Origin of the sequence: Putridiphycobacter roseus (assembly GCF_003234935.1) — a bacterium.
Lineage (GTDB): Bacteria > Bacteroidota > Bacteroidia > Flavobacteriales_D > Crocinitomicaceae > Putridiphycobacter > Putridiphycobacter roseus.
Genome location: NZ_QKSB01000005.1, coordinates 173,015 through 230,685, shown reverse-complemented (window position 1 = coordinate 230,685; position 57,671 = coordinate 173,015). Strand labels below are relative to the sequence as shown.

38 protein-coding genes and 1 tRNA gene (2 of these 39 running past the window's edge) are annotated in these 57,671 nt (G+C 34.8%); 21 read left to right on the top strand and 18 right to left on the bottom strand.

The genetic code is table 11. From position 1 onward, the window contains the following. The 3 genes in view from DNU06_RS10265 to DNU06_RS10255 are tightly spaced (at most 15 nt apart) and all read left to right on the top strand, a layout consistent with a single transcriptional unit that may run on beyond the window. Window positions 1-2,787: the 3' portion of a CusA/CzcA family heavy metal efflux RND transporter gene (locus DNU06_RS10265; protein ID WP_111063242.1), read on the top strand. Its footprint begins 1,539 nt before the window's first position; 2,787 of the gene's 4,326 nt are visible here — the last part of the coding sequence; the start codon falls outside the window, past its left edge; its stop codon occupies window positions 2,785-2,787. A gap of 12 nt (window positions 2,788-2,799) precedes the next feature. Beyond that, a complete protein-coding gene (locus tag DNU06_RS10260; RefSeq protein ID WP_111063241.1) occupies window positions 2,800-3,939 on the top strand; it encodes an efflux RND transporter periplasmic adaptor subunit in 1,140 nt (379 codons plus the stop codon). A gap of 15 nt (window positions 3,940-3,954) precedes the next feature. Continuing rightward, window positions 3,955-4,653 (top strand): VIT1/CCC1 transporter family protein, encoded by a 699-nt coding sequence (locus DNU06_RS10255; protein WP_111063240.1) that lies wholly within the window; start codon window positions 3,955-3,957, stop codon window positions 4,651-4,653. Between the two features lie 59 nt (window positions 4,654-4,712). On the opposite strand, the gene DNU06_RS10250 is transcribed toward DNU06_RS10255, so the two are convergent. The 5 genes from DNU06_RS10250 to DNU06_RS10230 form a co-directional block, all read right to left on the bottom strand. After that, window positions 4,713-5,051, bottom strand: coding sequence for a cupin domain-containing protein (locus DNU06_RS10250; protein WP_111063239.1), 339 nt, complete (start codon window positions 5,049-5,051; stop codon window positions 4,713-4,715). 203 nt (window positions 5,052-5,254) lie between these two features. Then, a complete protein-coding gene (locus tag DNU06_RS10245) occupies window positions 5,255-7,039 on the bottom strand; it encodes a NupC/NupG family nucleoside CNT transporter (protein WP_111063238.1) in 1,785 nt (594 codons plus the stop codon). Continuing rightward, window positions 7,005-7,595: a bifunctional nuclease family protein gene (locus DNU06_RS10240; protein WP_111063237.1), complete on the bottom strand. Its 591-nt coding sequence runs from the start codon at window positions 7,593-7,595 to the stop codon at window positions 7,005-7,007. Before DNU06_RS10240 ends, DNU06_RS10245 begins: the two co-directional genes overlap by 35 nt. 50 nt (window positions 7,596-7,645) lie before the next feature. Continuing rightward, a complete protein-coding gene (locus DNU06_RS10235; protein ID WP_111063236.1) occupies window positions 7,646-8,584 on the bottom strand; it encodes an electron transfer flavoprotein subunit alpha/FixB family protein in 939 nt (312 codons plus the stop codon). 3 nt (window positions 8,585-8,587) lie between these two features. Further along, the gene (locus DNU06_RS10230) at window positions 8,588-9,328 is read right to left on the bottom strand and encodes an electron transfer flavoprotein subunit beta/FixA family protein (protein WP_111063235.1); all 741 of its coding nucleotides are present in this window, start codon (window positions 9,326-9,328) and stop codon (window positions 8,588-8,590) included. A 154-nt stretch (window positions 9,329-9,482) separates the two neighbouring features. Between DNU06_RS10230 and DNU06_RS10225 the strand changes: the two genes are divergently transcribed. The 11 genes from DNU06_RS10225 (at window position 9,483) to moaCB (ending at window position 28,731) form a co-directional block, all read left to right on the top strand. Beyond that, on the top strand, window positions 9,483-10,793 hold the full coding sequence (locus tag DNU06_RS10225; protein ID WP_158526873.1) for a gliding motility-associated C-terminal domain-containing protein: 1,311 nt from the start codon (window positions 9,483-9,485) through the stop codon (window positions 10,791-10,793). Next, window positions 10,793-11,737: a PorP/SprF family type IX secretion system membrane protein gene (locus DNU06_RS10220; RefSeq protein ID WP_111063233.1), complete on the top strand. Its 945-nt coding sequence runs from the start codon at window positions 10,793-10,795 to the stop codon at window positions 11,735-11,737. Before DNU06_RS10225 ends, DNU06_RS10220 begins: the two co-directional genes overlap by 1 nt. A gap of 110 nt (window positions 11,738-11,847) precedes the next feature. Further along, entirely contained in the window at window positions 11,848-22,728 is a 10,881-nt protein-coding gene (locus tag DNU06_RS10215) for a T9SS type B sorting domain-containing protein (protein ID WP_111063232.1), read from the top strand. Next, complete coding sequence (locus DNU06_RS10210) at window positions 22,728-23,642, top strand: PorP/SprF family type IX secretion system membrane protein (protein ID WP_111063231.1); 915 nt, start codon at window positions 22,728-22,730, stop codon at window positions 23,640-23,642. The genes DNU06_RS10215 and DNU06_RS10210 overlap by 1 nt, the downstream gene beginning before the upstream one ends. A gap of 25 nt (window positions 23,643-23,667) precedes the next feature. After that, window positions 23,668-24,651: a GTP 3',8-cyclase MoaA gene (moaA, locus tag DNU06_RS10205; RefSeq protein WP_111063230.1), complete on the top strand. Its 984-nt coding sequence runs from the start codon at window positions 23,668-23,670 to the stop codon at window positions 24,649-24,651. A 1-nt stretch (window position 24,652) separates the two neighbouring features. Beyond that, a complete protein-coding gene (locus DNU06_RS10200) occupies window positions 24,653-25,831 on the top strand; it encodes a molybdopterin molybdotransferase MoeA (RefSeq protein ID WP_111063229.1) in 1,179 nt (392 codons plus the stop codon). Continuing rightward, window positions 25,831-26,577, top strand: a complete 747-nt coding sequence (locus DNU06_RS10195; protein WP_111063228.1) for a sulfite exporter TauE/SafE family protein — start codon at window positions 25,831-25,833, stop codon at window positions 26,575-26,577. The genes DNU06_RS10200 and DNU06_RS10195 overlap by 1 nt, the downstream gene beginning before the upstream one ends. After that, entirely contained in the window at window positions 26,574-27,140 is a 567-nt protein-coding gene (gene mobA, locus DNU06_RS10190) for a molybdenum cofactor guanylyltransferase (RefSeq protein ID WP_111063227.1), read from the top strand. The genes DNU06_RS10195 and mobA overlap by 4 nt, the downstream gene beginning before the upstream one ends. Beyond that, window positions 27,140-27,370 (top strand): MoaD/ThiS family protein, encoded by a 231-nt coding sequence (locus DNU06_RS10185; protein ID WP_111063226.1) that lies wholly within the window; start codon window positions 27,140-27,142, stop codon window positions 27,368-27,370. The genes mobA and DNU06_RS10185 overlap by 1 nt, the downstream gene beginning before the upstream one ends. A gap of 11 nt (window positions 27,371-27,381) precedes the next feature. Next, window positions 27,382-27,810: a molybdenum cofactor biosynthesis protein MoaE gene (locus tag DNU06_RS10180; RefSeq protein WP_111063225.1), complete on the top strand. Its 429-nt coding sequence runs from the start codon at window positions 27,382-27,384 to the stop codon at window positions 27,808-27,810. A gap of 3 nt (window positions 27,811-27,813) precedes the next feature. Next, window positions 27,814-28,731 (top strand): bifunctional molybdenum cofactor biosynthesis protein MoaC/MoaB, encoded by a 918-nt coding sequence (gene moaCB, locus DNU06_RS10175; protein WP_111063224.1) that lies wholly within the window; start codon window positions 27,814-27,816, stop codon window positions 28,729-28,731. Window positions 28,732-28,799: 68 nt separating this feature from the next. Here the strand turns inward: moaCB and sov are convergent, their stop codons facing one another. Genes sov through DNU06_RS10160 form a run of 3 tightly spaced genes read right to left on the bottom strand, consistent with a single transcriptional unit; the run spans window position 28,800 to window position 38,978 of the window. Next, window positions 28,800-36,080, bottom strand: a complete 7,281-nt coding sequence (gene sov, locus DNU06_RS10170; RefSeq protein WP_158526872.1) for a T9SS outer membrane translocon Sov/SprA — start codon at window positions 36,078-36,080, stop codon at window positions 28,800-28,802. Window positions 36,081-36,129: 49 nt separating this feature from the next. Next, on the bottom strand, window positions 36,130-36,705 hold the full coding sequence (gene ruvA, locus DNU06_RS10165; RefSeq protein ID WP_111063222.1) for a Holliday junction branch migration protein RuvA: 576 nt from the start codon (window positions 36,703-36,705) through the stop codon (window positions 36,130-36,132). Window positions 36,706-36,707: 2 nt separating this feature from the next. Then, window positions 36,708-38,978 carry an NADP-dependent malic enzyme gene (locus tag DNU06_RS10160; protein ID WP_111063221.1) on the bottom strand — a complete coding sequence of 757 codons (2,271 nt, stop codon included), beginning with the start codon at window positions 38,976-38,978 and terminating at the stop codon, window positions 36,708-36,710. Between the two features lie 167 nt (window positions 38,979-39,145). On the opposite strand from DNU06_RS10160, the gene DNU06_RS10155 reads away from it, so the two are divergent. The 4 genes from DNU06_RS10155 to dusB all read left to right on the top strand — a co-directional run bounded on the left by DNU06_RS10155 (window position 39,146) and on the right by dusB (window position 43,451). Then, the gene (locus DNU06_RS10155; RefSeq protein WP_111063220.1) at window positions 39,146-40,111 is read left to right on the top strand and encodes an OmpA family protein; all 966 of its coding nucleotides are present in this window, start codon (window positions 39,146-39,148) and stop codon (window positions 40,109-40,111) included. 112 nt (window positions 40,112-40,223) lie between these two features. Continuing rightward, entirely contained in the window at window positions 40,224-41,330 is a 1,107-nt protein-coding gene (locus DNU06_RS10150) for a T9SS type B sorting domain-containing protein (RefSeq protein WP_158526871.1), read from the top strand. Window position 41,331: 1 nt separating this feature from the next. Further along, window positions 41,332-42,375: a PorP/SprF family type IX secretion system membrane protein gene (locus DNU06_RS10145; RefSeq protein ID WP_111063218.1), complete on the top strand. Its 1,044-nt coding sequence runs from the start codon at window positions 41,332-41,334 to the stop codon at window positions 42,373-42,375. A 77-nt stretch (window positions 42,376-42,452) separates the two neighbouring features. Further along, window positions 42,453-43,451 carry a tRNA dihydrouridine synthase DusB gene (dusB, locus tag DNU06_RS10140; RefSeq protein ID WP_111063217.1) on the top strand — a complete coding sequence of 333 codons (999 nt, stop codon included), beginning with the start codon at window positions 42,453-42,455 and terminating at the stop codon, window positions 43,449-43,451. Here the strand turns inward: dusB and DNU06_RS10135 are convergent. Then, a complete protein-coding gene (locus tag DNU06_RS10135) occupies window positions 43,448-44,524 on the bottom strand; it encodes a hypothetical protein (RefSeq protein ID WP_146239211.1) in 1,077 nt (358 codons plus the stop codon). The two genes, dusB and DNU06_RS10135, sit on opposite strands and share 4 nt — an antisense overlap. Before the next feature lie 13 nt (window positions 44,525-44,537). Beyond that, window positions 44,538-45,515 carry a pyruvate dehydrogenase complex E1 component subunit beta gene (locus DNU06_RS10130; RefSeq protein WP_111063215.1) on the bottom strand — a complete coding sequence of 326 codons (978 nt, stop codon included), beginning with the start codon at window positions 45,513-45,515 and terminating at the stop codon, window positions 44,538-44,540. A gap of 170 nt (window positions 45,516-45,685) precedes the next feature. Here DNU06_RS10130 and DNU06_RS10125 point away from each other — a divergent pair, with 170 nt between their 5' ends. From DNU06_RS10125 to DNU06_RS10115, 3 genes are all read left to right on the top strand, one after another. Further along, window positions 45,686-46,585, top strand: coding sequence for an N-acetylmuramoyl-L-alanine amidase (locus DNU06_RS10125; protein WP_111063214.1), 900 nt, complete (start codon window positions 45,686-45,688; stop codon window positions 46,583-46,585). A gap of 88 nt (window positions 46,586-46,673) precedes the next feature. After that, entirely contained in the window at window positions 46,674-47,096 is a 423-nt protein-coding gene (locus tag DNU06_RS10120; protein ID WP_111063213.1) for a single-stranded DNA-binding protein, read from the top strand. A 120-nt stretch (window positions 47,097-47,216) separates the two neighbouring features. Then, a tRNA-Asn gene (locus tag DNU06_RS10115) sits at window positions 47,217-47,290 on the top strand. Window positions 47,291-47,498: 208 nt separating this feature from the next. Here DNU06_RS10115 and DNU06_RS10110 read toward each other — a convergent pair. The 8 genes from DNU06_RS10110 to DNU06_RS10075 all read right to left on the bottom strand — a co-directional run. After that, window positions 47,499-48,185: a GNAT family N-acetyltransferase gene (locus DNU06_RS10110; protein WP_111063212.1), complete on the bottom strand. Its 687-nt coding sequence runs from the start codon at window positions 48,183-48,185 to the stop codon at window positions 47,499-47,501. An 8-nt stretch (window positions 48,186-48,193) separates the two neighbouring features. Further along, complete coding sequence (locus DNU06_RS10105) at window positions 48,194-51,946, bottom strand: HsdR family type I site-specific deoxyribonuclease (RefSeq protein ID WP_111063211.1); 3,753 nt, start codon at window positions 51,944-51,946, stop codon at window positions 48,194-48,196. After that, window positions 51,943-53,487 carry an RNA-binding domain-containing protein gene (locus tag DNU06_RS10100; protein ID WP_111063210.1) on the bottom strand — a complete coding sequence of 515 codons (1,545 nt, stop codon included), beginning with the start codon at window positions 53,485-53,487 and terminating at the stop codon, window positions 51,943-51,945. The genes DNU06_RS10105 and DNU06_RS10100 overlap by 4 nt, the downstream gene beginning before the upstream one ends. Window positions 53,488-53,695: 208 nt before the next feature. Then, window positions 53,696-54,943: a hypothetical protein gene (locus DNU06_RS10095; protein ID WP_146239210.1), complete on the bottom strand. Its 1,248-nt coding sequence runs from the start codon at window positions 54,941-54,943 to the stop codon at window positions 53,696-53,698. A gap of 109 nt (window positions 54,944-55,052) precedes the next feature. Then, a complete protein-coding gene (locus DNU06_RS10090) occupies window positions 55,053-55,235 on the bottom strand; it encodes a hypothetical protein (RefSeq protein ID WP_111063208.1) in 183 nt (60 codons plus the stop codon). Then, a complete protein-coding gene (locus DNU06_RS10085; protein ID WP_111063207.1) occupies window positions 55,232-55,687 on the bottom strand; it encodes a DUF6998 domain-containing protein in 456 nt (151 codons plus the stop codon). Before DNU06_RS10085 ends, DNU06_RS10090 begins: the two co-directional genes overlap by 4 nt. A 17-nt stretch (window positions 55,688-55,704) precedes the next feature. Then, window positions 55,705-56,958: a PDDEXK-like family protein gene (locus DNU06_RS10080; protein WP_111063206.1), complete on the bottom strand. Its 1,254-nt coding sequence runs from the start codon at window positions 56,956-56,958 to the stop codon at window positions 55,705-55,707. A gap of 15 nt (window positions 56,959-56,973) precedes the next feature. Next, a protein-coding gene (locus tag DNU06_RS10075; protein ID WP_111063205.1) for an ATP-dependent nuclease crosses the window boundary here: on the bottom strand, window positions 56,974-57,671 show its end. It continues 1,087 nt past the right edge of the window; 698 of the gene's 1,785 nt are visible here — the last part of the coding sequence; the start codon falls outside the window, past its right edge — the gene reads right to left on this strand; its stop codon occupies window positions 56,974-56,976.

The window sequence follows — 57,671 nt, the reverse complement described above, 5'->3', positions numbered from 1 at the left end:
GAAAAAAGGAATGTCTCAACCCGATTAGTTAGTTTCTTAGGAAAAACCTATAAACCTATTATGGTTTGGGCATTGCGAAAAAAAGCCACTGTTTTAAGTGCTGCACTTCTATTATTGATAATGGTTTTTATTCTTTTTAGTAAAATGGGAGGGGAGTTTGTTCCAACTTTGGATGAAGGAGATCTCGTTATTCAACCTGTATTAAAAACCGGGACTTCACTTACAAAAACTGTTGAAACAACGACACAAATTGAAAAGATTTTGATGAAATTTCCGGAGGTAGATCAAGTTGTTTCTAGAATAGGGGCAGCAGAAGTACCGACGGATCCAATGTCTATGGAAGAGAGTGACGTAATTGTAAAGTTAAAACCCAAAAAGGAATGGGTATCTGCAAAATCTAAAGATGAGTTAACGGATAAGTTTAAAGTCGCCTTGACTGATATTGCAGGAATAGATTATGAATTTACGCAACCCATTGAAATGCGATTTAATGAATTAATTACAGGGGTTCGAGCTGATTTAGCCATAAAGATATTTGGTGAAGATTTGGATGTGCTTTATCAGACTGCTTTAAAAATAGAAAAGGCTATTAGTAATGTGCCAGGTGCAGCGGATATTTCAGTTGAAAAAGTGGCAGGTCTCCCACAAATGAGTGTGGAATACGACCGAAATAAAATTGCAAAATATGGCTTAAATATTGCGGATTTAAATGATGTACTTACTATGGGGTTTGCCGGAAAAACAGCAGGAAGTGTTTTTGAAGGTGAGAAACAATTTGATTTGGTGGTACGCTTTGATGAAAAAGACAGAAAAGATATTTCAAATATTGCTACCACGTCTATTCGACTCCATGATGGAAATACTTTGCCTTTTTCAGAATTTGCAAAAATAAGCTACACTAAAGGACCAGCAAAAATATCTCGTGATAATACCAAAAGGAGAATTGTTATTGGTGTAAATGTTCGGAACAGAGATTTACAGTCGGTAGTAGAGGATGTACAAAAAATTATAAATAATAACATTGAAATACCCAAGGGATACACTATTGCCTATGGTGGACAATTTGAAAATTTACGTTCTGCAATTAGTAGATTATGGGTGGCGGTTCCCATAGCGCTAGTCTTGATTTTCTTTTTGCTTTATTTTGCATTTAAATCTGTTAAAGAAGCATTAATGATTTATAGTGCAATACCGCTTTCAGCTGTTGGTGGTGTATTATTTCTTTATTTAAGAGGTTTGCCATTTAGTATTTCTGCCGGGGTCGGTTTTATTGCCTTGTTTGGAATCGCAGTATTGAATGGTATTGTATTGATAGAACAATTTAAAGAATTAAAACAGGAAGGTATAACCAATGTCAATAGGAGGATAATTTTAGGTACACAACTTAGATTAAGACCAGTATTACTTACTGCTTCGGCTGCTGCTTTAGGCTTTCTACCAATGGCTATTTCAACCAATGCCGGTGCAGAAGTGCAAAGACCTTTGGCTACAGTAGTAATTGGTGGACTTATTTCTGCAACTTTACTGACCTTGATTGTGTTACCAGTGCTTTATGCCATCTTTGATAAAACCAAAAAAACACATCAAATAGGTAGTAGTAAAACGACAATTTTAGTTTTATTGCTCAGTGTTGGTTTATACTCTAATGCGCAAAATGTTGAAATTTCTTTGGATAGTGCAATTGCATATGGAATTGAAAATAATAAAAGATTACAATCCTCAAAATACGAGGTGGAAAGAAATAAAATACTTGAAGGTACCGCATTTACCATTGAGAAAACCGATATTTATTATAGTTTTGATCAAAATAATATTGCACCGAATAATGTTGCGTTAAATGTTTTTGGTATCAGTCAATCTGTCAAGTTTCCATCATTTTATGTTTCTCAAAAAGGTTTGTTAAAGCAAAACACGGCTTTGGCCAAGACCAAATATTTATTAGACGAACAATACATCAAAAAAGAAATTTCTAAAGCATATTATACGGTCTCGCATTGGTCAAAAATGGTTGGAAATTATAAATATTTAGATAGTGTATACCAGAAATTTGCTGAAGCAGCAATGCTAAAAAAACAAGTAGGTGAATCCAGTACATTGGCAGTATTGTTAGCCACCTCAAAATCTAAAGAAATGCATGTTTCTTTATACCAAAGTGAAATGAACTTTAACAAATCGTTGGTACAACTAAATAAATGGATACAAGGGGATACTACTTATACTATAGCAATCGATTCTTTGGAAGATGTTGGCTTATTACCATTTGATTCCTCGAAAAATCCATTTTTACAATATCTAAATCAATCTATTGCGTTAAGTGAAAAACAGCTCACTATAAATAAGCAAAATTTATTGCCAGATGTTAAATTTGAGGCATTTAAAGGGAGTAATAACGGAGTGTCTCCCAATGCTTATTATGGCGTTCAAGCTGGAATTGCTGTACCTCTTTTTTATGGGGGTGATAAATCAAAGATTAAAGCTTCCAAAACGGAAGTAAAGATAAAGCAAAATGATTTTGAAGATTATACAACGCACATGAAATCAAATTATGCTGCACTCATTAATGAATTATTAGCCTATAAAAGTGGGGTAGATTATTATACAGATTATGGGGAGGTTTTGTATCAAGAAACACTAAGAAATGCCAATGAAATGTTTAATTCTGGAGAAATTGATTATTTACAATTTATATCTCTATTGGAGCATGCAATAAATATTAAAATCAATTACTTGCAAAATAATTTTTTCTATAATTTAACTGTCATTGAAGCAAATAATATTACTAATTAATAACCTATTGAAATGAAAACTATTAAATATATAATGCCTGCTTTAATCTTGTCCGTTTTCTTAGCCTGCACTTCGGAAAATACACCCGATATGGAAAATGTAGAAAGATCAAATATGTCAGATTTATTGGAAATTAGCAACGCACAGTTTGAACTTGGTAAAATGGCATTAGGTACATTTTCCAATCAAACCTTTTACCAAGTTGTAAAGGCAAATGGTATGCTGGATGTGCCTCCAGAATATAAGTCAACTGTAAGTGCATATTTTGGTGGGTATGTTAAAAATATTGCGTTGATACAAGGACAAAAAGTTAGAAAAGGACAAACCCTTTTTACACTAGAGAGTCCTGATTATATAGAAGTTCAAGAAAGTTTTTTAGCGGCAAAAAGTCAATTAAGTTATTTAAAGTCGGATTATGAAAGACAAAAAGATTTGGCGGCTAGTAATGTTACCTCTCAAAAAATTTATTTAAAAGCGGAGTCTGATTATCTTTCAACGTTGGCAAAATACGAGTCATTAAAAAAACGACTGCAATTAATGAATATTAATCCAAATACCGTTACCGCACTGAATTTAAGTTCTACCATAGCTGTTAAAGCACCTATGGCTGGTTTTGTAACTTCTGTTTTGGCTACGAAAGGAATGTTTCTTAATCCCTCAGATATTGCTGTAACTATTATGAATACTGATCATATGCATATTGAATTGAATATTTTCGAACAAGACTTATCTACTATTTCGATTGGTCAGGATGTCTTGTTTAGTTTGCAAAATGGTCATACAAATTACAAAGCAACGGTTCATTTGATTAATAAAGCAATAGATTCCGATACACGGACAATAAAAGTACATTGCCATTTTAAAAATGAAAAGGATGCAGTAGCATTAACACCCGGTATGTATGTTTCGGCTGAAATATATTCAGGCGTAGATACGGCACTTTCATTGCCGTTAAATGCAGTTGTTTCGATTGAAAATAAATCTTTTGTTTTGGTTCAAAAAGAATTCAACGGAGACTTGTATAGTTTTAAAAAAGTGGCGGTGCAATTGGGGAAAACTGAAAGAGATTTTGTGGAAATATTAAATGTAAATGATTTTGAAGATGGGGCGCAATTTTTAATAAATGGGGCGTTTAATTTAATAAAGGATTGATGCATTAATTTAGTTATGGAACAAGAGGATTATCTAGCAAATCATTTTATCAACCGCAGTAATTGGTTACGCGCAGCTGTTTTGGGGGCAAATGATGGAATTTTATCTATTGCAAGTTTAGCTATTGGTGTTGCCTCAGCTAGTGACTTGCGAGCGCCGGTAGTTTTAGCAAGTATTGCAGGGTTAGTGGGTGGTGCTTTATCTATGGCTGCAGGAGAGTATGTTTCTGTTAGTTCTCAAACAGATATTGAAAATGCAGATATTGAGCGCGAAAGGATAGAGTTACAAGAAAAACCTGCAGTAGAACTTCAGCGGTTGGCTGAGATTTATGAAGGTAGAGGCTTAAAGAAAAAGACAGCACTTCAGGTCGCAAAAGAACTGACTAAACAGGATGCATTGGAAGCACATGTAAGAGATGAATTGGGAATAAACAATGTCAGTAAAGCGAATCCATTACAAGCGGCATTGGCATCTGGCTTCTCTTTTGTTATTGGCGGAATTTTACCAACCTTAACCGCGCTATTTCTCCCGGTGAATAAGCTTGAATATTATTTATACGGCTTTTCTATCATTTTTTTAATGATGTTAGGAGTAATTGCTGCAAAAACAGGTGGTTCTAGTGTTGGTAAAGCAATTACAAGAATTACCTTATGGGGCACTATAGCCATGGGTTTAAGTGCATTTGTAGGTTACTTATTTGGTGTCGATATTTGAGCACTATGCAATGTTTTTGCTTAAACATTAATAGATAAAATCTATTTATTATGGTATATCTATTCAACCACTTTTTTAACTCGGTTTATAGTGTCTGATTTTGATAAAGATAATCTTACAATAGATTCCTCTGTCGCTGTTAAATCATGGGCAACGCCACTTTTTAAACTAATAATATCTCCCTTTTTTAAAGAAAGGATTTCATCCGCTACGCCAAATTCAATACTACCTTCAAATATTTCAATAATAATTGGAAAGGGTGCTTGGTGTTTTTTCATTAATTGTCCCTTTCGCATCAAAATTTTTAATTCTTTGGAAGTTTCCGTTTCTAGTAAAACAGAAATAGCAGGTTTATCTTCTTTGAAGATATTCGAAGTGATTAATGAGGCAGTTTTCATCTTTTTTTTTTACATTAAAAATACGCATCTATTTTTGATTAGCCTTATGAAAAGGTACTGATAATAATCATTTATGGTTGTGTTTATTATTACCCAATGAAAGTTAGCATGTAATTAAGGTAGTTTATATAAAATGCTTAAGTATAGTAGAACGGCTATATTTGGTTTATTCCTGTATTGACCAAAAAAATACCGGTAATGCTTTAATACAGCATACCAACGATAGCAGCGGTCATCAAACAAGCAATTGTTCCGCCAATAAGTGCTCTCATACCAAGTTTAGACAAAAGTCCTTTTCTATTTGGGACTAATGCGCCTATGCCTCCAATTTGAATACCAATGGAAGAAAAGTTAGCGAATCCGCACAATATATACGTGCTCATAACAATTCCTTTTTCCGACAGTAAACCTGCTGTTTTCATATTGCCTAGTCGCATGTAACCAACAAATTCATTGAGTACTGTTTTGGTGCCTAACAATTCTCCTACGTAAATGGATTCTGCCCAATCTACACCTATCAACCAGACGATCGGTCGACCGACATATCCTAAAATAAATTCAAAGGAAAGTTGTGTATAAGGGGTGTTTTGACTAATCCAGTCATTAATGCCAATTCTACCTATAAAGGAAAGGGCATAATTGCCTAAGGTCATAAAAGCAATGAAGACAAGTAACATGGCACCGACATTTATGGCTAGTTTTAAACCGTCTGTTGTACCGTTTGAAATAGCTTCTAACGCATTACTTCCTAGTTTGTTTTTATCTACCTTTAAATCGGTGTTAATCGCTTCGGTTTCTGGGACTAGTATTTTTGCGGCAATAATGGCAGCTGGTGCAGAAATTATAGAAGCGGTTAATAGGTGTTTGGCAAAAAATGCTTGTTGCACAGGGTCATCACCACCCAAAAAACCGACATATGCAGCCAAAACTCCACCGGCTATTGTCGCCATCCCTCCTGTCATCAAACACATTATTTCTGAAGTGGTCATCTTACCGAGATAAGGCTTTACCAGTAAGGGGGCTTCTGTTTGTCCTAAAAATACATTTCCTGCTGCAGCTAAGCTTTCAGCACCAGATAAATGCATGAATTTCTTCATGACCCAGGCAAATGCATATATAATTTTTTGTAGAATGCCATAGTAGTAAAATACACTAACCAATGCCGAAAAGAATATGATGGTCGGTAGAATGGTAAAGGCAAAATTAGTCAAGGGTCCATCAATGACTGTGCTGCCGAATTGTGCAAATAAAAAATTAACGCCTTCGTTCGTAAAACTGATAATTTTTACAAATACTCGACTGATAAAATCAAAAATACTTTGGATAAAAGGTACCTTCAAAACAGCTATGGCAATGATAATTTGTAGCAATAATCCTTTGCGGACTAATTGCCAGTTGATATCCTTTCTGCTTTTGCTAAATAACCATGCTAAAAACAAGAGGAAAAGGATGCCTATCGCTCCTCTTAATACCGAGGAAAAAGATAGGTTTTGAGGGGGTAAGCCTTGCTTTTCCAATGGGTAAGTTTTTGCTTTAGTTTCAATCTTTAGGGATTGATTATGAATAAAGTATTGGTAAGTGACACTGGATTTATTCTTTAGGATCACGCCATCCACTTCCGTGAATTTTTTTTCTTTATTTAGAAAGTAATCTACCTTAGTTTGACCTGTAGGATCTTGAATGATGTAAATGGAGTCGATAGCGGCATTACTTTCTGGAATATATTGAAAGGTGATGTAGTGATCGTCGTAGCTGAAAATGCCACTGTTAAGTAGGGGGTCTATTCCTTTAGCATGGTAAATTAATTGGCCGTCCTTTTCAATTAATTTTAAACTATGTTCTTGTTGCGTGAGGGAGTCGCTGAATTGCCAATCTCCAAAAATGGTAGTGGTAGGTTTGTTATTACATCCTATGAATAGTGTGCTTAAAAAAAGTATACAAGTGAAAAATACCTTAGGATTCCGAATCTTTCCTTTTATTAATTTCATCTCTTATGGTTGAAGCACGTTCGTAATCTTCGTCCTCAATCGCTTTATTTAGCATAGCTTCTAACTCCTCTACAGTATTTTCAGGTTCTTTACTGCTTTCAATATTAATAGATTCTTCTAATTTAGGCTCATCAATAAAATCTTCACTGTCTAATTGAATACCAGCGGAACTCAAAATATGTTCGTAGGTATAAACTGGTGCATTTGCTCTCAATCCTATAGCGATAGAATCAGATGTTCTGGCATCAATTTCAATTTGATTTTTGTCGTCGCCACAAATTATTTTAGAATAGAATACGCCTTCTACCAAGTTGTATATGATAATTTCTTTTATTTGAATATTAAAAGAATCGGTAAACGTTTTAAATAAGTCGTGTGTTAAAGGACGAGAAGGCTTCATTTTTTCTAACTCAATCGCTATGGATTGGGCTTCAAAGCCACCTATGATAATAGGAAGTCTTCTAGTTCCTTCTTTTTCAGATAGCACCAATGCGTACGCACCAGATTGCGTTTGACTATAGGAAAGTCCTATTATTTTTAATTCTATTTTATCCATAAATTAAAAAGGAGAATAAGTATTTATCCTCCTTTAATTTAAATAAATGATTAATTATTTGCTTTAAAATTTTTGATGGCTTCATTAAGTGCAGGTAACACTTCAAAAGCATCTCCAATAACACCGTAATCTGCAGCTTTGAAAAATGGTGCTTCAGGATCTGTGTTAATCACAACTATTGTTTTACTTTGATTAACCCCTGCTAAATGTTGTATTGCACCAGAAATACCGGCAGCAATGTATAAATTAGGTCTAATTGCAATACCAGTTTGCCCTACATGTTCATGATGAGGTCTCCATCCAATATCTGCAACTGGTCGAGAACAAGCCGTAGCTGCGCCTAAAGTTTTGGCTAAATCTTCAACCATTCCCCAATTTTCAGGACCTTTTAAACCTCTTCCAGCAGAAACAACTAAGTCAGCTTCTGTTAGTAAAATATCGCCTTCTTGTTTCTTAATTTCTTTGATAGTAATGCTTGAATTCCCAATTTCTTCTGAAAAGTCTGTAACTGTAGCAACATCATTTCCTTCCACTAAGGGAATAGAATTTGGTGTTAAACCAATAATTCTTTTAGGTGTATTTACTTTTACTAGTCCTTTTGCTTTTCCTGAAAAAACGTTGGTTTTGATTAATCCATTTGCGTCTGGTAAAGTAGTTGCACCAGGTACGTATCCTGCTTTCATTCCAGCAGAAACACGAGGCGCTATTGCTTTACCAATTAAATCGTAAGATAAAATAATAGTATCTGCACTTGCTGAAGTAGCAGCTTTTTGAATCATTTTACTTAATTGACTAGGATCTTCCGTCTCACTAGCATGTAATAAAACATTTTTAGCACCATATTTACCTAAATTTGCTAAATCATCTTTGCTAACATTACCATTGGCTAAAGCGGTTACTTCACCAATTTGACTTCCATAATATACGGCCTCTATTGCACTTTTTGAAATGTGGCCATTTGGTGTACTTATATAAACTAATACTGACATATTTTAAATAACTTTTGCTTCGTTGTGAAGTAATTCAACTAATTCTTTCATGTTTGATGGATCAACGTACTTACAAGCCGATTTGGCAGCTGGTAATTCAAATGATTCATAAGTTACTAAGTCTTCACAAGCAACTGGTTCAACTACTTGTAAAGGTTTTGTTCTGGCAGCCATAATTCCTCTCATGTTTGGAATTCTTTGTTCCGCCATACCTTTTGAAGCACTGATTACAATTGGTAAATTAACTTCTAAAATTTCTTCACCGCCAACAATTTCTCTAGTTGCTGTAGCTGTAGTGCCTTCCACTTCTAATGAAGTTGCTAAAGCTACAAATGGTAAGTCTAATAATTCAGATACCATTCCACCTATTTGAGCGCCATTGAAATTAATGGTCTCTTTACCTGTGAAAATGATGTCAAAATTGTTTGCTTTTGCATATTCAGCTATTTGAAATGCTACGGAATATGCATCTTTTGCTTCTTGGTTTACCCTAACTGCATTGTCAGCACCTATCGCTAAAGCTTTTCTAATAATGGAATCATCTGCAGCAGTTCCAACTGTAATTGTAGTTACTTCTCCACCATGTTTTTCTTTTAGTTCTATGGCTCTCACCAAAGCATACCATTCGTCGTATGGATTTACTATGTATTGAACACCGGATTCATCAAAACGAGTATTATTGTCCGTAAATGCAATTTTACTCGTTGTATCTGGTGATTTGCTGATACAAACTAATATCTTCATGTATATTTGATTTAGAATTTTTTAATAAGAAGTCAAATTTACCAAAAAAAATTAGCCTTTTTTATTGAATTGTACAATATTTTTTTGATTCTTACATTTATTTATTCCTGAAGAAGGAGAATTACTTACCTTTACATCTTTAAAATTAATGATTTTGAAAATAGTTAATACAATTTTATTTACTTTTCTCTTTTTATTTGCCGGTTTTGCGCAGCCTGGAAATGATGATTGCGTAAATGCTGTTGAAATTTGCGTTAATCAAGTTTACGCAGGAACTACTGTTGGGGCGACATTAGAGAATTGTTTTAGTACAAATCCAAATGGTTGTGCAGATGATAATACGCCCTGTTTCACACCAAGAGCAACAGTTTGGTATAAGTTTACGACAAATGCTAATGGTGGTGCTGTAACGGTTAATTTTACGAATGTCGTGGTAAATCAAGTGGTAAATCAAGGCAAGGCATTACAGGCTGTAATTGTCGAAAGTGATGTGGTGTGTGAAGGAGGGAATTATAATTATTTTGGTGCCTGTCAAAACAATGGATTGACTGACTTTTCGATAGCGCCAACTGGTCCACTAGCGCCAAATAAAACATATTATATTCAAGTAAATGGTTCTGCTGTTCCACCTGGAGAAATTAACCCAGCCGAAGTTACATTTGATATAAGTATAGCAGGTGCAGGTGTGGAATTATTACCAATAGCCGTAAGTATAGCGACTAAAAAAACAGTGATTTGTCAAAGAGAAGATGTTTCCGTTGATGTTACGACCACTAATTGTTTTTCTAACCCAATGTTTGAATGGTATTATAATGGTATACTCGTTAGTGAGGAATTGAATTTTTCAACGGCTATTTTAAGTGAGTCTGGATTTTTATATTTGAAAGCTAATTGTGGTGCTACAGCTTGTCCGAGTGTTGCTTTTTCAGACAGTATATATTTTGATGTTACGCCTATAAATGCAGATGCTGGACCCGATTTGTTATTGCAATTAGGCGAGGCAGCAACCATAAACGGTTCCGGAACAGGCGTGCCCACCTGGACACCAGTAACAGGACTTAACTTTGACAATACTTTTACCCCTAGTGCTTCGCCTGATGTGTCTACTACTTATTTTTTATTGGTGGTAAATGGTCTTTGTTCTATGACAGATGAAATGAATATTACCATTAAAAGTGGCATAGATATCCCCGAAGCATTTACCCCAAATGGTGATTTTAATAATGATGTTTGGGAAATAGGTTTTATTGACCAATATTTAAATAATCAAGTCACTATTTTTGATCGTTCGGGGCAAGTTGTTTTTAGCGTAGTTGGGTATAATAATGGTAACAATGTGTGGGATGGTACTTATAAAGGAAATCCCGTTCCCGCTTCTACTTATTTTTATGTGATTGACTTGCGGGATAAAGCAACTTCGAATGAAGAAAATGTATATAGGGGATCAGTAACAGTTTTAAGATAATGTTAAAAACGATATTTACCTTCGCTTTCACCGCTGCTTTATTGGTCTCTTCTTGGGCGCAACAGCAAGCACATTATACCCAGTATCAATATAATCAGTTTAGTTTGAATCCCGCTTTAGCCGGGGATAAAAAATGTATCGATATAAAAGCTGGATATCGTATGCAGTGGATTGGGATTGAGGGTGCACCTAGTTCAGGTTTCTTTAGTTTTAGTGCACCGATAAAAATTAATAAAAGATCTCGCTCCATTAATGCACCTAAACATGGAATAGGTTTGCAGCTTAGAAAAGATGATATTGGCCCCTGGTCTCGTTCTGAAGCGCATGTTACTTATGCTATAAAAGTAACTTTATTGCGGAATAACACTTTGTCTTATGGCTTGTCTTTGGGTATGAAACAAGTTGGTTTTGATGGGTTCGACTTGAAAACGGTTAATCCAGATCCAACGGTTACTAATACCCAAAGCTCTCTGGTGTTTCCCGACGCAAGATTTGGTATTTGGTGGAATAGAAAAAGAGGGTACCTTGGTTTAAGTATCCATAATTTATTTGACAATGATTTAAAGAATATTGGAGAGGATAATAGTTTTCAAAGACATTTATATATCACCACAGGAAGAAGATATAAGGTGTCCAAAGAATGGAATTTTATACCATCTCTATTATTTGTAAAAACAAAGGCCATGCCTTTTGATATGCAATTATCCGCTATTTTTGATTATAAAAATATGTTTTCTTTTGGTTTAGGTTATAGAAGGTCGGATGCAGTAACGGCACAGTTTAGGGTGAAAGTAGGCGACTTTATAGCCATTGGTTATTCCTTCGAGTTTTTGACCTCAAAATTGCAAAATAATGGCGCGCAAACTCATGAGTTGCTTTTTGGTTATAATGCCTGTGCCGAACCTAGATCATTTGGCATAAATACATGTGCAATTTATGAGTAAGGAGACTTGAAAATTGTGTTTAGTAATCAATCTGTTAAACTTATTTAACAAAACGCTCTTTAATTAATCCTTTTTTCGATATATTTAGACTCTTGAATCGAAAATTGCTTATGTCCATAAAAAGTTTACTTCCACTTCTTTTTATATTTTTATGTAGTACACTAAATGCCAAAGATATATACTGGGTTGGTCAGTCAGGTGACTGGGATAATCCAAAAAATTGGTCTTTGAGTTCTGGCGGTGTGTCTGCTAACTTAATTCCTACCTCAGATGATGACGTAATTTTTGATGAAAACTCCTTTGGTGGTAAACAACAAACTGTGGTTTTTAAAAAAGTGGCGGTCAATTCATTTTCATTAACCAATGCGAATACACCTGTATTTAAAGGTGCCGAAATGTTAATTTATAAAGGTTTTACCTTGAAGTCAAATGTTTTGTTTCAAACAAAATTAATTTTTAGCAGCAACAATAATAAAATAAATACGATCCATACAAATGGTTACACCATAAATTCTGATGTTCAATTTAATTCAGGAAAGTGGCAATTAAAGAGTCATTTATCATTAAGTGATAAGTCGACTTTATTCATTAAATCAGAAGAGTTTCATACAAATGGTTTCGGCTTAAAAGCAGGAATTATCCTTGCTGAAAATTCAAAATTATTCTTGGAAGGTTCGCCTGTAGTGCCTCTGGAAAAAATTTCATTTACTAATATTGTTAAAAAAGGTGGTGACTTTAAATTATATGAATTAAATGCTGATGTTCAAGTTTCTTTGCCGATTTACAGTGTTGTACCGGTTTATAAATCTTCAAATACATGTGGTGCCTTAACCGTAAATTGGGATGTTACAACGGATTATAATGGTAAGGATATAAGTTGTAATGGTGCTTGTGATGGTGAATTAACGGTGAGTACCTCTGGTTCTACAGGACCATTTTCTTATAAGTTTGCTGGAGGTCCGGCTACTACGACTACAGTTTATCCAGGCTTATGTCCGGGTAATTATAGTATTCAAGTAACAGATACTTCTAATGTTATTATCCCTGGGTTTTTATGGGGTACTTGTACTATAGATGAAGATGTTTTTGAGCCTTCGGCTTTAAGTTTAACGGTTCAATTAGTAATTAATCCTAGCTGTCATAATGTTTGTGATGCACAAGCTTTTGTTGAAGGTGTAGGTGGGGTTGGGACAACTATTTTGAATTGGTCGAATGGTGAGATTGGACAATATCCGGACAGTCTATGTTTTGGTAATAATGTAGTAACTTTAACTGATTCTAACGGTTGTACATTGGTGGATACTGTAGAGATTTTAGCACCTACAAGAATATTGTTTGATGTTACTGTGGTCCCGCCTACTTGTAATGGTGATGCAGATGCTGAAATCATTATTTCTAACGAATCTGGAGGTAATGGTGGGCCATTTACTTATAGTTACGCACCAGTACCTGTTTCAGGTCAAAATACCAATCATGCTATTGGTTATGCTGCTGGTAATGTTACCGTAACAATTTCAGATATGGATGGTTGTCCCCAAGATACCATTGTGACGATTATTGATCCACCAATATTTACCAGTAATTTTAGTAATGTAATAAATACAAGTTGTTTTGGTGTATGTGATGGGTCAATTGCTGCACTCCCTGCGGGGGGCGTTCCGGGATATACTTATGTGTGGTATGATGATGCTACTGGTTTACCTATTGGCAATACAGATTCCATTGCTACTGGTTTGTGTGCTGGTGATTATTATGTAGTGATTACAGATGCAAACGGTTGTGAAAAAACAAGTGGTGTAGCAAATATTACGTCTCCTTCAGAAATAACTTATGTACTTGCAAAACTAGATTTGGCTTGTCAAGATTCTTGTACTGGTAGGGTAAGTGTTATTGCAAGTGGCGGGACGGCAACATATAATTATAATTGGAATAACATTACAGAGAATAATTTAGCTGGTACTGCGCCAAGTTTAACTGATTTGTGCGCAGGTAAGTACGAAATTACTGTAACAGATGCTAATGGTTGTGTGGGTGCACCTGATACTTTGGAAGTAATAAATGGGTTACCAATTGATATTGTATTTACTAGCATCAATCCAATATGTTATGATATTTGTAATGGGGAAATAACCGCCACGCCAACTAATGGGACAGGTTTTACCTATTTATGGTCGAATAGTGAAATTACCCAAACTATTTCTAGTTTGTGCGTAAGTGGAAATTATATTGTGGAAGTCACCACGGATTCTGGTTGTGTTGAAATTGACACTTTTAATTTTGCAGCGCCAGATATTTATGATATTACAGTAAACCAAGGAGATATTAATTGTTATACAGATGTAGATGGTTTTATCGCTGTAAATGTAAATGTAGGTGGTAATGGTCCGGTTTATAGTTATGATTGGACATATCTTGCTAATCCATTGGCAGTAATTGATGGAGATTTTACGGATAGTATTTATAATTTATTGGTGGGGACTTACGAAGTAGTTATTAATGATGGCGCAGGTGGTTGTGATACTACCTTAAGTTTTACCATTGCTAGTCCGCCTGAATTATTTGCCAATACTGCAGATCCAATTAATTTAACTTGTAATGGCGTTTGTACTGGACAGATTTCAGCTTTACCAAGCGGAGGGATGCCACCTTACACTTTTCAATGGTTTGATAATATTACAGGATTGCCAATTGGGAATACAGATTCAATTGCAACTGGTTTGTGTGCCGGTACGTATCACTTGGTGGTAACGGATGCTAATAATTGTTTTGTTCAAAGTGCTCCTGTTGTAATTACCGAGCCAGACCCTATTGTATTAAGTTTGTCCAAAGTAGATTTGGTTTGTTTTGATGTGTGCGAAGGTGAGGTTGCGGTTTCTATTATTGGAGGTACATCCAACTATACGGTAACATGGGAAAATATAACAACAAGTACGCCAGCTGGTAGTGGATTAAATTTATTAAATCTGTGTGCAGGTAAGTATGAAGTTACAGTAGTGGATGCCAATGGTTGTAATGCCGAAATTGATACTATTGAAGTATTAAATGCACTTCCAATTGATGTGAATTTAACTGGTACTGATCCTACATGTTTTGATGTTTGTGATGGTAGCATTAGCTTAACTACTGTAAATAGTAGTGGGTTTACTTATGTTTGGTCACCTGCACCAATTACTGGACAAGGGACTACTACAGTAACGGATTTATGTGCAGCGATTAATTATGTGGTTACGGTAACAGATGTAAATGGTTGTATAGAAAAAGATTCTTTGACTTTTAATGAAATTCCACTATATGATATTACCGTAAGCCAAATGAATTTAAATTGTTTTTCCAATACAGATGGTAGCATTTCATTAACTGTTAATGCTGGTGGAAATGGCGGAACATATAATTATGTTTGGAGTTCAATTCCTGTTGGTCCAATTACTGGACAAGGTACAGCTAACATTACTAATTTAAGTGTGGGAGATTATTCGGTGGTTATATCAGATGGATTGAGCTGTGATACTACCTTGAATTTCACCATTACTAGTCCGCCTGAATTAATCGCCAATACAACGGACGTCATTCAAGTTTCTTGTAATGGTTTGTGTGATGGTCAAATTTCAGTTTTGCCAAGTGGTGGTACACCAGGTTATAGTTATGAATGGATAGATTTTAATACAAATGCCGTAATAAGTAATGATTCTATACTTTCCAATTTGTGCGCTGGTACTTATTATGTGCGGGTGACTGACAATAATGGTTGTATCGATTCTAGTAGTAATGTTATTATTATTGAGCCTACACCAATTGTTTTTAATGCACAAGCTTATCCGATTTCTTGTTTTGGAATATGTGATGGTGCTGCAAGTATTTCAGTTTCTGGAGGAAGTTCTCCTTATATTTATACTTGGACAAACATTTCAAATAATTCTGTTCTAGGGGCAAATGATTCAATTAGTGGATTATGTCCTGGGTTATATGAAATTGTTATTACAGATGCAACTGGTTGTTCTACGGAAGCAGATACGGTAGAGGTATTAGATGTATTGCCTTTGGGTATTAACCTTACAGGAACAGATCCTACTTGTGTAGGTATTTGTGATGGTACCATTATCGGTACTGCAATAAATGGAATTGCACCTTTTATTTGGTCGACTATACCAAGTAGTGGACAAGGAACAGCTACTGCAACGTATGATAATTTATGTGGTGACTTTTATACCATCACATTAGCAGATGATAACGGTTGTATCATACAGGATACAATTACTTTAGATGACCCAACCCCTTACGATATTACCATTCTTCAAAATGATTTAAATTGCTATGGAGATAATTCAGGTAGTATTGCAGTAACGGTTAATAGTGGTGGATCTGGCGTATATACTTATAATTGGTTGCCAGCTGGATTGACAGGGGCTGGAACTGGAAACGTTACAAATTTAGCCGCTGGTCCTTACCAGTTATCAATTAGTGATGGAAGTTGTGATACTACTTTAATGTTTAATGTTGCCCAACCAGATTCTTTATCTGTATCGGCATCCTTAGTGAGTAATTCTTTTTGTGATAGCGATTGTAATGGTGCAGCAGAAGTAACCATTAGTGGTGGGACTGCCATGTATAATATTCTTTGGAATGATCCTGCAAATCAAAGTACAATTCTAGCAACCGATTTATGTCCTGGAACCTATCAAGTTCAAGTAACAGACGCGAAAGGTTGTGTTAAAACGGATGATATTTTAATTTTGGAACCGACAGGATTTACTTTTACCACCAGTACCAGTGAAGTATCTTGTTTTGGGGAGTGTAATGGGTCAGCAAGTATTGATTTATTGGCTGGTGGAACACCTGCTTATACTATTCAATGGGATGATCCGAATAACCAAACTGGTCCAGTTGCAATAGGCCTATGTGCTGGAATCTATCATGCAATTATTAAAGATGCGAATAATTGTGACAGTACCATTACGGTAACCATTACTGAGCCAGCAGAAATTTTATTTACCACGACGATTAATGATACTGCTTGCTTTGGTTCTTGTGATGGAGAATTGTCTGTAACCTTAAGTGGTGGCGTTGGACCATTTGATGTGAATTGGTTTAATGTAAATAACAACATCAGTATTGGAAGTGGGATGGTGATGAGTAGTTTATGTCCGGGTGAATATTACGCTGAAATAATTGATTTTACTGGCTGTAGTATTTTTTCTGATACTTTAGAAATTGTAGAGTTCCCTCAAATTAATATCAATACCACTGCGGTAACTAATGCTTCTTGTGGTTTAAATGATGGCGCTATTAGTATTAATGCAAATGGCGGCGGCGGAACATTTGTGTACGATTGGAATCCAACCCCAATTACAGGTCAAGGTACAAATAATGTCACCCAATTGGCTGGTGGAATATACCAAGTAATTGTAAGTGATGTTAATGCTTGTACTGATTCTTTAACAGTACCTGTTGAGAGTGGTGCTTTGGAAATATTGAATTTAGATTCTACTGATGTGTCTTGTTTTGGATTAATAGATGGTAGTGTAAATGTGAGTTATGTTTGTATTGAACCAACTTGTATGATAGAATGGTTTAACGAAGGAGGAGTTTCTTTGGGTAGTAATAATGCTGTGACTGGTTTAGGAGCAGGTATCTATTATATTCAATTGACCAATGGATTAGGTTGTACTAAAATTGACTCTATTGTGGTCAATGAACCAGTCGAAATTATAGGAACTATTTCTAGTACAGATATTTTGTGTAATGGGGCAAACACTGGTACTGCTGACGTAGTTGCTAGTGGAGGTCAAAGTAATTTGTTTTATACTTGGAGCCCGGTACCAGGTGGTGGACAAAATACCCCAAATGCACAAGGTTTAAGTGCAGGTATTTGGACAGTGACTATTGCAGATATTAATGGCTGTTCTATTGATTTGTCGACAGAAATTGAAGAGCCAAGTGATTTAGTAATAACCAATACAGTGGCAACCCCTATTACTTGTGCTGGAGAAATCGACGGTACTGTAAATGTAACCGTAACCGGAGGGACACCTATTGTTGGTTATGAATGGTTTTCTTGTGCTTCTGGGTTAAGTGTAGGAACTACCCAATCTTTAAATAATTTAGCACCTGGAGATTATTTTGTGGTGGTGACTGATGGTAATGGTTGTATTGAAAGCTCAAGTTGTATTACGGTTGAAAACCGTCAATTAATTACCGGCATTACTGGAAATGAAAATGTGAGTTGTTATGGCGACTGCAATGGATTGGCTTACGTAACTGCAAGTGGTGGTACAGGGACTTATTTTTATCAGTGGCAAGATGATTTAGGGAATGATATTGTTGGACAAACTAATGATACTATAAGAAATTTATGTAGAGGATTATATTTTGTAGAAGTGATGGATGGAAATGGTTGTACAGCTACTTTTGGACCAATTGACTTAACACAACCGGATAATCCTTGGGATGTAGTTTTAACGACAACGGATGCTTCTTGTTTTAGTATTTGTGACGCATCTGCCCAAGTGAACGTATTGCAAGGTAATACGGCACCATATAATTATCAATGGAATGATCCCCTAAATCAATCTAGTGCCAGCGCGATTAATTTGTGTGCAGGAACCTATGACGTTGTGATTACAGACCAAGCTAATTGTGATACTACTTTAACAGTACTCATTCAAGAACCAGATCCTATCGCTTTAAATCAAACACAAACAAATATTAATTGTTTTGATGATTGCAATGGGATGATTACTATAAATCCTTCTGGTGGGACTGGACCATATAGCGCCAATTGGACTGGTGGTTTTACCGGGTTAAGTGTAAATAATTTATGTGCTGGACCGATTACCGTTAATGTGTTGGATAATTTGGGTTGTGCAATCAGTCAGAATTTCAATATTATTGAGCCAGTTGCTCCTTTGAGTATACAATCGTCTTTCACTAATGTAACGGTTTGTAATCAATGTAACGGTAGTGCCACTGTTAATGTATCTGGAGGAAGTCCAAATTATACCTATACTTGGAGTCAAGCAGGTGTGACTGGACAAGGAACAAACCATGTAAGTGGCCTTTGTTCTGGTTTTATTAGTGTTACTGTTACCGATAACAAAGGTTGTACGATTACACAGTCTTTTGTAGTGGAAGATATAGATGCTGATGATTTTACTTTAAGTCATACAGACGCTTCTTGTTTCGGTGTATGTGATGGTACCGCTGTTATTGTGCCGACTTGTACGGTACCAACTTGTACACAAATTTGGATTGAGTCTGCAACGGGTACAATTTTACCCGGTACAGGTACAAGTATTGCTAACTTGTGTCAAGGTGCATATATTGTTCAATTAACAAATGGTGCCGGTTGTATTTCAGCAGATACCTTTACTGTTTTGTCACCGTCTGAATTAATAGTAGATGCCGTGATTACGGAAATTTCTTGTATCGGTGCAAATGATGCATCTATCGTGGTAACACCATCTGGTTCTTCTGGCACTGGATTTATGTATAATTGGAATCCAGTACCTTCTAATGGAGCGAATACAAATTCGGCATTAAATATTGGAACTGGTGCGCACACGGTAACTGTAACGGATGATATTAATTGTTCGGTGACGGAAACTTATATCATTAATGATACATTACCTATTGTTATAACTACTACTTCTAATAACGTAACTTGTAATAGCTCTTGTGATGGGAATATATCTTCTAACGTAACTGGTGGTTTTGGTAATTATACTTACCAATGGTACTTGAATGGTACTCCGTTGCCTGGCGGTACAACTCCTAATATTATAGATTTATGTCCAGGAGATTATACCTTAGATGTTACGGATATGAACGGTTGTACACAATCATTAACTACACCGGTTACTATTACGGAACCTAGTGCTATTACGGTATCCATTTCCGATACAGATATTAATTGTTTTGGTTCATGTGATGGTACTGCAACGGTTGTTCCAACTGGTGGCGTTGGTCCATATATTACTAATTGGTATTTATCACCTTCAGATAATTTAATCGGACAAACTTTAACCACCGCAAGTAATTTGTGTGCAGGCGACTATTATGCTACGGTAACAGATGTAAATAATTGTACAGTAACTTCTTCTTTTGCTAACATTTCTGAACCTACTGAGCTGCAATTTACCATTACTGAAAACAGCATTGACTGTTTTGACGATTGTTCTGGTTCTGCCAGTATTGTTGTTACTGGGGGTATGTTAAACTACACTTATATATGGTTAGACCAGTCTAGTGTAAATATTGGCAATACCGATAATGTTTCTAATTTATGTGCAGGAGGGTATACCGTGGAAGTGTTAGATGCGAATGGGTGTTCTATTGGTGTTCAAAATATAAATATTATTAGTCCTTCTCAAATTACCATTACAGCACTTACAAATAATGCAGAATGTAATGTTGCTTCCGGTAGTGCCACCGCTATTGCACAAGGTGGACTTCCAACATACACTTATCAATGGTTAGATAATGCACAATCTCTTTTAGCTGGGGAAACAAATGCAACACTTTCCAATGTATTTGCAGGTACTTACTTTGTAGTGGTGAAGGATGCCAATTTATGTGAGGACACTTTGGAAGTGACAATTATTGATAATCCAAGTACGACTTTAGTATTTGATGCTGTAAATAGTCCATCCTGTCATGATGGTAATGACGGAAATATTCAGATAACGGTTGTGGGTAATAATATGCCACTAAATTACTTGTGGAATCCAGGTGGAATAATCGTTGAAGATCCAAGTAATTTGACTGCTGGCACTTATCAATTGACGATTACGGATGCATTGGGTTGTATTTCCTATTATGATACGGTACTGGTAAATCCAACAGAAATTCAATATACACCAACTATAGTAGACCCTACATGTGGTCAGTGTGACGGAGAATTAAGTGTGCTCGTTACAGGGGGAGATGGTAATTATGACTATTTATGGAATAATGGTCCTACGACTAACAGCATGCAAAATTTATGTGCTGGTATATATGAATTAAACCTAACGGACGGAAATGGATGTGAAATTGCTACGCAATATGCTTTGGGTAATAGTGTGGATGTTTCTGCAAATGCAATAGTCACTCCTATTACTTGTAATGATGCTTGTGATGGTGAAATTACTGTGGATATTGTGAATGGTACAGCACCTTTTGTTGTTACTTGGTTACACGATAATTCTAATGGGTTAAGTAAACAAAATTTATGTGAAGGAACATATTTTATAGAGGTAAAAGATGCCAATGGTTGTTTATTTCCGTTGGTAGTGGAATTGGTTAATCCTTCTTTAATCACAGTGACAGAAACAATGGTATTACCTACCTGTGGTTTAACGGATGGATCGATTTCTATTCTATCTGAAGGCGGTGTTTTACCACATACTTATTTATGGAATACCACACAAACAACACCGGTAATTAATACGCTAGGTGCAGGATTTTATTCAGTGGTGGTTACAGATAATAATGGATTAGGGTGTAGTAAAGAGTTTACTTTTGAACTAAGTAACGTAACTGTACCTCAAATTGAATTAACTAAAACTGATTTGGTTTGTAACGGGGTATGTGACGGTAGTGTTGAGGCTACTGTAACTGGAGGAACACCAGGTTATATATTCCAATGGTATAATGGGAATGGGGTGAGTATTACTCCTGGTAGTGGTCCTGTTCTCTCCAATATCTGTGCTGGAGAATATACTTTAGAGGTTACCGATTTTAATGGTTGTATTGCTTTTGCAAGTGAAATTATTGAACAACCTGATAGTATGATTTTAAATACACCAATCAAAAACAATGTTGGTTGTAATGGAGATTGCAGCGGTAGTATTGATGTGTTAGTACTTGGCGGGGAAGCACCATATAGTTTCCTTTGGGATGATGCAAATACACAAACTACCTCTTTGGCCAGTGACTTGTGTATCGGTACTTATACCTTAACTATTACAGATCAGAATGGTTGTGCGGTAACCATTACGGATTCTATTATAGAACCCGATCCTTTGTTATTGTCTATTGATAATATAGTTTCCTCTCATTGTAAAGAATCTTTAGATGGTGCAATTGATATTACCATTTCTGGTGGTGCTCCAATTTATAATGTGGTATGGACATCTAGCTTAAATGAAGTATTTGTAGATGAAGATTTAAGTAATGTATTGCCAGGTACTTATTATTTAACAGTGACGGATCAAAATGATTGTATGGTACAAGATACCGCTGCTATTGATACTGCTGTAATTGTTTATGCATATGCAGGGTTGGATACTGCATTGTGTTATGGTTTAGATTTGTTATTGGTTGGGACCTCTAATCAACCCGCGGCAGACTTTACTTGGTTTGACGTGAATGCTGCTGTACTTTCTGATACGAATGAATTAATTCAAACAGGATTGGAAACAGGAGATTATATGTATGTGCTATATGCCTTATTTGACGGTTGTGATGATTACGATACGGTCTTGGTGTCCACGTTTGCAGATCAGATTGTGGATGCTGGTGAGGATGTAGAAATACAAGCAATTGGTTCTATTGGAATAGGGGGAGACCCTACTTCTGCAGATGGTGTTTCGTTTATCTGGTCTCCAGCAATATATTTGAATGATACCACACTGACTAACCCTACGGTTATAAAACCAAAAGTAGATAATTGGTATTATGTAGAAGTTTTAGATTCTAATGGCTGTTCAAAAATAGATAGTATGTACGTAGAGGTGATTCCGGAATTAAAAGTGCCAAATGGTGTTTCCCCTAATAATGATGGTAAAAATGATGTGTGGAATATTGACTTTGTAGAAGATTTTCCTAATTTAGAAGTCTGGGTTTATAACCGTTGGGGAGAGCTTTTATTCAATGATAATGATGGGTATAAAAATCCATGGGATGGTCAGTACAAAGGAAAACCACTGCCTGTTGGCACTTATTATTACGTCATTGAATTAAATAATATATTTTACCCTGAACCTTTAACAGGACCAGTAACTATAATGCGTTAATGAGAATAATTTTAGTCATATTATCATTTTGTACCTATTCGTTTTTGTTCGGTCAACAACTGCCGCAACAAACGCAATACATGTTTAATCAATATGCTTTTAATCCTGCATATGCCGGAGTTACTGATAATTGGGAATCGGTAATGAATAGCAGGTATCAATGGGTGGGGCTTACAGATGCACCAAGGACAGTAACCTTTACTGCACAAGGACCATTTAAAAATGAAAAAATGGGTATTGGTGGACTAATTTACAACGATATTGTTGGTCCTACACGTCGTTTAGGCTTTCAAGCATCTTATGCCTATCATTTAAAATTAAACGAGAGTATTAATTTATCCATGGGCTTATCTTTTGGTTTTAATCAGTGGATAGTAGACGCCGATAAAATATATGTACTGGATCAGGATGATCCGTTTTTTTCCAATGGTCTAATTAAAACCTTTAGTGCAGATGCAAAATTTGGATTGTATTTATACCACGAAAAGTGGTACATTGGCGTGGCAACACCGCAATTATTACACAGTAATCTAAAATTTAAATCCCTGGGCATAACAACCGATAGTTATTTGGAAGACCACGTTTATATAAATGCTGGGTATACTTTTAAATTGGGACGTTATTTTGAATTGGAGCCTACTGCATTGTTAAAATTTGGCTTTCCTGCTCCTTTAAAGTTAGACATTGGCTTAAAAGCCATGTATAAAAAGACAGTCTGGTTGGGAGTTGGTTTCCGGACACAGGATGCTTTGACCACTATGATTGGGTATCATCATAAAAATAACTTGAGTATTGGTTATGCTTACGACTTTACGACTACCCTATTAAAAAGCTATAATTCTGGAACACATGAATTGTTTTTTGCCATTAAGTTTGGGAATACTAAAGGAGGAGCTCCGACGGATTTAAAATAAAATTCAATCACTTTTATTTCTTATTATGATTGATAATTTTAATAGAAAACATAATTACCTGAGAATTTCATTGACCGAAAGATGTAATCTACGTTGTTTTTATTGTATGCCAGAAGATGGTGTGCCATTAAGACATAAGGCGCATTTCATGACTTCAGAAGAAATAGTGGCCCTAGCAAAAATATTTGTTGCACAAGGGGTGGATAAAATTCGAATAACGGGTGGGGAACCATTAATAAAAAAAGATTTTGAAAATATTATTACCAACTTGGGTGCTTTAAATGTTAAATTACATTTAACTACAAATGGTATTTTAGTCGACAAGTATATTTCAGTTTTTAAGAAGGTAGGTTTAAAAGATATCAATGTAAGCATTGATTCTTTGAAAGAAGAAAAGTTTAATGCGATCACCAAAAGAAAATATTTCCAGAAAGTCATGGATAATATTCAATTGCTATTAAAAGAAGATTTTAAGGTGAAATTGAATGTAGTGTTGATGAAAGATTGGAATGAGGATGAAATTATATCTTTTATCGAATTAAGTAAAAATAATAAACTCGCCATTCGATTTATTGAATTTATGCCTTTTGATGGTAATCAATGGGATACCTCCAAAGTAGTAACCTATCACCAAATAATGGACCGGGTTCAAAACCATTTTGGTCCACAAAATGTGTTGCAAATTTCACCTTTGTCTAATGATACAGCTAAAAATTTTTTGGTTAAAGGATATGTAGGCACTTTTGGTATTATTAGTTCTGTGACTAATCCATTTTGTGATTCCTGTAATCGATTACGGCTAACTGCGGATGGAAAATTAAAAAATTGTTTATTTTCGGCTGGAGAAACAGATTTGTTAACCGCCTACAGAAAGGAAGAGGATGTATTACCGCTCATTCAGCAAAGTTTAAATAATAAACATGCTGCTAGAGCTGGGATAGGATTGTTTAATAATGAGAATAAAAAATTATTTGAAGCCAATAGAAATATGACTTCGATAGGAGGATAATATGATTACAGTTGAAGAAGCGCTTAGTTTGGTTGAAGCAGCAAAAGTTTCAAAAGCAAAAGTTATAGAAATGCCTTTGTTAGCTGCTAATGGTTGGGTATTGGCAGAAACAATATATTCCCCTATGGATATGCCTCCTTTTCCGCAATCAGCTATGGATGGTTATGCCATTCATTATGTAGCTCATCAATCTACTTATAAGTTAATTGGAGAAATAGCTGCAGGGGAGAGTGTACAGCAGGAATTAATTGCTGGTGAAGCTGCAAGAATTTTTACAGGAGCACCTGTGCCTAGTTCAGCCAATATGGTAATTAGGCAAGAAGATGCCCAAGCATTAGACGGTAAAGTAATTTTTACACAAATACCTAAATTACAAGCTAACATTCGACCAGAAGGAGAGCAAATTAAAAAGAATGCTATCGCCTTGCATGCTGGTCACTTATTACAGGATGGAAGTATTGGCTTTTTAGCGAGTTTAGGGGTAGAAAAAGTCAATGTAATACCAAAACCAAGTATTGCTATTATATCTACCGGAAATGAGCTAGTGGAAGCAGGGACGCCCTTAAAATTTGGTCAAATTTATGAAAGTAATGTCCATATGCTACAATCGGCTTTATCGCTTAGAAATATAGTGGACGTTAAAACGTATCATATTAAAGATGATTTAAAACATACGGTAGACACGTTGAAATTTGCCCTTGAAAGGTATGATTTAATCATTTTTTCAGGCGGAATTTCTGTCGGTGATTATGATTATGTCAAGGAAGCATTAACCTTAAATCAAGTAGAAACCCTTTTTTATAAAGTGAAGCAAAAACCTGGAAAGCCTTTATATTTTGGTAAAAAGGGTGCGGCTTTTATTTTTGGGTTACCAGGAAATCCCGCAGCTTGTTTGACTGGGTTTTATATTTATATTTTACCATTAATAGCCAAATTATCTGGTAAGCCATTTGTTGGATTATCGAAAAGTACTGCCCCTTTAAATCATGCTTTTGAAAGAAAAGGAGATCGGGCTTTATTTCTAAAAGCTAAAGTCGACCAATTTGGTAAAGTGGACATTTTAGATGGGCAAAGTTCTGCTATGTTGCAAGCTTTCGCCAATGCAAATGCTTTAGTCTATGTCGGTTTAGGTCAAAATAAGATGGTAAAAGGAGAGGATGTAGTGTTATATCACCTATAATGGGTATTTCTGACGCATATCTGTTGGGTCTGTTATTCACTGTCCCTTTTGTCGCATTTTTATATGCAAGTGTCGGCCATGGAGGCGCAAGTGGCTATATTGCATTGATGTATTTATTTTCTGTGAATGAATTTACCATTAAACCAGTGGCTTTGGTGATGAATTTATTTGTTGCCGCAATAGCCTTTTACCATTATTATATGGCGGGTTATTTTAAAATGAATTTGTTTATATATTTTGCCGTAGGTTCTGTTCCTATGGCGTTGCTTGGTGGCTATTTTACGGTAAGCGCTTTGGTTTATAAAATTTTACTAGGATTGTTTTTATTGTTTGCAATGCTTAAATTGGGTGGACAATTAAAAGCGAAAGAGATAAAAGAAATTGCTTTTAAACCTATTGCGGCTATAGGCGTTGGCGCTATTATCGGTCTTGTGTCTGGATTGATTGGCATTGGTGGAGGTATTATTCTGTCCCCAATATTATTGTTGTTACATTGGGCTTCTGTTAAAGAAAGTGCGGCTATTGCTGCCTTATTTATTTGGGTTAATTCGGCAGCCGGTTTAACAGGTCAGCTTTTACAAGGAATTCAAATTCCTACAGAAACATTTTACCTTGTGTTAGTGGCCATAGTGGGTGGTTTCTTTGGTAGTTATTTTGGCAGTAAAATATTAAATACTAAAAGCGTTCAAATAATGTTGATTTTAGTGTTAGGAATGGCCTTATCCAAATTAATACTAAGTTTATGAATCCAGCGTTTGGCGTAATTATTTTAGCAGGCGGTAACAGCAGCCGTATGGGAAAAGACAAAGGTTTAATAGAAGTGGGTGGCATACCCATTGTTCAATTAGTAACCAATCGGTTAAAAGAAGAATTTCAACATATTTTTATTATCAGTAATAATCAAGCTTACGCGGCATTTGGTTTTCCAACTTATCCTGATTTAATTACAAACATTGGACCATTAGGTGGTTTGTATACCGGACTTACAATTAGTCCGTTTGATAAAAATGTGTTTTTATCCTGTGACACACCTAATGTGCTAAACCAAACTATTCATCAATTATTAGCTGCGAGTGTAGTAGCACAAACTACAGTGGTTAAATCTAAAAAAGTGCATCCACTGATAGGGGTTTATCACCAAAAAGATAGGAAAGCTATTAAGGAGCAAATAGAACGGAAGGATTATAAATTAATGCATTTGTTAAAAGAGATAGACGCAAAGGAACTCGATTTAAGTGCGGTGGATGAAAAAGAATTTTTAAATTTGAATACACAAACAGATTTAGAAAATTTTATACATAATAAATAATGAAGGTACTTTACTTTGGCATAATTTCGGAAATTACAGGAAAAGAAGCTGAGAAATTAACTGGGGAATATTTAAATGTAAATGAGTTAATTAAAGATCTATCAAGTCGATATAAACGTTTACAAAACGTTTTGTTTCAAGTTTCGATTAATCAAAAAGTAGTTCCCTTAACACATCCAATTGCAATGGAAGATGAAATAGCAATTCTGCCTCCTTTTGCTGGAGGATAAAAATTAATAGTATGAAAAATATATTCATTGCCGGTCCAATATTACCAGAGAAAATAGCCGAGTCTATCGCCAAACACCAGGTTAAAACTACTATTGGTGCACACGATATATTTTTAGGTCAAGTTAGAGCGGACAAGGTTGGTGAAAATATAGTTGCAGCTATTGAATATAGTGCTTATGAGCCTATGGTTAATCAAGTGATACATGAAATTAGGGAGGAAGTTTTTGCTAAATATGAATTATCTTGCTTGCACATATATCATGCTATTGGATTAGTGAAGGCTGGTGAAATATGCTTATTTGTATTTACTTCTTCTAAACATAGAAAAATGGCCATGGACGCTACTCGTTTTTTAGTGGAATCGATAAAAGCTAAAGCGCCTATTTTTGGAAAAGAAATATTTGAAGATATGTCGCATCAATGGAAAGTAAATCAATAAAGAATGGTAGATATAACGCATAAATCAAATACATTAAGAATCGCAGTGGCACAAGCCATTGTTCACGTAAGTACTTTGGCTACAATCACTGCAATTGAAAACAATACAGTACCAAAGGGAAATGTTTTTGAAATGGCCAAAGCTGCGGGTTTTTTAGGGGTAAAACAAACACCACATTTATTACCCGATTGTCACCCCATTCCCATTGAGAGTACAAAAATTACTTATTTTGTGGAAGGTTTGAGTATTCGTATTGAAATGGAGGTTAAAACCATTTATAAAACTGGTGTGGAGGTTGAAGCCATGCATGGTGCTTCTGTTGTTGCTTTAACCATGTATGATATGTTAAAACCGATTGATAAAGGCATAGAGATTGGTGGTATTAAATTGCTGTCGAAGTCTGGTGGGAAGTCGGATTTTAAATCAAAATTGGAAAAAACAGCTAAAACGCTTTCTGCACATGTTGTGGTTTGTTCGGATACTATTTCGAAAGGTTTAAAAAGTGATGGTGCTGGAAAAAGTATTGTCGAGGTTTTAAAGCATCATGCCATCCATACGCGTGAATATTATGTTATACCGGATGAAAAAATTGCCATTGAGTTGGCAGTGGAAAAAGCGAAATTAGATCAAGCTTCTATGTTGATTTTTACTGGTGGTACTGGATTGTCGCTAAGAGATGTTACACCGGAAACTTTGCTGCCAATGTTAGATAGAAGAATCCCTGGCATTGAGGAAACCATTCGTCAATATGGACAGGAAAGAACACCTTATGCCATGCTTTCAAGAAGTGTAGTAGGGACCATTGATAATACTTTGGTGATGGCCTTGCCTGGATCCACAAATGGCGCAAAAGAAAGTATAACAGCAGTTATGCCTCATTTAATCCATGTATTCGATATCTTTAAAGGTAAAAGTCACTAATCCTTTTCCAAATTTCGCAAGGCGTATAGGTTTTACTGCTGTAAGTTGCCGCTGTATACCGTAATGATTTATTGTGCCAAGTTAAATCTAAGTGCAATACCTGCTCTGGTATTTGCTGTTTTAAAAGCGGAAGATAATGCAGGAACATTTACTGTTCTATCAAAATACACTCGCGCATTTAAATTCTTACCTAAGTTATAATCTACGGATGAACGGATAGAATACATTTCTTGACCTGATGTTGGAATTACTGAATTCTCAGTAACACTTCTACTTACGGTTAAGGTATTTCTAATCGATAAATCAAATCTAATGTTTACGTCACTTTTTGGTTTTTTACCCATAAATTCAAATGGAAGTTCTACTTGTGAAAATCTATATCCTGTACCAATTACAATCTCTTTTCCTACCATTTCTATAATTTGAGAATTAGCGATATTTAAAGAAAGACTTCTATCTTTTTTATATTCAAACTTTGTAATTAAACCATTCTTATTGATTATCCACGTTGCATCTATACCAAATAAAGGAGCAAATTGTTCCGATATGATAATACTTGCATATTGTTCATCTGCAATAAAGTTTAATGAATTATCTAATTGTTGTACGCCATCTTCATCTTTTGCTGCTAGGTTGGTAGAAAAGTTAGAGATAGAAATATTTGAACGGTAACCGTGTTTGATTGTAAAATTCCGAACATATTTTTTCATGAACTCTAATTTCGATAAGCCATCATAACGGATGTCCCAGTTTGGTAATGGGATCATTTTAAATACATCTGTAATTTTATTTGAAGATCTATTTCCAGTGTAGGTATTTAAAAAAGATGCCACAAGTACATCTTGTTGGTTAGCGCCATAACCTTGGTAATAGCCATCACTGTTCAATGCTGTTCCGGCTTCTTCTCCAAATAATTTTGAATATTGAGATCGATTGGCTAACATTTCATTGAAGAAATTAGAAACTGAATCACTGCTCGAATTTTCAAATGCTGTTCTCCACGTTATCGTACTAAAGTTTAGCGTTCCCGTATTTAATGGATTTTGATATTCATGTCTGCCTAGCTCTTCGTTAAACCTGAAGTTACTATTCTGATTTTTAGTTAATGTTCTGTTTACGGTTAAATTAATGGAAAGATCTTTAATTGGTTCTAAGGTTGCTCGTCCACTTATATTTTGGGTATGCATTACGTTGTGCTGAATATTTAGTCCCTCTTGTTCTACTAGCCAACCCTTGTTTGCGGCATAATAGGCATAAGACGAATCTGCTCCCCAAGTACTACTTTGTCTACCAATTAAATCATAATTTTGTGCTCCTGTAATAAAAGCAAAGCTTGGTGCACTAAAGTCATTGTCTAAACCAATTAATGAATTGGATGGTTCAAATCCAGGTAAAAGCATCCCGTCTGTGATAGAGTAATTCATACTCACATTTCTTAAAGTCATTATTAATTGCGCAATAGATTTGCCTATCGGATTCATTTTACCGTCGTCTTTTTTAGCTTTCTTCTTGTCCGTTGGTGCGGCATTTTCTCCGTCTGAATCACCTCTTGTTGAACGACTAGACATTGCTTTTCCTCGGGAAGAACTACCGCCGCGATTTACTTTTTGAAAATAGGGTACTTTATTGTAAAGTGAGATTAAATTAAATTGGCCATTTAGGGTAAAGTTTCTCGCATTTTGTATGGTATTCCCTAAACTGTCTTGTCCAATAGGTGCTCTCATCCAATCGTAATTACCACCATAAGTTACGTTAGCAGTTATCCAATCGGTTAAAGGAATTTTATCGAAAGGCAATTTATAGGTAATGTCAAAATTTTGTCCAAAATTCATATTGTAACCACCAAATGTGATGGTATCAATAGCGTTAGAAAATGGGTTGAAAGTTTCATTAACTATGTCTAAAAAGCTATTGTAATTATTTAACCCTAATGTTCCTTGGTCGGCAGTTTTATTTATTTCGCCCTGTGGTTCACGAATGATAGATGCATTGATGGCATTATAATTAAACTTAAGGTTTTTGGAGATGTCGTATTTAAAAGTATACGCTCTATTCCAAGTAAAGTTTTTGTAATAAGTAGGTGCAAAGATAAACTCAGGTACCAAGGCATTTCTATTTTGTAGTTCATTATACATTCTCTGAATATCGTTATTCATGGAAAATGATTTCGGCCCTAAATAAAAGTTAAAATCTTTAATAATTCTAAACCATTTTGATTTATTGACAAATCCCATCTTTTTGAATGGTTCTATCAGTTTAGGTTTTGCAGAAAAGGCATAATTAATACCCGCTCTATAGTTTCTAGTAATATCTTTAGTGGTGTTGATATCTCTTCTATACAATTCATTATAAGAATAGCTTAAAGAGATATTCTCTACGTCCCAAAACTTAATCTCTTTACCTGGTCTTCTTTCTTTTCTTACATTGGTAAAATTGTAGGATTTTCTAATGGTTAATGCTTTCGCATATAATTCCTTTTCTTTACGTACTTCAGGGTCGTACAAGGACATTTTTACATCTGGCGCCAAAGGATCATATTCTGGGCTTATTGCTCCAACACTATAGCCAAAATATGCTGGTAAACGCAATGCAATTTTATCCCCAAAAAATTGTCCCAATTCAAAATTTGAGTTAAAAGTAAGATTAGAAATAGTTTCTCTTTGTCTTTCTGAAACAGTAGACTCTATAGAACCCCAATCGGGAGTGGAGTAGCTACCAGATACCGCCAAGTTTCCAAAATCCGCCATTTGCACGTTAACTTGTGCAGTTGCAGCATAACCACCATTTTGTTTAAAATTGGTCATTCTTAATTCATTTACCCAAACTTCTGCACATTTCTCTAAGCCATCATCTGGTAGTGAGTTGCTCTGATCGTCGGGATTTCGCACACCAATCATCACAACTTTGACTTCTGATAAATTCGGATTTCCTTTTACTTTAATGTATTTATAGACTTGAGTGGTATCCATATATTCAGAAGATGTGGAAGCTAAACCAAGTTTTACTAAGTCATCTCTATCTAATTTTAAAGAAATAAGGTCATCTAAAACTATGGTTACATTGTTCTCTTCTGGCCATATTAGCTCGGGTGAGGCGGAAGAAGTATTCCAAGGCGTTAATTTTAAAGGCACTTCATACTCATAATAATTGTCCGTAAAATCGGTACCTAATCTTACAAATACATTGATATCATTGTCTTTTAATAGATTTTCATTGTTGGTTTTATAATTGGTCTCTGCGTGAACAAACATTTCAATCTGACCATAATTTCTGATGTCAAGGTTTAAGCTTTTATAAGCTGCTTTGGCGTCACCATCCTTCAAGCCACATACTTCTAAACTCATGGATTGCTCATTCAATTGACGGGTATTAATACTGCTATAATCATTTTCTCTTTGAATGCCATCAGGTATAGCATAATTAACTGGTATTTTACCTTCGTTTTCCTCTAAATTAACAGCACCAATTACAAATTCAGTAGAGTTAGGATCATCCAATAGTTGTTCTCCGGTTTGCAAGTCTTCTGCAAATTCACGCCATGTACCACGGATTAATTCTAAAGTTGCAAAACGTAATATTTTTGGATTTTCAAAACCTTTCATATACATTCTCATAAATCTAATCGATCTAAAGTCTGAAATATTGTTAACGATTTTGTCGGGTGCATTGATTGGAATTTTAAATTGATACCATGTCTCGGTACCACCGTCTACTTTAGTTACTACTTGGCTGTTGGTAATGTAATTTTGTCCAACAATAAAACCACCACTTGCAATATTTACTTTGTATTGAAAATAGTTTTCTGTTTCACCTAAGTTATTATCTTGATTGATATCTTCAATGTCTGGTGTAGTGGTTCCTTGTGTTGGATACCCTTCTGCATTTAGATTAGCAGACATGGCAGAGGTGTTCGAATTACCTTCATGCCCGTTATACTCTTTATACCGTTGTAAGATATCATAACGCAATAAATCGTAGTCGTCATCTAAATAATAGTTATAACCATCTGATGATATATCATTAAGTAATTTATTCTTGGCGGTGGTGGATAAATTACTATTATTTACCCAAGCTGTGTAGTAGGCAAAAAAGGAAGCTTCTTGTTGGTTATTTAATCCATCTAATCCAATATCTTGAAATTCCCTGGACTCATTATTGTTATCGAATGCGTTTACGATCACTTGTTGATTAGGAATGATTCCCCAAGATGTACTGTCATAATCTGCTGGATTGTAATCTGTACTTATTGGTAAACCGTTTTCGTAACTCTTTCTTGAATCTGGTAGTATATCTTCCGAAATATTACCTAAATTGAAGTATAATTCTCCTGGATCTAAATTACTAACACCTGTATCTGTGGCGTTAGAATTATAAGGGTCTAACATCCAAAACTGAATATATTGTACATTGGCCGTTTCAAAGTTGGTTGTTGTCATGGCACGCATAATACCAGCCCATCTATCTTGTGGATTATTGAAGGTACCATCTGTATTAATAAATGCTGCCGTTGTATCGTAGTTATAAGGTCCTCTTTCTTGCGGATAATAAGCTAAATCAAATACTTGAATATTATTAACAGTACCTGTTGTCGGTTGTGTTTGTGGAAACAAATCTTGTTGTAGAACCATTCTCATTCTACTGTCATTCAAAATTGTATCGTTATCTCTAATATTATCTGGTGTTCTAGAATTCGCAATGTAGAAGGATTGGTCAATGGTGTACCAAGCTAATTTAGATCTGTTAAAGCCTGGTTTGGTTCCAAATTCGCCATATTCTGGAAAGTCATTCGGCAGTCCTTGTGGAATAGAGGCTAATTTCCAAGAGAAAGAAGAGGTTAAAGTAATACCACTTTGACTACCTTCAAATCCATCTATATAAGAAATTCCTCCTTCACCTATGGCTCTTTGTGTGCCAGGAATTAAATAGGCAAACTCGCCACTTGTAGTAACAAAAGATTTTTCCTTTGTACTAATTATTGGTAAAAAATCTATCATTTTAGTAATAAATGGGACTTCAGTTCTATAACGGATATCGGTTCCTAAAACAGTATTACTAACTGGTTCACTACCTACATTTACTTTTTGGGTTACTGGTTTCTCTGTTAGATTCATAACAGTTGCACCTAAGTTAAAGTCTTTGTTAAATTCGTAATTGAAATGAGCGCCAACCAATGATTTTTGTTGAAATCCAAATCCGGAATTACTTTCTAAGGAAACTGTAATTGGGATTTGAGACTCTAATATCCCTTCGTTTAATATTTGAACTCTTCCTAAATTATAATCTACTTGAAAATCCACCCCTTCAATTAATGAGGCACCACCAGCGGTAACAGTAACACTTCCTTCTGGAATATTTAGGGCATTTAAAGGAATGTCTGAACTAACGGACGACTCATAAGTACCCTTTATTTTAAATCTATTTTTATCTGGTAACTGCTGGGCAGCTGTTCTTGTAGAATCATATAATTCTTGGTAAATTATTTTTTCTAATTTATAAGGAGGAAGTGGATTTTCTACACTGGTTAATTTTTCATTTAATGTGGTACCAAAAGGTTCAATGGTTGCAAAATACACCCTTCCTGTTCTAGCATCTATAGTACCTCCATTTGTGGCCTTATTACCGTCATAAATAAACGGTACAAAATCAAAACGCCCATCTTGTGATCTTTCGGTATTTAAGTTTAATCTATCTAGGTCCAAATATTGTAGCAACATTTTGTCATCTACGCCTTCATAAGGCAGATAGTTTACATCTACACTTGTTTCAGGATTATTATACCAAACGTCTAATTTAAAATTCGTTTCTCCTACTTGGTAAGCACCTAGGGAGTAAACGTTTTTCATCATTAAATCCCATAATTTATTTTTAGGATTTACAATAGTAGGCTTAATCAATTTCAAGATTAATGCACTTTTAGATCCGGTTTCTACTGGCACATCATTAGAAAATTCACCTACTTGATAAGTTTTCCCTTGATAAGTATATTGGTAAGCTACGGCTAATACTTCATCCTGATTTAAAGATTGACGTAAGGATACAAATCCAAGTAAGGCATTGTAAGTAAATTCTTGCTCAGTTAACCTTCTTGCATTTTCCACTTTTTCGTAGTGGAACGATTGCTCAAAAGGTCCGATAGAGGTGGTTCCTAAGGATTTTAAATCTTCTACTGCAGAAGTAAAATATCGTACATTGGTTTGATTAATTAAGGATTGGTATAAGTTATTCGCATCATTATCTGGTAAATCTGATCCAATATTTGCAATGGTTGGATTTCCCTCTAAATAAGCTTGGTCATTTTCTCCTAAATCTGTAAAAGCCACAAAGTTTCTGGTGTTTTCTACATCATTGTTTCTATTGGTAATGTATACTTCAATTTTAGTAATATTTACGCCAGAGTTGACATAAGGCATAGATGCCATGGCGTTATTATAATTTTCTCGGTGGTAAAAGTTTAAAAAGTAATGCTTATTTTCTTCATAACTGTCTGCTTTTACTTCAAATTCTTGTTGTTGCGCGCCTCCAGCTACATTTATCTCTTGTCGTTGTCCTCTTTGTTGCGACAATAGCGTATTTACCGTTAATTTACCAAATTTTAAATCTGTTCTAATACCAAATAAACTTTGTGAACCTTGAATTAAGGTAGTGTTTAGTGGTAAAGAAACATTACCTGCTTCAATTTTTTGGATGATTTCATCTTCATATCCGGTATAACCGATTTTTACTTGATTTTGAAAATTAAAAGTCGCACCACTTGTGTTTTGTGCTATTTCTAATTTTAATTTGTCTCCAATTTGCCCGACTAAATTAAGTTGAATTTGTTGGTCAAAATCGAATTGTGTTTGTCTTTGACTTTGAATTGGTAATGCTGGGTTTTCGTATTTTGAAATATTTACACCGAAAGATAATTCCGCAGACCCTTGTGGTCTAATGCTAATTTCATCCCCGCCGAATATTAAATCAAATGCTTCGCCTTTTACGTTAAGTGTCGGTATAATATTTTGATCGGCTGAATTTTCACTTTCTACCTTTTCTGTAAAATAATCATTGATTGATTTCTTTCGCTCGTAGGCCATGTATTCCGACTGGGTCATTGCGGTCGGTCTTCTGTAATATCGATCACCGATTTTCTGAAATACCTCATACATTCCTGTCTCTGTGTTATAAACAATTTTTGTGTCTATGTTCGAAGGCAGACCTAAATCTAATCTTGCGTTAGGCTTGGTAGTGAAATCGTAATAGTCGGAAATTGGATAAGGTAAATTAACTTTTGGCGTATCCGCTTCTTCCACGTAATAAGCTAAATACGGGATGGTATTTGCATTTAGGATTGGACTTGCGTTTAGGCTCAATATACACAATACGAGTATTGAACAGGTTATGTAAAATCTAGTTTTCAAATTATAAAATTCTTAAAGCTTCTTTAATTAATTGTTCTACTGTTTGGTCTTCTCCAATTACTTTTTGAATGGCCAATTCAGCTTTCTTTTTATCGAAACCTAATGCCGATAAAGCACTTAACGCTTCAAATCGCGTAGTATTGTTTGCATTGAAAATATTTTCTACAGAAAATTCAACTTTTTCCATTTTAGACTTCAAATCTACAATGACTCTTTGTGCGGTTTTTAAACCAATTCCTTTGATACTTTTTATGGTGTCCACATTTTCACTCACAATAGCATTTGCTATCTCATCAGCCGTTAAAGCAGATAGCATAAGTATTGCAGTATTCGCTCCTATTCCAGAGACAGAGACTAAGTGGTTAAACATTTCTCTATCACTTTTTTGGTGAAATCCATAAAGGGTATGCGCATCTTCCCTTATTTGAAGCTGTGTGTAAATTAAGATATCTCCTTTTAGGGGCAAACTAGAATAGGTGTTCAGACTGATTTTTACAAAATAACCAACACCATTACATTCTATTACAACATAAGTAGGAGTTCTTTCTATTAATTTACCTTTTAAGTGTGTAATCATTCTTATTTTATTTGGGCATCAATAACGGCAACTTTTACCATGTTTACAATTTCTCGTATAGAACTTCCCAATTGTAATACATGTACAGATTTTTTTAATCCTAATAAAATTGGACCAATCGCTTCTACGTCGTCTCCCATTTCTTGCATTAATTTATAGGCAATGTTACCAGAAGCTAAATTTGGAAATATTAGCGTATTTACGTTCTTATTTACCAAATCAGAAAAAGGAAATTTTTCTAATAATAACTCATTGTTTAAAGCAAAATTGGCTTGAATTTCCCCATCTACAATGATAGATGGATGTTTTTCATTTAATATGCGTCTTGCTTGCGCCATTTTTTTAGAATCTTCCCCATCACTTGATCCAAAATTGGAATAAGAAAGCAAGGCCACGCGAGGTTGAATTTTTAAACGACGAACCGTTTTAGCTACTTGATAGGTAATGTCTGCAATTTCTTCTGCCGTAGGATTGATATTGACTGTTGTATCTGCTAAAAATAAAGGACCCCGTTTCGTGATTAAAATATACATTCCTGCTAATCTTAATACTTTTTTATCGGTACCTACTGCTTCTAGTGCAGGACGGATAACATCTTTATAGTTTCTTGTAATTCCTGAAATTAAAGCATCTGCTGCACCGGAATTAACCATCATAGCACCAAAGTAATTTCTTTCTCTCATTAGTTTGATGGCCTCGTATTCTGTGATACCTTTTCTTTTTCTGCTTTCAAAAAATAATTTGCCATATTCTGCACATTTATCACGCATTTCAAGAGATTTAGGATCAACAATTTCAATGTCGTCTCCTAATTCTAAGTTATTTTCAGCAATCAATTCTAAAATCTTGGTTTTTCGTCCCAATAAAATAGGTACCGCAAAACCTTCGTCTAAGCACATTTGTGCCGCTTTTAATATTTTATAATTATCCGCTTCTGCAAACACCACTCTTTTTGGGTTTTTTAGCGCTTTATCGGTCAGTATATTTAATATCTTATTGTCTAAGCCTAAACGGTTTTTTAAAACTGCGATATACTCATCCCAATCTTTAATAGGGTTTTGTGCAACACCGGAATCCATTGCTGCTTTTGCAACGGCAGGTGAAACGGTGTAAATTAATCGTGGATCAATTGGTTTAGGGATAATGGAGTCACGACCAAATGAAATATTTTTTTCATTATATGCTTCATTCACTTCTTCAGGTACCACTTCTTTTGCTAAAGAAGCAATGGCTTTTACTGCAGCCAGTTTCATCTCTTCATTAATACAAGTAGCTCTTACATCTAAAGCACCTCTAAATATATAAGGAAAACCAATCACATTATTCACTTGGTTAGGATGGTCGGAACGGCCTGTTGCCATAATAATATCTTGTCGAACTGACATGGCATCATTATAAGAGATTTCAGGGTCTGGATTAGCTAAGGCAAATACAATCGGGTTTTTCGCCATGCTCTTAATCATGTTCTTGGATATAATACCTCCTTTTGACAAGCCTAAAAATACATCTGCTCCTTTTAACGCTTCCTCTAAAGAAATGTCTTTTTTATGAATGGCAAATTGCGTTTTATACTTGTCTAGTCCTGTTCTTAAGGTCGTTAATAAACCTTTACTATCGAACATGAATAAATTGTTAGGTTTTGCACCTAAAGCTAAATATAATTTTGAGCAGGATAATGCTGCAGCTCCCGCGCCACTAATCACTATTTTAACTCTTGCTATCTTCTTTTTAGCCAATTCCAAAGCATTTAATAATGCTGCACTTGAAATGATGGCTGTACCATGCTGATCATCATGCATGATAGGAATGTTCAGTTCGGCCTTTAAACGCTCTTCTATTTCGAATGCTTCTGGCGCCTTGATGTCTTCTAAATTGATGCCACCAAAAGTTGGTGAAATTGCCTTTACTGTATCAATAAATCTTTGTGGGTCTTTTGTGTCAACTTCTATGTCAAAAACATCTATATCGGCAAATATTTTAAAGAGTAAACCTTTACCCTCCATTACTGGTTTTGATGCTTCTGGACCAATGTCCCCAAGTCCTAAAACAGCAGTGCCATTTGAAATTACACCTACTAAATTTGATTTGGCGGTATATTTATATACATTTTCTGGATTTTCAGCTATTTCTAAACATGGTTCTGCTACACCTGGCGAATAAGCAAGGGATAGATCACGCTGTGTTGCATAAGGCTTTGAAGGGATTACTTCAATCTTTCCTGGTCTACCATTTGAGTGGTAATCTAATGCTTCTTGTTTTCTGAGTTTAGCCATTATGAATAGATTAATAAAACAGACAAAGATAGAATTTTTATTAGGAATTCCCCAAGTCATTTTAGAAACTTATAAATCACAAACTAAGATATGAATGTTTAAAACTTAAAACAGTGTTTTAAAAGTCTGTCTTATTTTTTGAGACATTTGTGATAAATTCTGTCAAAATGAAACATTTTATCTCAGCCTTATCTTTACTTTTTTTTATGGCTTGTGTGCCGCTTCAAAAATACAATGATCTTCAGACTAATTATGATAAAATGAAACTGGAGCAATCCAATACCAATAGTACTGCAATTGATCTTGAAAATCGATTAAAGGAAATTGAAACCCAATTGGAGTTACAAAAAAAATCGGTATCGGCATTAAAACAAGATACCTTAAGATTGAGTCAAGAGCTTAAAATGATTGCGGTAGAGTATGATAAAATTGGAGAGCTTAATAATGCTTTGGAGCAAAAGTTTGCTGGGCTACAAACAAAAGGGTCAGCAGAGACCGCAAAAATGATTCGTGATTTAGAAGGGACGAGAATTGAATTACAAAGAAAGGAAGATCGATTGAATGAATTGGAAAAGGAATTAAATGAACGTTCTTTAATTTTAGATAAAAAAGAAGCTAGAATTAAAGAATTGGAAGATATTATTGCTAAAAAGGATGCTGCTGTGATGGCTTTAAAAGAGAAAATTGCAAAGGCATTGTTAGGGTATACCGATAAAGGATTGACTGTTGTAGAAAAAAACGGTAAAATTTATGTGAGTATGGAGGCTAAATTGCTGTTCGATTCAGGAAAGATGGATGTGGCAGTGGCTGGAAAAGAAGCTTTGGTTAATTTGGCTAAAGTGCTAGAAAGTCAAAAAGATATTGAAATTATTGTGGAAGGTCACACAGATACTGACCCTTTAAAGGGAACGGTTCACCCAAAAGACAATTGGGAGTTAAGTGTATTGCGTGCTACCGCCGTAACAAAAATTCTATTAGAAAACTCGAAGATGAATCCAACCATGATTATGCCTGCTGGACGTTCTTCTTATTTGCCTGTTAGCGAAATAGATAAAGCTAAAAACAGAAGAATTGAAATCATTATATCTCCGAATTTAAATGAATTGTTTACCTTAATTGGGACAAAATCTTAGGACATACCAACTAACATATTTTATTAGTAAAGGCAACTTTTTGTATTTTATAAGGGTCTTTACTATGTTGTAAAATATATTTTATTACCTTTAATCTTTGAAAAAAATGGTTATGAAACAAAAAGTCACCTTACTAGTATTATTTGTTCTATTTTTAGGACAGTTTAATATTCAGGCTCAAAATGCAAGTTACGCTATCGATCAAGGGGCGGGTCCGTTTTGTGAAAATGCTTGTATTACGATTCAAGATTTAAGCACTTCTCCAGCAGGTATAAATTCATGGACATGGACTATTACGCCAGCTACTGCTACGATTCAAAACCCGACTAGTCAAGATCCTGGCGTTATTTGTTTTGCTGATGTTGGTAATTATGTTTTAGAATTAGATATTATAGATGGTAATGGTGGGATAGATGATTTTAATATTTCCATGGTAGTAGTGACTTGTCCAGGGTCTATTTCTGCAGGTTTTACATTTAAAGATCCTATTTGTATTGATGAATGTGTTACCATGAGAGATACTTCAACGGGTGGACCTGTGACTTGGGATTGGAAGATATCTCCAAGTGATGCTATTCCGTCTACTTCAACGCTTCAAAATCCTGAGTTTTGTTTCCCTGTTGCCGGACAACATACGGTTTCTTTGCAGGTGACGGATATTAATGGTAGTATCAGTGCAATTAATAACGTTCCTATTGATGTGGTTGGAAGACCAAGCGTTACGGTGAGCGAAGATACAATTATAGAGTTAGGTACTTCTATTATACTTACTGCGCAAAGTTTTGATGCTACAGTTTATGAATGGTTTCCAGATGAAAATATAAGGAACCCAAATAACCAAAATGCTTTTGCTAGACCAGAAATTTCTACTGAATATATTGTCTTGGCTAGTGACGATAATGGCTGTACTAATACGGATACCATTATGGTATATGTGAATTTTCAACCCGCAATTGGTGTGGCTACGGCTTTTTCACCAAATGGTGATGGATTAAATGATTTACTCGTAGTGGAAGGCTTGGCTTTGGAAAAAGTAATCTTTAAAGTTTTTAATAGATACGGACAATTAGTATTTGAGTCTGTAGAACAAAGAAATGGATGGGATGGTAACTTTAAAGGTAAACCAGAAAATCCAGGGGTTTTTATTTGGACTTTAGAATATGAGTTTAATACTGGAAAAACTGGGAAATTAAGTGGAAATACAACTTTAGTGAGGTAAAATGATGAAAAGGAAATTAATATTATTGACATTTATAGTTTGCGTTTCAGGAAGTGCTTTTGCACAAATTGATAAGCATTTTAGTATGTATGATCAAACTAAAATTCAAATAAACCCGGCAGCCGCAGGTTTTTTTGATGCAAAGTATAAGGTATTTGCAAATTATAGAGAACAATGGCGTCCAGCTACCGATCCTCCTTTGCAAACTTATAGTGCTACCTTCGATACAAGATTGTACGAAGATAGAAGAAAAGGAAAATATGTAGGTGCAGGTTTGATTTTAAGTAATGATGTGGGTGGTGATGGAAGTTATACACAGTTACAAGTTGCTGTTCCAATTAATTATTCTTTAAGAATTGGAGAATTACACTATTTGTCTTTCGGAATATCCCCAGGATATTTTCAAAGAAGTGTTGAAAGCTCTGATTTAGTTTGGAGTTCGCAATGGGAAGAAGGTATAGGTTTTGATAATACCTTACAAAGTGGTGAGTTATTGTTAAACGATAGATATTCTGTTGGTGCTTTCGATATTGGCGCAGGTTTGTATTATGAATATGCTGTAGATGAATATAGATTCATGACCGTTGGTGTTTCTTCTGGACACTTAACTAGACCAAAAGTGCAATACACTTCAGTGGATGAGAGAATGAGTCGTACCTTGAATTTCCATTATTTTGGTAATTTTGGAAAAGCAGATTTTCCATTGACTTTTAAACCAAGTGTCATGTGGGGTATTCAAGGACCAAATCAATATTTAGTGTTCGGTTCAAGATTTGATATCCTATTAAGTAGAGGGGATTCTCAATACACAGGTTATTACAATAGAACATCTATTGAGATAGGTGCGCATTTTAGAATGCAAGATGCTTTAATTGCAAGTTGTGCACTTAATAAAGGTGGTTTTACAGCAGGTGTATCTTACGATTTTACCATGTCTCAAATGAGAACTATTACAAAATCTCAAGGAGCAACTGAATTTTTTATCTCTTACAAAATGGGTAAATCTAAAGGTAGAGGTCAACTCGATATTTCTGAAGATGAATAATATTATACGATAATTATAATTTAAAAAGATGTTTACTGGTTAAACATCTTTTTTTTTGTACTAATTTTGCACCCAACATGTCAGTTAAAATAAGAAATATAGATCTTGGAGATTTTCCATTATTACTCGCGCCAATGGAGGATGTGAGTGATCCTCCTTTTAGAGCATTGTGTAAAGAAAATGGGGCGGATTTAATGTATACCGAGTTTATTTCTTCCGAAGGGCTAATTAGAGATGCCGCTAAGTCGGTTCAAAAATTAGATATTTATGAATATGAGAGACCAATAGGGATTCAAATCTTTGGTTCTGACATTGAAAGTATGCGTAAAACTACGGAAATAGTAGAGCGTACAAATCCTGATATTATCGATATTAATTATGGTTGTCCAGTAAAAAAAGTGGCCTGTAAAGGTGCTGGTGCTGGTATTCTTCAGGATATTCCAAAAATGGTGGAAATGACCAAGGAGATTGTCAACACCACTAAGTTACCCGTAACGGTTAAAACGCGTTTAGGTTGGGATGAAAACACTAAATACATTACCGAAGTTGCTGAACGCTTACAAGATGTAGGTATTGAGGCTTTGTCTGTGCATGGTAGGACCAGAAAACAAATGTATAAAGGGGAAGCCGATTGGGATTTAATCGCAGAAATAAAGAATAACCCACGTATCCGGATTCCAATTTTTGGAAATGGGGATATTGATTCTCCTGAAAAAGCGGTGGCTTATAAAGCAAAATATAATGTAGATGGCATTATGATTGGTCGTGCAAGTATAGGCTATCCTTGGATATTTAATGAGATCAAACATTTTGTAAAAACTGGAGAACATCTTCCCCCGCCATCTATAGCTGATCGTGTGCATATAGCGAAAAGGCATTTAGAAATGTCGGTAGAATGGAAAGGTGAAATATTAGCGGTGAATGAAATGAAACGACACTATTCTAATTATTTTAAAGGTATTCCTCACTTTAAAGATTACCGCATTAAACTAGTTACCTCTTTTGATTTAAATGAAGTGAGAGATACCCTGGATGAAATTGTTTGGAATGCTGAAAAAGGATTGATTACCCTTTAGGTGGTATCGAATCCTGAAATGTATTGTAAAGCATTTTTTATACTCGATTTTAAGTCGGGTGAAATGTGATTGAATTTCATCCATAAGTCTACTTCCTGATCGGCCTTAAACTTTTGCAATAAACCGGGCTTACATACTGCTATTTGTTTGTTTAAGCGTTCATCTTTTGCATCTGTCCACAACATCATAGTATGGCATTGTTGTAGCGCCAATACACCTTGGAGGAGTTTTTTTACCTTGTCGGCGTGGTTGGGTAACCAAAAGATACCTTCTGTGGCTAAAAAGTTAAATTTATTGGGATGCATTAGTCTAGAAATAAACGGAAGATATGGTAGTATTTTTACCAATTTTTTACCGTTTTTACCAGGCAAGGAATGGATTTTCCAAGCTACGGGATTGGCTTGTATTCCTGCTACAATCTTTCCGTCTTCTCGATAAACAAAATAATGGTTGGCTTCAAATAAATGCACTTTGGATAAGCCGCTATAACTTCGGTAAAAGTTTTGGATACAGGCCCAAACTTCATCATGTTCATGGGCCAATATACGGGTTACCTTTTTGTCCTTTTTTAAATAAATGCGACTAAAGGCCCATGTCTTAATTTTCGCGATAGATTCAAATTGATAGCGTTCTGCAACTTGAAGGGAACGGATATTCTCGGGGTCAATAATGGCCCAATATAGAGAAGGACCATACGCCGGTGCTGCTACTTGGAGGTTGCTAGTGGATAGTAATTTAGAAAAATATTGTTGAAAAGGACTAGGCTTTCCTTTTTTATTTGCTTTGGATTGTGTTTGAAAATTTTTATCGAATGCAAAATAACGGACGTAAAAAGTATCTATTAATCGCTCTTGAACATAAAATGGACGTTCACAAATAGTGAAATTTACAATGGCTTTTTCCTTTCGGTAAATGGTGAAAAAATGTGGTTGGTGCAATAAGCCAATTTTTAAAGGCGTATGCAAATGCGTGTACTGCGCACCATTGGTACCAATCTTTGTATTTACTAAAAGGTCGAGTATGGCGGTGTTGTGCCTGCGGGTATGTTTAAATGCTTTACTTAAACCCACCACAATTCGCCTGTTTTTATTTATACATGGTTGCTTTAATAGCAGCAATAATTCTTGCTACGTTTGGTAAAGCTTCCGCCATTAAAGGTGGGCTAAAAGGAAATGGGGTATCACTTTGCATTACACGTTTAACTGGAGCATCTAAATAATCGAAGGCATAATTTTGAACGTGGTAAGCAATTTCAGAAGCGATAGACGCAATTGGCCAAGACTCTTCAACGACTACACATCTATTGGTTTTCTTTACAGAATTTACTACTGTACCATAATCAATTGGACGTACAGAACGCAAATCTATAATTTCAACAGAGATGCCTTCTTTTTCTAATGCTTCCGCCGCTTTATGTGCTTCTTTGATAATTTTACCAAAAGAAACAACAGTCACATCTGTACCTTTTCTTTTAATGTCGGCAACCCCAATTGGAATGATATATTCTCCTTCTGGAATTTCACCTTTATCGCCATACATTTTTTCAGACTCTAATACTAATACAGGGTCATTGTCTCTAATGGCTGCTTTTAATAAGCCTTTTGCATCATATGGAGTAGAAGGGGTGACCACTTTTAAACCAGGAACGTGTGCATAAAATGCTTCAAAACTTTGAGAGTGGGTAGCGCCTAACTGACCAGCAGTACCGTTTCCACCTCTAAATACAATGGGACAACCAATTTGTCCACCCGACATTTGTAACATTTTTGCAGCAGAGTTAATAATTTGATCTGCAGCTAAAATGGCAAAATTCCATGTCATAAATTCAACAATAGGACGCAAACCATTCATAGCAGCACCAACAGCAATACCTGTAAATCCAAGTTCGGCTATCGGTGTATCAATTACTCTTTTTGCACCAAACTCATCAAGCATTCCTTGAGAAACTTTATAAGCACCATTATATTCCGCGACTTCTTCTCCTAATAAAAACACACTACTGTCTGTTCTCATTTCTTCAGACATTGCTTCTCTAAGGGCTTCTCTATATTGAACTGTTTTCATCCTGTTTGTCTATTTAACTTATATCGCACCAAATCTAAGAACTATTTATTTAAAAAGAAAATTCTTTTTGTGCCCGTTTTAGGTTATAAACAAATTAATTTGGATTAATTCATGTACAAGTGAAATAAGGTGCTATCCATTTCAGTAATTTAGCAAATAATTATTTCCTTATGATTAGAATGCTTACTTCTTTATTGCTATTAATTTCTTTTTTTAGTTTTGGTTCCAATAAGGAAAATATTACTATATTAATAGATCCCGGACATGGCGGAAAAGATCCCGGACATTTGTCTGTTGCTGCCGTGCATTTACCGGAAAAGGATTTAAACCTTTTGATCTCCCAAAAAATAGGACATTACTTAGAACATAACTTATCCAATGTTACCGTTATTTATACTAGAACTACGGATGTATATCCAAGTTTGGACGAAAGGGTAAAAATGGCAAATGATAAAGGTGTGGATTTTATGATGAGTATCCATTGCAATGGAAGTGACAATACAGAAATAATTGGTACCGAAACGCATATCCATAATTTTGAAGCAAAAGAAAGTTATAGATGGGCCTTGCAAATAGAAAAACAATTTAAATCCAGAGCAGGAAGAAAAAGTAGAGGGATTAAAACTGGGGCAGATATTGGGCATTCTTTACAAATACTAAAGTTTACCAAAATGCCTACGGTATTAATTGAATGTGGCTTTTTGACTAATCCCGGAGAAGCAGCTTACTTAAATAGTAAATATGGACAGGAAATTATTGCTTCTGCTGTGTTTAGAGCAACCCGTGCTTATTTAAAAGCATCTTATCCAAAAATTAACTTCAGCCCAGTTGAAGCGACCGGTCCTTCTTTTAAAGTTCAAATTATGTCTTCTATAGATCCTTTAGAAACAAATATTGCAGAATTTAAAAGGTTAAATTACCCTATTGAAAGGGTAAAGATAAATTCTACAAGCATGTATAAGTATAAATATTTTATTGGCCCGTTTGAAACCAAGAAGTTAGCAAAAAAAGCACAAAAAGAGGTGCAGAATAAAGGCTATACGGATGCTTTTATTGTCCATTTTGAATAAATGCATGGTTAATTCACCGACTAATTATTATTCGATTAAAAATTATGCTTAATTTAGTGCGAACAAAACTCATGAATTATACCAAACTATGGCAACTGTATTTGAAACACGTTTAATTGGAAATATCGGCAAGGATGCAGTCGTTCGAAGTATGGACAATGGCGTAGTAGCTATTAATTTTCCGGTTGCTCATAATAAAAATTGGAAGGACAAAAGAACAGGAGAACAACGCACGAAAACAACTTGGATTAATTGTACCATTTGGAAAAGAGATGGTGCGAATTTAAGAATTCTGGAATACCTGAAAACTGGAACCTTGGTTGAGGTGGTAGGTACACCATTTCCAAAAGGATATTTGCAAGATGACCAAACCATTAAAACAGAAATTAGATTAAATGTTTCTAAAACAAACATATTAAGACCTGGTAATTGTGTGAAAAATGATGCCGATAATTCTAATGATGAAGTTAACTTTGATGACGACGCTGAATTAGAGGATGATTTGTTCTGATAATCAGTACTAAAAAAAATAAATTGAATTTTTTTTAAAAAAACTTGTAAATAATTTTTGCAGAAAAAAATCTTTTATATATATTTGCACTCGCTTAAGGAAACGTAAGAGACCTTAAACTCCTCCTTAGCTCAGCTGGTTAGAGCATCTGACTGTTAATCAGAGGGTCCTTGGTTCGAGTCCAAGAGGGGGAGCAAAGCAACAGAAAGCCTTTCAAGAAATTGAAAGGCTTTTTTTTGCGCCCAATTTTTTGTACGTCCACGGTAGTTATCGGTACTGTGCTATGGTCATTCGTAGGGAGTCCAAGCGCCGCCCTGAGCGTTAGCCGAAGGGAGGGGGAGCGAAAAAAGAGTTACACGAAAGTGTGACTCTTTTTTTATGTGCATGTGATTTGCATACAACTTACTTTAAATTCGTTTCAGACAAGATTAAATACCTACCATGGAAAAAACTGTTTATTGAAAAATACTTCACCTTACATGCCTTAACAATGTTATTACCCTTGCTCAAACTAATTTTCCAATCTGATTGACATGGCTGTATAATATAAAAATTTGTTTTTGGAATATTCCATTTCCATTTAGGCTGGGAATCTCTTTCTCTACCTTCGTTAATATTCCACAACTCAATAGTTTCACCTGCATCAGATTCTACATTTCCTGCTGGCAAACTTTCAACTAAGGGTTTATACATTAACACTCTTCCATTTGTGATAGCCAATTCTGGCATTTTTATGAAACCGATCTTGCTCCAAAAAGTTGCTGAAGATGAAGGTGAACAAAATAACTCTATTGCTAAAGCTTTCTTTTCAATTATTTGATTGATCGTGTTGTCGGCTAGTTTTGTTCCTACTCCTTTTTTCTGATAGTTTGCAATCACTTCAATAATGTGAATGTGCGCTATTATATCATCTGCTTGATAAGCCGAAAAACCAACCAATTTCTTTCCATCAAATACTACTATTAATTCATTTCGGTTAAAGCATTTTTCTACCGTGCTGATATTACCAGTTTTTTCAACCTTAATTAGGTATTCTAGTACAATATTAAACTCGGTAGTAGTAGGGTTGTAAATAGTTTCTAATTGCATATTAAATCCTACCTATGCTTCTTAAAATTCTCAGCTTGTTCAAAAATCTCTTTATAAACTTCGTCTCTATCAACTGGTGGGTAGTCGTTTTCGCCTAATAAAATGATTAAATCAACTTTTAATTCGGCTTTTATGTCACTTCGTTCACTCCAATCAGTATATTTTGCTTTGTCGTCAACTATTTGTTTGACATGTTTTGCTAAAAAGAGTAATCTTTCTTTTGGATAACTGAAGTCATACTTTTCTGCTAATGTTTTAAGTATGTCAAAAAATGCTTTTTCTTCAAAGTCAATTCCTAAATCATCTCCTGCCTTAAATTCGTCTTTTAATTCCATGATTAGGCGAGTGAGCTCGCCTGCAATTGCCTCAAATTCTTCACCTGAATATACATTGTCTTTTCGCTCATTATAGCGATCGACAACCGCTTTCATTTTTTTAGAGAATTCAACGCCTTGAATTTTGTTTACTTTTTTCATTTCGCCAATTGCCTTGGCTAACAATTTTTGAAGTAATTGAATTTTAGTATTTGGCAGTTTTATTTTATCAATATTGGCTAAATAATCTAAATCAAAAATGTCTTGTTCTTTATTTTGCTCGTCACCTAATTTGATGATTTCTTCAATGCCGTCACTCTGGAGTGCGGCTGCCACTTTATCTCGCACATAAGCATTCATTTGTGCCGTATCTGGCGCATCTCCTTTAGTTAATTTATAAACAATTGAACGAATGGCTAAATAGAAGTGGATATAGTCTTTTTGGGATTGACTCAGCTCTTCGCTTCCACAACAAATATCATAAGCGGATTTTAAGCGCTTGACCATATCCATGAATCGCTTTTTCTTTTGTTCTGTTTCTAAAACAAATTCGGATGCACGGTTCAAGCAATGTAATTGCACCAACGATTTACCTTTGAAATAATCGTCAGTATTAAATCCATGGAAGAATCTATCCAATAAATCCAAATGATTTTTCACCACTAAAATGGACTGGTCAATATCTTCAAAATTTTGACCATCTACTTTATTATACATGGCTAAAGCCAAATTCATTTCTTTTTTAATGCCTATATAATCGACAATCAACCCTTTTCCTTTTCCTGCAAACTTTCTGTTTACACGCGATATGGTTTGTATTAAATTATGACGTTGAATGGGTTTGTCGATATACATGGTATCTAAAAATGGCACATCAAAACCTGTTAACCACATATCCACTACAATGGCAATTTTAAAATTGGACTTTTCGTTTTTAAATTGTCTATCTAATTCTTTTCTATCTGCTTTATCGCCTAATAGATTATAGAGTTCAGCGGGATCATCTTGTCCACGGGTCATAATCATTTTCACCTGGGCTGGTTGAAGCTCTTGCTTCGACCTTTCAGTTATAGCGTGACCAGTATAAATATAAGCCAAATGGTCTTTAGGTAAACCAGCCTTTTTTGGATTATTTAAAATGTAACTTACAGTAGCATTAAAATGATTGGCGTCTCTAATAAAGCGATCCCAATATTCCGGCATCCAAAATCGATCTGCTTTGTCTGGCAGGTTTAATTTGTATTTTTTATTGTGCTTAATTGCCCATTTACCAGTAAATGACTTCCATGATTGAATTATTTTTGGTAATTCATCTTTGGTTTTTATCATAACATGTACATGGTTTGGCATAATACTCCATGCCAATAAATCATACTTATCACCGTCGTGATGTAAAAGGGCATCTAACATCACTTGGGCCATTTCCTTTTTTGCTAAAGCACAACAACCATAGCCATTGTCTAGATATTTTTCTAAGGTCTTTTGCTTCTGAATTCTTGTTTTTTCATCTTTAATATTTTTTAGTGAGGCTTCTAATTCTTCAAGTGCTTTTTTAGGAATGCTGTCTCCTAGGCGGAAGGTAATAAATTGTATTAGGTCTACTTTATTTCTGTGTGGTAAGTTACCTTTATGCCACTCTTCTGGTAAACCGTAATTTTTTGTAAAAGCTTCAGCGTAATCAGCGTAATCAGCGTAATTAGCGGAGCTTGAGCTCCGCTGGCCCAGTAGTTTTATCACTTGCTTATAAAAAGCATAGGCAATTGGCCTACTTGAACAAACAAACATGGCTTTACCTTTTACAGTTGAACCTTCTTTAATTCTGGTTTCGTAATGTTTTACAAAATCTTTTGCAATGGCTTCTAATCGGTCTGGGTCACCCAACACCATGTTCATGTTTGAACTTTCTGTTTTACTTTTTTCTATATGATATTCTGATGCGCCATCTGCTGCAACTTGGTTGTAATATTCTTCAATTTCTTTTAGCGCACTATTATTAATACTCATTTTAGCTGCACGCCCTTCATAAACTATTCTTACGGTTATTTCATCCTTCACCGACTCTGTCATAGTATAAGAATCTACTATGTCTCCAAACACATCTAAAGTGGCATCTACTGGTGTACCTGTAAAACCAACATAAGTAGCATTTGGTAAGGAGTCATGCAAATGTTTGGCAAAACCATAGGATTTTTTAACGCCTTCTTCAGTAACTGTTACTTTTTGGTCGAGGTTAATTTGACTTCGGTGGGCTTCATCTGAAATACAAACTACATTTGTTCTTTCGGTTAACAGTTCGGTATCTTCATTAAACTTATGAATGGTAGTTAAAAATACGCCTCCACTATTTCTGCCTTTTAGCTGTGCGCGTAAATCTGTTCTGCTGGTTACGGTTTGTACTACATTATCGCCAATAAAGCCTTTGGCATTGGTGAATTGACCCGACAATTGATCGTCTAAATCGGTTCTGTCCGTAATTATAATAATAGTAGGACTTGCCATTTCCTTGCTCTTCATTAACAAACGGGTTAAAAAAAGCATGGTAAAACTTTTACCGCAACCTGTTGTGCCAAAATAAGTTCCCCCTTTACCATCTCCTTTCGGTTTTTGATGGACTAAAATGTTTTCATACAATTTTCGCGTGGCATAGTATTGTGGGTAACGACAAACTATTTTCTCGTCCTTTTTTGAACTATCGGGAATAAAAATAAAGTTGCGAATAATGTCACGTAAATTGTTTTGATTAAACATCCCTTTAATCATGGATTCCATGCTATTGAACCCATCTACTTGTTTGCCTTCAAAAAAGTGTCTGTCCGACTCTGCTCGCCAAGCGTAGTAAAATTCATAAGGGGCAAAAAATGACCCTGCTTTTGAATTTACACCATCTGAAATCACACAAAAGGCATTGTATTTAAATAATTCAGGAATATCACGTTTGTAACGGGTGGTAATTTGCACATAGGCATCATGGATAGACACGTTTTCGTTAATGGCAGTTTTAAATTCAAATACCACCAATGGCAAACCATTAATGTATAAAATACCATCTGGAATTCGTTTGTGATAGCCTGTTATTTCTAATTGGTTAACAATTTTGTAATTGTTATTATTCTGTTTGCTAAAATCAATAAGGTAAACCCATATATCTTTTTGAGAACGGTCTTCACGTTTTAGCATAAAACCGTCTGAAACCATTTTCATAATGGCTTTATTGCTTTCATACAAATCTGAAGCCGATAATATTTCTAACCTTCGAATAATTTGGTCCGCTTCAACTTCGGTTAATTTTTCTGCTTTGTATTGGTTGAGTAAAAATGCTTTTAGGTCTGCTTTTATTAAAACTTCATCTTCTGAACGAGAAATACTGCCACCCAAAACATGAGGGATATCCTCTTGACCTAATAGCTCAATAAAAGCCTGTTCTAATTGTGCTTCTGTGAATTTCATTTTTCTATTTCTTGTTTTTTAACATCCCAGTAACCATCCTTTCTGCTCCCTTTTCGTTCTAGAACTCCTTCAGTTCTTAAATTCTTAAGGTAAGTATAAACTGTTCTTTCCGATAATTCTAAAATTGTTCCTATCTCTTCTGCTGTAATTTCAGGATATATAACAATGAGTTCAAAAGCTAATAATTGGTTAGACAATTTCTTTCCCGAAGCTTTCCCGAAGCTTTCCTGAAGCTTTCCTGAAGTTATCCTGAAGTTATCCTGAAGATAACCTGCAATTAGTGCGAATTTTGAATGTAAAAATTTCCTGTTTTTTTCAGGTAAAGATACTAGTAGTTCTGCTATTGAATCGGAGTTATATCGGAGTTGTTCCAAAATATCGGCCTCTTTAATGCTTTCAGTTTGCCATTTCTGACCACCCATCTGACCACCTTTCTGACCACCTATCTGACCACCTTCTTTTGTATGTGTTTTTGGAAAACTCATTCTCAAAAAGTTTTCAGAAAAAGTAAAACACTCCTTCCCATAACTTTCTAATATTCTGGGTACACCTGAACCCAATTGCTCTACTAAACCAAGGTCTTTATATATCCGCATCAGCTCTTTATTCCTTGGGACTGAAAACCCTTCAAAAAATTCTTGTTGGCTTAAACCATTTGGTAATCCGCCCGAAGAGGTAATTTCAATTCTATCGTCAAATATTTCAAATTTTGGCGGCACTTCAGTTGTAAAATCATTGTGTACAAAAGCATTTAATATCGCTTCGCGCAAAGCAATTGGAGACCAAGGCCGTTGATCTACTCGTTCAGAGCCTGTAATTCTGCTGTGCGTTTTATTTTCCAGGTCAAATTTTGCCAATGTCTGCTTAGTCGCTTTAATTAATGATTCATAACCAAAATCTGTATTCTCTGCCAAATCTGCTCGGGTTAAACCATTGTACTTTGCTAACTTAATAGATGTACCGTTTTGGTCTGCCATTAAATAAGCCACGTAATTATATTCTCCTGCCTCAGTTAATAGTTCTAAGTTTTTGGCAAACTGTTTATTTAAAGCAATGCCTTGTGCTTCGTAGTATATTTTTAGTTGCTCAAAACTAAGGTCCTGTCTGCTTGATTTTATTTTACCAATGGATGTTTTTGTCCTTTTCTCAAAAAACTCATCTATCATTTTTTGAGGCATAGGGTCTGCAGCTGTGCCATTGCGAATAAAACAGCCTTTTTCCGACATGCCATACTTACGTTTAAAATAAGGCTTTTCACTGCCACTTGCTACCACAATTTTTAAAAGTGCCTTTCCTTCTTTCTCCTCAGCTACTACATCAAATAAACCCATTGCAGAAGGTGAAATATTATGTTTAATACGGTCTTTTATCTTCAGCATATCTCCATCCACATCTTCAACACCAACTACATTCCCCGCTTTGTCAATACCCACATAAATATAACCACCCTCATGGTAATTCAAAAAAGCAATTACTTCCTTTTCCAAATCCAACTCTTTGGTCAGTTTTTCTTTATATTCTATGCGGTTGGTTTCTGTCATTGTTTAAAATCTAATTTAAGCTCAAAATTTAAATTACTGTTCTTTTTTGTAGTCGCAATTTGCGTCTGCAAATCATTATCTTCTAAAGATAAGTATTCTTGTTTTAACGGTGTTATACCGGATTCATATCGGACGTATGTTAAAAAAATAGATTTTTTGATGGTGTTTGTTTAAACGATATGTTGTTGGTTTTTGTTTACTATTTATATTAATCAGAGTTATTACTTCCAATCACATCTTTGAATGATCTGATTGTTGCTATTTTATCTGCCAAGTTTGGATCAAGCCATAATAGTACAGAAATTAATAGCCACAATGCACCGATTGCAATACCAATATTTAAAATGCCTTCTTCCATTAAATTAGGAAAGTAATTTTTAATTATTAGCCCAGCACTTATTGGAAGTGCTGCAACTATAATGCTGTGCAAAATAGCAAACTTTGATTTTTTACGAATACGACTTGCAGGAACTTCAGCATCAAGCAAACCTTTAATATCATGCTTCAGTATTTTTTCGAAAATATTTTTAAATTGTGCCTTTAGTTCAATAGGGGTTTTAACAGAAGGGATAATTAGTTGACGTTTGTATGCTCTTATGCTAGAAGCTATTCCGTTAAGTGTTTTAATTTTCCATTTATCTGTACGCTCGTCACCAGGTAAAATATGACTACTCCAATCCTTTTCAATTAAGCCAGCCAATCTTTCAATTTCATCTATAGTATTTTGCCTAACAGATCTTCTTTTTATAGCAAGATTCCATTCTACCTTTGAAAGGCGATAAGCTGACTCAATAATTAATTCGTCGCTTAATTGAATCTTATCTGTAAAATAAACAGCGTCAACTAAAAAATGAACAAAATATGTTACGCTCGAAATAAGAAGAATTATATAAAATAAAGTGTACGCTGAAAGTATACCGCCTTTCAAAACACCTTCTTTTAAATCTATAAAATAATATATAGAAAAACAAGCTATTATGAGGAGTATAAGTTTAATAAACCCGCTTAAAGCTCGACCTATTTTTATTTTAAAATTTGTTATAAATGAAAAAAGTGGAATTAAAACCATTACAAGTACTAGAGAAACTAGTATTGTAAGAAGATAATTCAGAATATATTCCCATATGTTAAAATGTTCCTTAAAAAAAAGAATAGGCAAAAGAAAAGGTGTCAAGAATAAAGAGAGGATACCTATGTTTTGAATTACAATTTCAAACAACTTTTTTCGAAGTTTTTTATTACTCCTAAAAAGAACCGCAGCTTCATAAAGATTTATTAAATTTTTCCTTTCTGCATTATCGTTTGGATAAATGGATTTAATTGAATTGGTAAACTTTGCCTTGCTATTATTAATATCTTTATTATACTCAATTATTGCATTATTAGAAGCTTTGTTAGGGAATGGGGTCCCCCAAAATTTCATTAACGTTAAGCGATCTTTTGAAAATTTCTTCATTCAAATTTCATTTTAGTATTTTCTTTACATTTCATTAATATCCTTCTCAATCAATTTATACTGATCTTTAATCTCTTCCCAAGAATAAAAATCCAACAAGTTTTTTTTGTCAATGTGCCGACTTGGTTAATTTTTCCGCTTTGTATTGGTTGAGTAAAAATTCTTTTAGGTCAGCTTTGATTAAAACTTCATCATTTGAACGGGTAATAGTTCCACCCAAAACATGAGGAATATCCTCTTGCCCTAATAGCTCAATAAAAGCCTGTTCTAATTGTGCCTCTGTGAATTTCATTTTACTCTCTTTATTTTATCTTTTTCTGGTACTTCAGCGTTGAGTTTTATTAATACACCTTTTGATAAATTATAAAAAGTTTCTCGCGTAGGCTTTAAATTTCTACCAATAATGTATTTATCGTAAATAAATTGCCCAGGACCATTAAACAATTCCTCTAGCTCTCCATTTTCCAATATATTTACACTTAAAAAATAGTCTGGTATTTTACTTTTAGCTGAAGGAAAATAACTATAATTTTTAAAACTGGCTTTTATTTGAATACGTTTCAACCCATCAATTGTTATGGCATCATGAATTGGTTCATTTTCGCTAAATAGAGTAAGATTATATGCTTCAGCTGTCAATACTTCTCCTATATCACCTACCAATTTACCATCTAGCGTAAATTTTCTTCCGTATTTTTCTTGTAAAGATCTAGTTATTTCAAGTAGTTGTTTAATTTCTTCCATTTAAATAATAAACTAATTTAATCAAATTTAGCTATTTCGCTTTCCATTATTGTTTTTGCTAATTCTATAGCAAAACTATTAACCAGTTTTTCGCGTGCAGATTTATTCAAGTCTAAATAATTTAAGAAATTAAATTCTTCCTGAAAATTAAATTTTTGATATAAATTCCAACCGTTTCGATTACCTTCTTTCTTACAAGTGTAATTCTTAGAACTAATGTAATTAGCAATGGAATCAAAGCGTCTATGTGAATTCAAAACGCTACTTCTATTCTTCCCAGACTCTATCATACAAAAGAAAAAATAATTATTTTCCAATTCCAAATTTATCCCAATGTCGTATTTGTTATTTTCAATAGTTATCTGTTTGAGAGAAATAAAACCACCATCTGCTCTGCCACCTCTCTTGGCATCAATCTTTATGTCTAAGTTTGCTATATCCTTTACTTCTGTTTTGATTTTTGTGAAGATTTTTTTATACACTTGTTCTTTCGCGTCACTTACTGAATTTGAAATTGTATTCGCAGCTTCAAAATTTGCTCGATTTTTAATGATAAGCTCTTGTAGTTCTTTATCCATAGCTTGAGAAGTTGTTTGAAAGGTTAATTTTTTAATTAAAATCAAATATTGTTTAATGGTTTCCCTTAATATTGGCTGATCACTAGCTTGCAAAAAACATGCTTCTAACCATTTTGTAGTGTCATTATTATGCGACAAACAGAAATAGTGTGTTCCATTTTTTAAAATTCCTGCACTTTTAGATGCCTGTCCATTAAGTGTTAAATAAAATACAATGATTTTCGGAGCTGCTCCTTTTTTTGAATTGAAATAGCGTTCTAATTGTTTAGGCTGTTCACCTGCGTGAATTTTATTTTCGATTCGAATTTGACAATCTGATGTGGTAATACAAATATCTATACTTCCTCCTTTCGATTGATCAATGCTAATATTGCCTAGCCAATATTCTGCTTTCACTTTGGTAGGTAATTCCTGCATTGCTACTATCGTTTTACAAACTGTATTCGGCAATGAATTTTCTCCAGTTTGACTTTGAAGAATTTGCTTATAAAATAGATTTAAAAAAATAGCACCCATTCCATGCGAGCCTTTCGGATTCAGTAAATTGGCAATAAATCGATTGTGCACAGTAACTTCATCTGATTCTATTTTTAAAACATTAAAAATGTTATAATTTTCACCTTTTAAACGACTCACCTCTCGTGAACGCTTTAGGATCGAATTTGTAGTGTCAATTAATTGTTCGTGTAACATTTTATATTCTTAAAATCATTCCTCTTCAAGTTCCTCTGCTTCTTTATCATTTCTTAAACCAATAAAAGTTTCTAATTTTTCAGGAAACAGTTGCTCATCAAACTCAAAACTCCCTGAGTTTAACAATTCCCAAATAGCAATACTACTTTTATCGATTGAGCTATAACCAATAACGGTCTCAAGTTTTTTTACATTAAAGTGAATATTATCGATTCCTGAAGCATTAATTAAGTTCCAATTTGTTGTAATCATTGCTTTCTTGTCACTTGCAATATAAATAGTATCAGCTTTTAAATCAGCAAGAGTGCTGAAACCTGCAACTTCACTAATCAACAAATCTGCTTCATCAAAATCCCAATCATTTATAACAAAGTAATCTATTGAAAAGTGTTTACACAATTCTATTAGGTAGTTGGCAGTTCCTTTTCCATGATGACACACAATTGAAATATTTTCAAAATTCATATATGCATCAGCATACTGTTCTTTATTTTCTATTGTAGCATCATCAGCTATAAATTGTAATACCTTTTGCTTTATGGCATATTTATAAACCAATACATCATTTGGGCCTTCAACAAGAATGACTTTTCTACTAAAGAGCATCCTATTTAAATTTGGCTCAATGGTTTTAATAAATTCATTGTAGCGAGAATAGTTAATTACTTCACCTGTATCCTCATCAACTTCTTCATAATTAAATTCTGCAACAT

Bases quoted from the DNA above. Each gene is read 5' to 3' on its own strand.
- DNU06_RS10260 (WP_111063241.1), top strand. From the start codon at position 2,800: ATGAAAACTATTAAATATATAATGCCTGCTTTAATCTTGTCCGTTTTC.
- DNU06_RS10255 (WP_111063240.1), top strand. From the start codon at position 3,955: ATGGAACAAGAGGATTATCTAGCAAATCATTTTATCAACCGCAGTAAT.
- DNU06_RS10250 (WP_111063239.1), bottom strand. From the start codon at position 5,051: ATGAAAACTGCCTCATTAATCACTTCGAATATCTTCAAAGAAGATAAA.
- DNU06_RS10245 (WP_111063238.1), bottom strand. From the start codon at position 7,039: ATGAAATTAATAAAAGGAAAGATTCGGAATCCTAAGGTATTTTTCACT.
- DNU06_RS10240 (WP_111063237.1), bottom strand. From the start codon at position 7,595: ATGGATAAAATAGAATTAAAAATAATAGGACTTTCCTATAGTCAAACG.
- DNU06_RS10235 (WP_111063236.1), bottom strand. From the start codon at position 8,584: ATGTCAGTATTAGTTTATATAAGTACACCAAATGGCCACATTTCAAAA.
- DNU06_RS10230 (WP_111063235.1), bottom strand. From the start codon at position 9,328: ATGAAGATATTAGTTTGTATCAGCAAATCACCAGATACAACGAGTAAA.
- DNU06_RS10220 (WP_111063233.1), top strand. From the start codon at position 10,793: ATGTTAAAAACGATATTTACCTTCGCTTTCACCGCTGCTTTATTGGTC.
- DNU06_RS10215 (WP_111063232.1), top strand. From the start codon at position 11,848: ATGTCCATAAAAAGTTTACTTCCACTTCTTTTTATATTTTTATGTAGT.
- DNU06_RS10210 (WP_111063231.1), top strand. From the start codon at position 22,728: ATGAGAATAATTTTAGTCATATTATCATTTTGTACCTATTCGTTTTTG.
- moaA (WP_111063230.1), top strand. From the start codon at position 23,668: ATGATTGATAATTTTAATAGAAAACATAATTACCTGAGAATTTCATTG.
- DNU06_RS10200 (WP_111063229.1), top strand. From the start codon at position 24,653: ATGATTACAGTTGAAGAAGCGCTTAGTTTGGTTGAAGCAGCAAAAGTT.
- DNU06_RS10195 (WP_111063228.1), top strand. From the start codon at position 25,831: ATGGGTATTTCTGACGCATATCTGTTGGGTCTGTTATTCACTGTCCCT.
- mobA (WP_111063227.1), top strand. From the start codon at position 26,574: ATGAATCCAGCGTTTGGCGTAATTATTTTAGCAGGCGGTAACAGCAGC.
- DNU06_RS10185 (WP_111063226.1), top strand. From the start codon at position 27,140: ATGAAGGTACTTTACTTTGGCATAATTTCGGAAATTACAGGAAAAGAA.
- DNU06_RS10180 (WP_111063225.1), top strand. From the start codon at position 27,382: ATGAAAAATATATTCATTGCCGGTCCAATATTACCAGAGAAAATAGCC.
- moaCB (WP_111063224.1), top strand. From the start codon at position 27,814: ATGGTAGATATAACGCATAAATCAAATACATTAAGAATCGCAGTGGCA.
- ruvA (WP_111063222.1), bottom strand. From the start codon at position 36,705: ATGATTACACACTTAAAAGGTAAATTAATAGAAAGAACTCCTACTTAT.
- DNU06_RS10160 (WP_111063221.1), bottom strand. From the start codon at position 38,978: ATGGCTAAACTCAGAAAACAAGAAGCATTAGATTACCACTCAAATGGT.
- DNU06_RS10155 (WP_111063220.1), top strand. From the start codon at position 39,146: ATGAAACATTTTATCTCAGCCTTATCTTTACTTTTTTTTATGGCTTGT.
- DNU06_RS10150 (WP_158526871.1), top strand. From the start codon at position 40,224: ATGAAACAAAAAGTCACCTTACTAGTATTATTTGTTCTATTTTTAGGA.
- DNU06_RS10145 (WP_111063218.1), top strand. From the start codon at position 41,332: ATGATGAAAAGGAAATTAATATTATTGACATTTATAGTTTGCGTTTCA.
- dusB (WP_111063217.1), top strand. From the start codon at position 42,453: ATGTCAGTTAAAATAAGAAATATAGATCTTGGAGATTTTCCATTATTA.
- DNU06_RS10130 (WP_111063215.1), bottom strand. From the start codon at position 45,515: ATGAAAACAGTTCAATATAGAGAAGCCCTTAGAGAAGCAATGTCTGAA.
- DNU06_RS10125 (WP_111063214.1), top strand. From the start codon at position 45,686: ATGATTAGAATGCTTACTTCTTTATTGCTATTAATTTCTTTTTTTAGT.
- DNU06_RS10120 (WP_111063213.1), top strand. From the start codon at position 46,674: ATGGCAACTGTATTTGAAACACGTTTAATTGGAAATATCGGCAAGGAT.
- DNU06_RS10110 (WP_111063212.1), bottom strand. From the start codon at position 48,185: ATGCAATTAGAAACTATTTACAACCCTACTACTACCGAGTTTAATATT.
- DNU06_RS10105 (WP_111063211.1), bottom strand. From the start codon at position 51,946: ATGAAATTCACAGAAGCACAATTAGAACAGGCTTTTATTGAGCTATTA.
- DNU06_RS10100 (WP_111063210.1), bottom strand. From the start codon at position 53,487: ATGACAGAAACCAACCGCATAGAATATAAAGAAAAACTGACCAAAGAG.
- DNU06_RS10095 (WP_146239210.1), bottom strand. From the start codon at position 54,943: ATGAAGAAATTTTCAAAAGATCGCTTAACGTTAATGAAATTTTGGGGG.
- DNU06_RS10090 (WP_111063208.1), bottom strand. From the start codon at position 55,235: ATGAAATTCACAGAGGCACAATTAGAACAGGCTTTTATTGAGCTATTA.
- DNU06_RS10085 (WP_111063207.1), bottom strand. From the start codon at position 55,687: ATGGAAGAAATTAAACAACTACTTGAAATAACTAGATCTTTACAAGAA.
- DNU06_RS10080 (WP_111063206.1), bottom strand. From the start codon at position 56,958: ATGTTACACGAACAATTAATTGACACTACAAATTCGATCCTAAAGCGT.